This is a genomic window from Egicoccus sp. AB-alg2 (assembly GCF_041821065.1).
Taxonomy (GTDB): Bacteria; Actinomycetota; Nitriliruptoria; order Nitriliruptorales; family Nitriliruptoraceae; genus Egicoccus.
In genome coordinates this window covers 1-57,671 of the sequence record NZ_JBGUAX010000009.1, presented here as the reverse complement: position 1 = coordinate 57,671, position 57,671 = coordinate 1, and the positions used below count along the sequence as shown (strand labels likewise).

Annotated in this window: 48 protein-coding genes and 1 tRNA gene (1 of these 49 running past the window's edge); 29 read left to right on the top strand and 20 right to left on the bottom strand. The window is 73.0% G+C overall.

What is annotated here, in order from left to right:
* The 3 genes from ACERM0_RS17970 to ACERM0_RS17960 all read left to right on the top strand — a co-directional run.
* A protein-coding gene (locus ACERM0_RS17970) for a DUF501 domain-containing protein (protein WP_373680004.1) crosses the window boundary here: on the top strand, positions 1 to 37 show its end. Its footprint begins 560 nt before the window's first position; only the last 37 of its 597 coding nucleotides appear in the window; its start codon lies off the left edge, out of view; it ends in the stop codon at positions 35 to 37.
* Complete coding sequence (locus ACERM0_RS17965; RefSeq protein WP_373680003.1) at positions 34 to 960, top strand: exopolyphosphatase; 927 nt, start codon at positions 34 to 36, stop codon at positions 958 to 960. The genes ACERM0_RS17970 and ACERM0_RS17965 overlap by 4 nt, the downstream gene beginning before the upstream one ends.
* 144 nt (positions 961 to 1,104) lie before the next feature.
* Complete coding sequence (locus tag ACERM0_RS17960) at positions 1,105 to 1,389, top strand: hypothetical protein (protein ID WP_373680002.1); 285 nt, start codon at positions 1,105 to 1,107, stop codon at positions 1,387 to 1,389.
* A 34-nt stretch (positions 1,390 to 1,423) separates the two neighbouring features.
* On the opposite strand, the gene ACERM0_RS17955 is transcribed toward ACERM0_RS17960, so the two are convergent.
* From ACERM0_RS17955 to ACERM0_RS17945, 3 genes are all read right to left on the bottom strand, one after another.
* On the bottom strand, positions 1,424 to 2,032 hold the full coding sequence (locus tag ACERM0_RS17955) for a pentapeptide repeat-containing protein (RefSeq protein ID WP_373680001.1): 609 nt from the start codon (positions 2,030 to 2,032) through the stop codon (positions 1,424 to 1,426).
* A 96-nt stretch (positions 2,033 to 2,128) separates the two neighbouring features.
* Positions 2,129 to 3,436: a cytosine permease gene (gene codB / locus ACERM0_RS17950; protein WP_373680000.1), complete on the bottom strand. Its 1,308-nt coding sequence runs from the start codon at positions 3,434 to 3,436 to the stop codon at positions 2,129 to 2,131.
* Positions 3,429 to 3,869, bottom strand: a complete 441-nt coding sequence (locus ACERM0_RS17945) for a nucleoside deaminase (RefSeq protein ID WP_373680154.1) — start codon at positions 3,867 to 3,869, stop codon at positions 3,429 to 3,431. Before ACERM0_RS17945 ends, codB begins: the two co-directional genes overlap by 8 nt.
* A gap of 201 nt (positions 3,870 to 4,070) precedes the next feature.
* On the opposite strand from ACERM0_RS17945, the gene ACERM0_RS17940 reads away from it, so the two are divergent.
* Positions 4,071 to 5,525 (top strand): NAD(P)H-hydrate epimerase, encoded by a 1,455-nt coding sequence (locus ACERM0_RS17940; RefSeq protein WP_373679999.1) that lies wholly within the window; start codon positions 4,071 to 4,073, stop codon positions 5,523 to 5,525.
* 114 nt (positions 5,526 to 5,639) lie between these two features.
* Here ACERM0_RS17940 and ACERM0_RS17935 read toward each other — a convergent pair.
* The 3 genes from ACERM0_RS17935 to ACERM0_RS17925 form a co-directional block, all read right to left on the bottom strand.
* Positions 5,640 to 5,724 (bottom strand) — tRNA-Leu (locus tag ACERM0_RS17935).
* Between the two features lie 26 nt (positions 5,725 to 5,750).
* Complete coding sequence (locus tag ACERM0_RS17930; protein WP_373679998.1) at positions 5,751 to 6,428, bottom strand: HNH endonuclease; 678 nt, start codon at positions 6,426 to 6,428, stop codon at positions 5,751 to 5,753.
* Between the two features lie 51 nt (positions 6,429 to 6,479).
* Positions 6,480 to 9,449: an FAD-binding and (Fe-S)-binding domain-containing protein gene (locus ACERM0_RS17925; protein WP_373679997.1), complete on the bottom strand. Its 2,970-nt coding sequence runs from the start codon at positions 9,447 to 9,449 to the stop codon at positions 6,480 to 6,482.
* Between the two features lie 105 nt (positions 9,450 to 9,554).
* Between ACERM0_RS17925 and ACERM0_RS17920 the strand changes: the two genes are divergently transcribed.
* Positions 9,555 to 11,138, top strand: coding sequence for a gamma-glutamyltransferase family protein (locus ACERM0_RS17920; protein WP_373679996.1), 1,584 nt, complete (start codon positions 9,555 to 9,557; stop codon positions 11,136 to 11,138).
* Between the two features lie 504 nt (positions 11,139 to 11,642).
* Here ACERM0_RS17920 and ACERM0_RS17915 read toward each other — a convergent pair.
* Positions 11,643 to 12,671 (bottom strand): LacI family DNA-binding transcriptional regulator, encoded by a 1,029-nt coding sequence (locus ACERM0_RS17915; RefSeq protein ID WP_373679995.1) that lies wholly within the window; start codon positions 12,669 to 12,671, stop codon positions 11,643 to 11,645.
* Positions 12,672 to 12,825: 154 nt separating this feature from the next.
* On the opposite strand from ACERM0_RS17915, the gene ACERM0_RS17910 reads away from it, so the two are divergent.
* From ACERM0_RS17910 to ACERM0_RS17890, 5 genes are read left to right on the top strand one after another with little or no spacing between them, the layout of a single operon-like run.
* Entirely contained in the window at positions 12,826 to 14,157 is a 1,332-nt protein-coding gene (locus ACERM0_RS17910) for an extracellular solute-binding protein (protein ID WP_373679994.1), read from the top strand.
* 19 nt (positions 14,158 to 14,176) lie between these two features.
* The gene (locus ACERM0_RS17905; protein WP_373679993.1) at positions 14,177 to 15,865 is read left to right on the top strand and encodes an ABC transporter permease subunit; all 1,689 of its coding nucleotides are present in this window, start codon (positions 14,177 to 14,179) and stop codon (positions 15,863 to 15,865) included.
* Positions 15,865 to 16,809, top strand: a complete 945-nt coding sequence (locus ACERM0_RS17900) for a sugar ABC transporter permease (RefSeq protein WP_373679992.1) — start codon at positions 15,865 to 15,867, stop codon at positions 16,807 to 16,809. Before ACERM0_RS17905 ends, ACERM0_RS17900 begins: the two co-directional genes overlap by 1 nt.
* A 2-nt stretch (positions 16,810 to 16,811) precedes the next feature.
* A complete protein-coding gene (locus tag ACERM0_RS17895; protein WP_373679991.1) occupies positions 16,812 to 18,701 on the top strand; it encodes a glycoside hydrolase family 13 protein in 1,890 nt (629 codons plus the stop codon).
* On the top strand, positions 18,698 to 20,620 hold the full coding sequence (locus ACERM0_RS17890) for a glycoside hydrolase family 15 protein (RefSeq protein ID WP_373679990.1): 1,923 nt from the start codon (positions 18,698 to 18,700) through the stop codon (positions 20,618 to 20,620). The genes ACERM0_RS17895 and ACERM0_RS17890 overlap by 4 nt, the downstream gene beginning before the upstream one ends.
* Before the next feature lie 155 nt (positions 20,621 to 20,775).
* Here ACERM0_RS17890 and ACERM0_RS17885 read toward each other — a convergent pair whose 3' ends face one another.
* Genes ACERM0_RS17885 through ACERM0_RS17875 form a run of 3 tightly spaced genes read right to left on the bottom strand, consistent with a single transcriptional unit; the run spans position 20,776 to position 23,963 of the window.
* On the bottom strand, positions 20,776 to 21,009 hold the full coding sequence (locus ACERM0_RS17885) for a hypothetical protein (RefSeq protein WP_373679989.1): 234 nt from the start codon (positions 21,007 to 21,009) through the stop codon (positions 20,776 to 20,778).
* 42 nt (positions 21,010 to 21,051) lie between these two features.
* Entirely contained in the window at positions 21,052 to 22,536 is a 1,485-nt protein-coding gene (locus tag ACERM0_RS17880) for an aspartate aminotransferase family protein (protein ID WP_373679988.1), read from the bottom strand.
* Positions 22,533 to 23,963 (bottom strand): MFS transporter, encoded by a 1,431-nt coding sequence (locus tag ACERM0_RS17875; protein WP_373679987.1) that lies wholly within the window; start codon positions 23,961 to 23,963, stop codon positions 22,533 to 22,535. The genes ACERM0_RS17880 and ACERM0_RS17875 overlap by 4 nt, the downstream gene beginning before the upstream one ends.
* Before the next feature lie 133 nt (positions 23,964 to 24,096).
* Between ACERM0_RS17875 and ACERM0_RS17870 the strand changes: the two genes are divergently transcribed.
* Positions 24,097 to 24,321 (top strand): hypothetical protein, encoded by a 225-nt coding sequence (locus ACERM0_RS17870; RefSeq protein WP_373679986.1) that lies wholly within the window; start codon positions 24,097 to 24,099, stop codon positions 24,319 to 24,321.
* A 141-nt stretch (positions 24,322 to 24,462) separates the two neighbouring features.
* Positions 24,463 to 26,286 carry a family 10 glycosylhydrolase gene (locus tag ACERM0_RS17865; protein WP_373679985.1) on the top strand — a complete coding sequence of 608 codons (1,824 nt, stop codon included), beginning with the start codon at positions 24,463 to 24,465 and terminating at the stop codon, positions 26,284 to 26,286.
* A gap of 36 nt (positions 26,287 to 26,322) precedes the next feature.
* Here ACERM0_RS17865 and ACERM0_RS17860 read toward each other — a convergent pair whose 3' ends face one another.
* From ACERM0_RS17860 to ACERM0_RS17845, 4 genes are all read right to left on the bottom strand, one after another.
* Entirely contained in the window at positions 26,323 to 27,897 is a 1,575-nt protein-coding gene (locus tag ACERM0_RS17860; RefSeq protein ID WP_373679984.1) for a hydantoinase B/oxoprolinase family protein, read from the bottom strand.
* 29 nt (positions 27,898 to 27,926) lie between these two features.
* Positions 27,927 to 29,933 carry a hydantoinase/oxoprolinase family protein gene (locus ACERM0_RS17855; protein WP_373679983.1) on the bottom strand — a complete coding sequence of 669 codons (2,007 nt, stop codon included), beginning with the start codon at positions 29,931 to 29,933 and terminating at the stop codon, positions 27,927 to 27,929.
* Between the two features lie 22 nt (positions 29,934 to 29,955).
* Entirely contained in the window at positions 29,956 to 31,212 is a 1,257-nt protein-coding gene (locus ACERM0_RS17850) for an NlpC/P60 family protein (RefSeq protein ID WP_373679982.1), read from the bottom strand.
* 97 nt (positions 31,213 to 31,309) lie between these two features.
* Positions 31,310 to 31,834 carry a hypothetical protein gene (locus tag ACERM0_RS17845; protein WP_373679981.1) on the bottom strand — a complete coding sequence of 175 codons (525 nt, stop codon included), beginning with the start codon at positions 31,832 to 31,834 and terminating at the stop codon, positions 31,310 to 31,312.
* Between the two features lie 176 nt (positions 31,835 to 32,010).
* On the opposite strand from ACERM0_RS17845, the gene purN reads away from it, so the two are divergent.
* The 4 genes from purN to ACERM0_RS17825 all read left to right on the top strand — a co-directional run bounded on the left by purN (position 32,011) and on the right by ACERM0_RS17825 (position 35,701).
* On the top strand, positions 32,011 to 32,649 hold the full coding sequence (gene purN, locus ACERM0_RS17840; RefSeq protein WP_373679980.1) for a phosphoribosylglycinamide formyltransferase: 639 nt from the start codon (positions 32,011 to 32,013) through the stop codon (positions 32,647 to 32,649).
* A gap of 23 nt (positions 32,650 to 32,672) precedes the next feature.
* A complete protein-coding gene (gene purH, locus ACERM0_RS17835; RefSeq protein WP_373680153.1) occupies positions 32,673 to 34,199 on the top strand; it encodes a bifunctional phosphoribosylaminoimidazolecarboxamide formyltransferase/IMP cyclohydrolase in 1,527 nt (508 codons plus the stop codon).
* Positions 34,200 to 34,297: 98 nt separating this feature from the next.
* Positions 34,298 to 35,170, top strand: coding sequence for a bifunctional methylenetetrahydrofolate dehydrogenase/methenyltetrahydrofolate cyclohydrolase FolD (gene folD, locus ACERM0_RS17830; protein WP_373679979.1), 873 nt, complete (start codon positions 34,298 to 34,300; stop codon positions 35,168 to 35,170).
* Positions 35,171 to 35,260: 90 nt separating this feature from the next.
* Positions 35,261 to 35,701 (top strand): META domain-containing protein, encoded by a 441-nt coding sequence (locus ACERM0_RS17825; protein WP_373679978.1) that lies wholly within the window; start codon positions 35,261 to 35,263, stop codon positions 35,699 to 35,701.
* A gap of 23 nt (positions 35,702 to 35,724) precedes the next feature.
* On the opposite strand, the gene ACERM0_RS17820 is transcribed toward ACERM0_RS17825, so the two are convergent.
* Positions 35,725 to 36,333, bottom strand: coding sequence for a class I SAM-dependent methyltransferase (locus tag ACERM0_RS17820; protein ID WP_373680152.1), 609 nt, complete (start codon positions 36,331 to 36,333; stop codon positions 35,725 to 35,727).
* A 133-nt stretch (positions 36,334 to 36,466) separates the two neighbouring features.
* On the opposite strand from ACERM0_RS17820, the gene ACERM0_RS17815 reads away from it, so the two are divergent.
* The 4 genes from ACERM0_RS17815 to ACERM0_RS17800 all read left to right on the top strand — a co-directional run bounded on the left by ACERM0_RS17815 (position 36,467) and on the right by ACERM0_RS17800 (position 41,125).
* Positions 36,467 to 37,456 carry a malate dehydrogenase gene (locus tag ACERM0_RS17815; protein ID WP_373679977.1) on the top strand — a complete coding sequence of 330 codons (990 nt, stop codon included), beginning with the start codon at positions 36,467 to 36,469 and terminating at the stop codon, positions 37,454 to 37,456.
* Positions 37,457 to 37,876: 420 nt separating this feature from the next.
* Positions 37,877 to 38,557 carry a response regulator transcription factor gene (locus tag ACERM0_RS17810; protein ID WP_373679976.1) on the top strand — a complete coding sequence of 227 codons (681 nt, stop codon included), beginning with the start codon at positions 37,877 to 37,879 and terminating at the stop codon, positions 38,555 to 38,557.
* A complete protein-coding gene (locus tag ACERM0_RS17805) occupies positions 38,554 to 39,588 on the top strand; it encodes an ATP-binding protein (protein WP_373679975.1) in 1,035 nt (344 codons plus the stop codon). The genes ACERM0_RS17810 and ACERM0_RS17805 overlap by 4 nt, the downstream gene beginning before the upstream one ends.
* On the top strand, positions 39,578 to 41,125 hold the full coding sequence (locus tag ACERM0_RS17800; RefSeq protein WP_373679974.1) for a DUF4153 domain-containing protein: 1,548 nt from the start codon (positions 39,578 to 39,580) through the stop codon (positions 41,123 to 41,125). The genes ACERM0_RS17805 and ACERM0_RS17800 overlap by 11 nt, the downstream gene beginning before the upstream one ends.
* Before the next feature lie 10 nt (positions 41,126 to 41,135).
* Here the strand turns inward: ACERM0_RS17800 and ACERM0_RS17795 are convergent, their stop codons facing one another.
* The gene (locus tag ACERM0_RS17795) at positions 41,136 to 41,702 is read right to left on the bottom strand and encodes a GNAT family N-acetyltransferase (RefSeq protein ID WP_373679973.1); all 567 of its coding nucleotides are present in this window, start codon (positions 41,700 to 41,702) and stop codon (positions 41,136 to 41,138) included.
* 95 nt (positions 41,703 to 41,797) lie between these two features.
* Here ACERM0_RS17795 and trpS point away from each other — a divergent pair, with 95 nt between their 5' ends.
* The 3 genes from trpS to ACERM0_RS17780 are packed head-to-tail and all read left to right on the top strand — an operon-like array spanning position 41,798 to position 43,967.
* Complete coding sequence (gene trpS / locus ACERM0_RS17790; protein WP_373679972.1) at positions 41,798 to 42,802, top strand: tryptophan--tRNA ligase; 1,005 nt, start codon at positions 41,798 to 41,800, stop codon at positions 42,800 to 42,802.
* Between the two features lie 2 nt (positions 42,803 to 42,804).
* Positions 42,805 to 43,560, top strand: coding sequence for an alpha/beta fold hydrolase (locus ACERM0_RS17785; RefSeq protein WP_373679971.1), 756 nt, complete (start codon positions 42,805 to 42,807; stop codon positions 43,558 to 43,560).
* Positions 43,557 to 43,967: a mycoredoxin gene (locus tag ACERM0_RS17780; protein WP_373679970.1), complete on the top strand. Its 411-nt coding sequence runs from the start codon at positions 43,557 to 43,559 to the stop codon at positions 43,965 to 43,967. Before ACERM0_RS17785 ends, ACERM0_RS17780 begins: the two co-directional genes overlap by 4 nt.
* 14 nt (positions 43,968 to 43,981) lie before the next feature.
* On the opposite strand, the gene ACERM0_RS17775 is transcribed toward ACERM0_RS17780, so the two are convergent.
* Positions 43,982 to 44,326 (bottom strand): hypothetical protein, encoded by a 345-nt coding sequence (locus ACERM0_RS17775; protein WP_373679969.1) that lies wholly within the window; start codon positions 44,324 to 44,326, stop codon positions 43,982 to 43,984.
* 308 nt (positions 44,327 to 44,634) lie between these two features.
* Here ACERM0_RS17775 and ACERM0_RS17770 point away from each other — a divergent pair, with 308 nt between their 5' ends.
* From ACERM0_RS17770 to ACERM0_RS17745, 6 genes are all read left to right on the top strand, one after another.
* Positions 44,635 to 45,384, top strand: coding sequence for a succinate dehydrogenase cytochrome b subunit (locus ACERM0_RS17770; protein ID WP_373679968.1), 750 nt, complete (start codon positions 44,635 to 44,637; stop codon positions 45,382 to 45,384).
* Between the two features lie 43 nt (positions 45,385 to 45,427).
* Positions 45,428 to 47,344, top strand: coding sequence for a fumarate reductase/succinate dehydrogenase flavoprotein subunit (locus ACERM0_RS17765; protein ID WP_373679967.1), 1,917 nt, complete (start codon positions 45,428 to 45,430; stop codon positions 47,342 to 47,344).
* Positions 47,345 to 47,438: 94 nt separating this feature from the next.
* Positions 47,439 to 48,191: a succinate dehydrogenase/fumarate reductase iron-sulfur subunit gene (locus tag ACERM0_RS17760; protein ID WP_373679966.1), complete on the top strand. Its 753-nt coding sequence runs from the start codon at positions 47,439 to 47,441 to the stop codon at positions 48,189 to 48,191.
* Positions 48,192 to 48,520: 329 nt separating this feature from the next.
* On the top strand, positions 48,521 to 50,113 hold the full coding sequence (locus ACERM0_RS17755) for a methylmalonyl-CoA mutase (protein ID WP_373679965.1): 1,593 nt from the start codon (positions 48,521 to 48,523) through the stop codon (positions 50,111 to 50,113).
* Between the two features lie 141 nt (positions 50,114 to 50,254).
* Entirely contained in the window at positions 50,255 to 51,535 is a 1,281-nt protein-coding gene (locus ACERM0_RS17750; RefSeq protein ID WP_373679964.1) for an endonuclease/exonuclease/phosphatase family protein, read from the top strand.
* A gap of 247 nt (positions 51,536 to 51,782) precedes the next feature.
* Positions 51,783 to 53,189 carry an NAD(P)H-quinone dehydrogenase gene (locus ACERM0_RS17745; protein WP_373679963.1) on the top strand — a complete coding sequence of 469 codons (1,407 nt, stop codon included), beginning with the start codon at positions 51,783 to 51,785 and terminating at the stop codon, positions 53,187 to 53,189.
* A 63-nt stretch (positions 53,190 to 53,252) separates the two neighbouring features.
* Here the strand turns inward: ACERM0_RS17745 and ACERM0_RS17740 are convergent, their stop codons facing one another.
* The 3 genes from ACERM0_RS17740 to ACERM0_RS17730 all read right to left on the bottom strand — a co-directional run.
* A complete protein-coding gene (locus ACERM0_RS17740; RefSeq protein ID WP_373679962.1) occupies positions 53,253 to 55,805 on the bottom strand; it encodes an ExeM/NucH family extracellular endonuclease in 2,553 nt (850 codons plus the stop codon).
* A 178-nt stretch (positions 55,806 to 55,983) separates the two neighbouring features.
* Positions 55,984 to 56,481, bottom strand: a complete 498-nt coding sequence (locus ACERM0_RS17735) for a DinB family protein (protein ID WP_373679961.1) — start codon at positions 56,479 to 56,481, stop codon at positions 55,984 to 55,986.
* 1 nt (position 56,482) lies between these two features.
* The coding region (locus ACERM0_RS17730; RefSeq protein ID WP_373679960.1) for a biotin/lipoyl-containing protein at positions 56,483 to 57,671 on the bottom strand (1,189 nt) is incomplete at its 5' end.

Here is a 57,671-nt window from a genome sequence, read left to right as displayed (position 1 = left end):
CGAGGAGGTCGCCCGGCGCATGGAGCGGGACGGATGACGGCGTCCCGTGCGGCCGTGGACGTCGGGACCAACTCGGTCCGTCTGCTGGTCACCGACGGTGACGGTCACCGCGTCACCCGCGAGCTGACCATCACCCGCCTCGGTGCCGGCGTGGACCGCAACGGCCGGCTCGACGACGCTGCGCTGCAGCGGACGCTGGACACCATCCGCCGCTACCGGGACCAGTGGGTCGCCGCCGGGGTCACCGACCGGGTGCGGATCGCCGCCACCTCCGCGGTGCGCGACGCGGCCGACCGGGACCGCTTCTTCGACGGCGTGCACGACATCGCCGGCGTGGACGCCGAGGTGCTCACCGGCGACCAGGAGGCGGCGTTGACCTTCGCCGGTGCCGCGGCCGCGGTCGACGTCGTGGCACCCACCGCCGTCGTGGACGTCGGCGGGGGCTCGACGGAGCTGGTGGTCGGCGACGACGCCGGACGGGTCGTCGGCGCCGTGTCGCTGCAACTCGGCTGCGTGCGGCTGACCGAACGCCACCTGGCTGGTGACCCGCCGACCGCCGCCGAGCTCGTCGCCGCACGCGCGTTCGTCGACGAGCGGCTCGACGAGGCCGACGCCGGCCTGGCGCTGCGGGGCACCGATCTGCGCACGGCACGGTCGCTGGTGGCGGTCGCCGGTACCGCCACGACGCTGGCCGCGCTCCACCTCGACCTGCCCGCCTACGAGGAGGAGCGCATCCACGCCACGCGGGTGCCCACCTCGGCGCTGCGCGAGCTCACCGAACGCCTGGTGGCCATGCCGGTCGCCGAACGCGCGCGGCTCGGGCCGGTCCAGCCGGGCCGCGAGGACGTCATCCACGGCGGCGCCCTGGTGCTCTCGCGCGTGGCGGAGCGCTACGGCTTCGACGAGGTCGTGGTCAGCGAGGCCGACATCCTCGACGGGCTCGCCGCGTCCATGGCGTGACGTCGCCGGCCGTGTCGCCGAAGTTCCCGGGGTGCGGACTCGGCGGGAACCGCTGCCGGCAGCGCACGTGACTGCTGCCGCGTGGGGACCGGCGGGCGCGCTGCCCTAGCGTCCCGCCCCGCAGACCGCCTCGAAGGAACCGTCGTGCAGGAGTCGCCGGACATGCTCGCCGAGGAGACGACGCACCTCGTCTCCGTGCCGTTGACCGTGCATCTCACCCTGACCGGGCCGCCGGCCACGTTGGACGGGGTGATGCTGCGCGACAGCGGCACCGTCGACGTTGCCGGCCTGCTGGCCGAGACGGTGCGCTTCACCGTCGAACAGCACCTCGGCGAGATGGACGTCGTCATCGAGGGCAACGACCTCACGTCCGGCGCGCCGTTCCGCGCCACCGGCACCATGTTGCGGGTCGAGGACACCAGCGAGTGACGACACCGGCCGGACACCGGCCGAGCGCCGGCGCTCACCGCACCACCGCACCCAGGGACTCGGCCAGCCGCACCGCGCCCGCGAGGTCGAGGACGGCGCCGGCCACGTCGGCGTCCACCAGCGCGACGCCCTCGAGGCGCGCCTCGGTGAGGTCGGCCCCGTGCAGGCGGGTGCCGTGGACGCTCGCGGCCGTCAGGTCGGCACCGGTCAGGTCCGCGTCGCGCAGGTCGGCGCCGCCCAGATCGGCATGGGGCAGCCGCAGGCCGGACAGCCGCCTGCCGCGCAGGTCCGCGCCACGAAGGTTCACGTAGGACCAGTCGCCTCCGTCGATCTCCAGACCCAGGAGCGTGGCGGCGACGAACTCGCTGCCGGTGAGCTTGCAGTCGCGGAAGCGGGCGGTCGACAGCCGGGCGCCCTCGAAGCGGCAGTTCACGAACGCGCTGGCGTCGTGCCGCGAGGCGCTGAGGTCCGCGTTGGCGAAGTCGCAGGCCCGGAAGACCGCTCCCACGGTGCTCACGCTCGACAGGTCCGCGTGGCGCAGCAGGCAGCGTTCGAAGACGGCGCCGTCGAGGTCCTGGTCGGTCAGGTCCTCGCCGCACAGGTCCAGGTCCTCGTGCTGGAGCGGTGGCGTGGGGGCGGGCATGGCGCAGCGGCTCCTCGCCGTCGGGGGGTCGCCGGCCACGGTAGGCCGCGACCGTGACGGCGAGGAGCCTGGCGCGCCGCGCCGCGGGTTCCGGTGTCAGGCCGAGGTCTCGGGGACCACCAGGTCACGCGACGTCCGCCGGCCGACGAGGTACGAGCCGACGACCGCCAGCACGATCGCGTTGATCGGCGGGATCAGCCAGCCCTGCCGGCTGGAGAGCCAGGCGACGAAGGTGGCCACCGCATACACGGCGATGTTCTCCCAGCGGACGGCGGGGAAACGGTGGAGGAGCGGCTCGGGCATCCCGCGCCGCCAGTTGGCCAGGAAGTCGCCGATGATCACCCCGCCGATGGCCGGGATGGTGATCCCGAGCCATGCGAGGTAGCCGATCAGGTTGTCGTAGATGGGCAGCGCGAGCAGCGTGCCGATGGCGACCCCGCCGATCACGAACGGCTTCTTGGTGTTGGCGTTGAACAGCTCGGCGCCGGCGACACCGAAGTTGTAGGCGGTGTTGTCGTTGGTGGTCCACAGGTTGGCGACGAGGAAGACCAGGCCCCAGCCGACGAGGTTCAGCGCGAACAGCACCTCGACGAAGTCGCCGATGCCGAAGGCCAGCGCGCCGATGCCGCCGAAGAAGATCATCAGCAGCTCGCCGAGGAAGAACGCGATGGCGGCCGAGCCGAAGCCCTGTCCCGGCGTGCGAGCGAATCGGGTCCAGTTCGGCGCCTGCGTGCCTCCGGAGGCGAACGTGCCCACGATTGCGGTGACCGCGACGGCGATCGACATCTCGCCGCTGCCGGTGATGGCCCCCAGACCGCCCTGGTCGCCGATCTCCAGCATCGATCGCCACGTCACCCAGCCGGCGAGGATCAGCAGCAGCGGGACGGACACGATCGACAGCAGTTCCATGCCGCGATAGCCGTAGTAGGCGGTGACGCCCATGACGGCTCCGCCGACGATCACGAGCACCCAGCGCCACACGGGGCCGTCCAGGCCGGTGACCTGCTGGGTCAGCAGCGCGAGCGTGGCGACGGTCACGCCGTACCAGCCGATCTGGGTCCCGCCGAGCAGCAGTGAGACCAGCTTGGCGCCGCTGGAGCCGAACGCGTAGCGCGACATGACCACGGTGGTCAGCCCCGTGCGGGCGCCGATGGCCCCCAGGACCGACACGTAGACCCCGAGCACGGCCGCGCCGAGCAGGGCCACGCCGAGGAAGGCGGTGAACGAGAAGTTGGGCGCGATGCCGGCCCCGGCCAGCATCGTCGGCGTGAAGAAGGTGAAGCCGAGCAGGACGATCCCGAGCGACCACACGCTCTTGCGTGCGCGTGCCGGGACGATCTGCAGGGGATAGTCGGGATCGAGCTTCGCGGGCTTGGGCGCCCGCGTCTCCGCCATGTCACTCATCACCGATGTCCTCGTTCCAGACCGCCGGATGGGCGGCGATGAACCGCTGCAGGAGGTCGAAGCAGCGCTGGTCGTCGAGCACGTGGACCTCGACCCCGTGCTCGGCGAGCCAGTCGTGGCCCCCGTGGAAGGTGCGCGCCTCCCCGATGACGACGCGTGAGATGCCGAACTGGCGGACCAGCCCGGAGCAGTACCAGCACGGCGAGAGGGTCGTGACCATCGTCGTGCCGCGATAGGTGCGTTGACGCCCGGCCCGACGGAACGCGTCGGTCTCGCCGTGGATGGACGGGTCGTCCTCCTGGACCCGCCGGTTGTGGCCGCGCCCTAGGACCTGCCCGTCGGCGCCGATCAGCGCGGCCCCGATCGGGATGCCGCCCTCCTCGGCCCCTTGGACCGCCTCCTCGAGCGCCACGTCGAGCCAGGAGCGCAGCATGGATCCGTCGATGTCGCTCACCGCACGCCTCCGCCACATAGCGTCGCAGGCCGCGTTCTCCCAGGGCGGCCTGCGGGGAAGCCTGCCACGCACGCGCCGTCCAGGCGAGGCATTGGCCCAGATGCCGACCGGTACCTCGCGAACGCCTGCCGCCTCGTCGCGCGCCGCCTACGGTGCGCGCCGGCGACGGCAGGGCTGGACATGGACGAGCGCTTGGGACCGGAGGCGTTCTGGGGCCGGCTGCGCACGGCGCTGGCGCAGGTGCCGGTCGAGGCGCGGACCCCGCCACCCGAGGCCCGGGTGGGGGCGGTGCTCGTGCTGCTGGAGGACACGCCCGCCGGGCCGCGCGTGGTCCTGACGCGGCGGCGGCGCGACCTGCGCTCCCATCCCGGGCAGATCTCGTTCCCGGGCGGCCGCCTCGATCCCGGCGAGAGCGTCGAGGAGGCGGCGCTGCGCGAGGCACGCGAGGAGATCGGCCTGAAGGGGCACACCGTCGAGGTGGTCGGCGTCGGACCGACCTTCTACATCCCGCCGTCGCGGTTCTGGGTCGCGCCGGTGTTGGGGCGCTGGCGCCAACCGCACCCGCTCACGGAGAACCCGTGGGAGGTCGACGAGGTCCTCGAGGTGCCGCTCACCCAACTGCTGGACCGGGAGCGCTGGCGGCACACCCCGCTCAGCGTCGGCGGGTCGGCGTGGGCGTGGCAGCTCGACGAGGACGTGCTGTGGGGCGCGACCGCCGTCGTGATGGCGCTGCTGCTGGACACGGCCGTGGACGGCTGGAACGACGGCCTGGCGCCGATGGATCTGGGCGACGCGCGGGCCGTGCGCCCGTGGGAGCACGTCCCGGCGTGGGAGCGGCGCGCGCGCCTGGAAGGTGGCCTGCCGGCGATGGCACAGGGCGAGCTGGCCCACGTGACCTCGGCCCAGGTCCGGACGATGCGGGCCTGGCTGACCGAGCACGGGCTGGGGCCGCTCACGCGTGCCGAACAGGCCGGCCGCGCCCTGGCGCACGCCGTGCGCCGCCTGCGTGGCGGGGAGCTGGACGACCTGACCGTGACCGTGCTGGCCGGCCCCAGCGAGAACGGCGCCGGGGGGTTGGCTGCGGCGCGGCTGCTGCTGGCCGCCGGGGCGCGGGTGGACGTGCTGGTGGTCGGCGAGCCGCGCTTCCCGGAACAGCAGACCCTGCTGGCTGCCGCCGGGGTGCGTGTCGACACGGTCGCGCCCGAGCAGCTGGACGACGCCCGCTCGCCGGGCGAGGTGGTCGTCGACGCGATGCTCGGCGTGGGGGCGGTGCCGCCGCTGCGGGACCTGCCCGAGGTCGCGGCCGGCTGGCTGCGCCGGCACGACGTGCCGGTCGTGGCCCTCGACCTGCCGTCGGGGCTGTCGGCCGACGTCGGCCTGCAGGGCCCGTGCGTGACCGCGGACGTCACCGTCGCGCTGGGCGCGCCGACGGCGGGGCTGCTGCCGCGGATCTCGCACGCCTACGTCGGCGACCTGTACCTCGCCGACCTCGGCATCCCGCCGGCGGCCTGGCGGGCCGCCGGCGTCGACCGGCCGGCGACCTTCCCCAGCGGTCCGCTGGTGCGCCTGACCGCCGACGCGACCGGCTCCGACGCCGCCACCCCCGACCAGGGCACGGTGAGGTCGGTGGAGTGAGTGGCGTCACGGCGGGCGGACGCAGCGCGCCCGGCGGCGGATGGTCGGGGCCGTCCCCGAGCACCGGCCAGTGCCCGGGCCAGCGGGCGAGCGTGAAGATTCTCCATTCAGCGGTGCGGGCGGTGGGATTCGAACCCACACGGGTCTTGCGACCCCGGGGGGTTTAAGCCCCCTGCGGCTGCCCTTACGCCACGCCCGCGGAGCCGGATTTCGGCCGACAGGAGTCTAGGAGTCGGCCGGTGCCTCGGCTGGCGCTTCCCTCCGACGACCTCCACGGTTGCGGCCCCGGTAGGTCGGTGTCTGCGCGTGACAGTTCGGGCAGAGCAGACGCAGATTCTCCAGCCGGTTGTCCCATGGGTCGCCGTTGATGTGGTCTACCTCGAGCGGGATCTCCTGCCCCTGCCACGTCGTTCGGCGGCACACCGCGCACCGATGTTCCCAGATCGATTCCGCGACCAAGCGGCGTCGGATCTCGGTTCCGGGTAGACGTCGTCCTTGCACGAGCAGCTCCTGGAGGGGTCGGGGGGTCCGAGCCCGACGCTGTCCTCTCGCCCAGCCCTGCCCGCGCCAATGTGCCGTCGAGAGCTCGAGTTGGGCAATCCGTGTCGCCAGCCACCGTCGTGAGCTGCCGGATTCCTTCCAGCCGAGGAGCCGCAGCGCCTCGGCGCCCGAGACCGCCCGCGTGACGGCAGCGGCGAGCTCGTCGGCCGGAACCGCCGCTCGCCAGTCCTCGACCAGGTGACTCAGATCGATGTCGAGCGACCGTCCGAAGCGGCGCACGCCTTCGTAGTTGGCACCGCGGGGGACGAGGCCCAGGGCGCGGCAGAGGTCGGCGATGGTCCTGGTGGCCGGGTCGGCGACCGCGGCACGGAACTGCTCTTCGGTGTAGCGGCGTCGGGTCACGACGTCGCGTCCTTCCCCGCCCCCACGGGTTCTTCGTTGACGGGTTCCACCCTACGTGGGGGGTGTGACACCCCGGCCGAGCAACCCGCGGCGATCCCGTCCAAGCCGCGTGGCCAGGATCTCGGCGAGGTGGTACGGGCGCGGGACGTCGCCGCCGGCGAGGTGGTCGACCTGGGTCCGGCAGGAGAACCCGTCGGCGAGCACCAGCGCGTCCGGCGCCGCCGCCCGCAGCGACGGCAGCAGCTTGCGTTCGGCCGCGGCGACCGAGACGTCGTACGGCTCGCCGTCGCGGTAGCCGAACGAGCCGGCCAGCCCGCAGCAGCCGGCGTCGAGGTCGCGCCAGCGGGCACCGAGGCGTTCGAGCAGCCGTGCCTCCGCGCCCGTGCCCATCACGGCGCGGCCCTGGCAATGGGGGTGCAGCAGCACCTCGGCGTCCCCACGCAGATCGACGGGCGGCTGCCAGTCGAGATCCACGAGGTGCTCCGCCAGCGTCCGGGTCGCCCCAGCGATCGCCGCTGCCGCCGGGTCGTCGGCCATCAGCGACGGCAGCTCGTCGCGCAGGGCGGCCACACAGGACGGCTCCAGCCCCACGATGGGGACCTCACCCGCGGCTGCGGGCCCCAGCACCCGGACGAGGTGGCGCAGCGTCGCCACGGCCTCGTCGAGCATCCCGTGGTCGTACAGCGGCCGCCCGCAGCACACCGGCCGGTCGGCGACGACGACCCGGTGACCGGCGGCCTCCAGCACCTCGACGGCCGCCGCGCCGATCCGCGGCGTCAGCGTCTCCGTGAACGTGTCCACGAACAACAGCACCGGCCGGCCGTCGACGCGTGCGCCGCCGCGACGCCGCCACCACGCGGAGAACGGCTGCGGCGCCAGGCGCGGCACCGGCCGCTGCGCGGTGACGCCGACGCGGGGCCGCAGCCAGCGGGTCACCGGAGAGCCCGCCACGGCGTTGGCCACCCGAGGCAGCCGCGAGCCCGCGCGCAACCACCAGCGCACGCGCCCGAGGGCGAGGTGCTCGGGCGGGCGCCGCCGCCCCGCGTAGTGGCGGGCCAGCACCTCGGCCTTCAAGGTGGCGAGGTCGACGCCGGTCGGGCACTCCGCCTTGCAGGCCTTGCACGACAGGCACAGGTCCAGCGCCTGATGCAGGTGGGCGTCGTCCAGCCCGGCCAGGTCGGTGTCGGGACGCAGCACCTCGAACAGCAGGTGTGCCCGCCCGCGGGTCGAGTGCTGCTCGTCGTGCGTGACCATCCACGACGGGCACATCGTGCCGGTGCCCTGGTCGCGGACGCACACGCCCATGCCGACGCAGCGGGCGGCGCCACCGGCGAGGTCGCCGTCGTCCTCGGCCAGCGCGAACCAGCCCGTCGGCGTCGTCATCCGCTGCCGCGGCCGCAGACGCAGGTCGGCGTCCAGCGGCAGGGGGTCGACCAGCCGGCCCGGGTTCAGCAGGCCGGTCGGGTCCCACAGCGACTTGAACCGGCGGAACGCGTCCACGAGCTCGGGACCGAACACCCGCTCGTACAGTTCCGCGCGGGCCTGGCCGTCGCCGTGCTCGCCCGACGGGGACCCGCCGTGGGCGACGACGAGGTCGGCGGCCTCCTCGACGAAGCGACGGAACGTGGCGACGCCGTCGGGGGTGGTGTGGTCGAAGTCGATCTTGGTGTGCACGCAGCCGTCGCCAAAGTGGCCGTACACGCCGGCCTCCAGGCCGTGCCGACGCACCAGGCCGTCGAGGTCCGCGAGGTACGCGGCCAGCCGCGCCGGGGCGATGCCGGCGTCCTCCCAGCCCGACAGCTTCATCGCATGGCCGGGCGCCACCGAGATGGCCCCCAGCCCCTCGGCCCGCACGCGCCACACGGCCCGCTGGTCGGCGGGGTCGCGGACCAGGCGATGGGTCGGCGAACCGACCTCGGCGAGACCGCGCACGAGCCCTTGTGCGGCGTCCAGGGCCTCCGCCTCCGTGCCGCCGCCGAACTCCGCGACCAGCCAGCCGCCGCCCTCGGGCAGCACGTCCAGGCCGCGCGGGCGTAGCCGGCCCGGGCGGGCGGCTCCCGCGGCGAGCATGGCGTCGATCCCCTCCAGCGCCGCCGGCCGATGGGGAAGCAGTGCCGGGACGTGCCGGGCCGCCTCGATCAGGTCCCGGTAGCCCAACACGACCTGCACGCGTGCGGCCGGTCGCTGGACGAGCCGCACCGTCGCGCCCAGCACGACCACGCAGGTGCCCTCCGTGCCGACCAGCGCCCGCGCGACGTCGAGACGGTCGGCATGCAGCAACTGGTCGAGGTGGTAGCCCGACACGCGGCGTGGGACACGCGGGAAGCGGTCGCGGACCAGCCCGGCGACCTCGTCGCGAAGCGACAGCAGCCCGTGCCAGCGGGCGGCCATGGGCCCGTCCTCGGCCGCCAGCCGCCGCGCGTCGTCCGGTGCGCACGACGCCACCTCGACGCGCGTGCCGTCGGCGAGCAGCACGTCCAGCGCCTCCACCTGGTGCACGGTCCGGCCGGCCGTCAGCGAGTGGGGTCCACAGGCGTCGTTGCCGATCATCCCGCCCAGCGTGCAGCGGTCCGCCGTCGACGGATCGGGCCCGAAGGCCAGCCCGTGCGGCGCGGCGGCCGCCTGCAGCGCGGCCAGCACGACGCCCGGCTCGACGCGGGCGAGCCGCGCGTCCGGGTCGACCCATTCGATCCGGTCCAGGTGGCGCGACACGTCCAGCACCACGCCGGTGTTGGTGGCCTGGCCGGCCAGCGACGTCCCGGCACCGCGCATCGTGACCGGCACCCCGGCGTCACGGCAGACGGCGAGGGTCGCCGCCACGTCGTCGGCGTGGCGCGGCGTCACGACCCCCAACGGCACGTGGCGGTAGTTGGACGCGTCGGTCGCGAACAGGTGGCGGCTGCCGGGGTCGAAGCGCACCTCGCCCGCGACCTCGCGGCGCAGCGCGAACGCCAGCGCCTGCCGCGTGGCCTCGTCGGCCGGCTCGGCCAGCCGCTGCGCCGTGCTCCTGCCCGCGCCCACCGTCGCTCCCGGTCGTGCCCGCCGCAGCCTAGGGTGACGCGCCCCGGTGGCCGCCGCGCGGCCGCCGGGAGCCCGACCCCGATCCGGCGATGACGAGGTGACGACGTGACCGCACGGTGGTTCCCGCACGGTGTCGTGGCGAGCCCGCACCACCTCGCCTCCAGTGCCGGCGCGCGTGTCCTCGCGGATGGCGGCAACGCGGTCGACGCGGCTGTGGCCGCGAACCTGGTGCTCGCCGTCGTGACGCCCTACCACTGCGGTGTCGGCGGCGACCTGCTCGCGATCGTCTGGGACGGGCAGGCCAACGGGGTCGTCAGCGTGGGCGCCGCACCGCGCGGTGCGACCCCGGAGACGATCCGCGACGCCATCGAGGCCGGACACGGCGACCCGACGGTCTCCATGCCGGGCACCGACGGGATGCCGACGTTCGGCGCCCTGCCCGTCACCGTGCCCGGTGCCGTGGCGGGCTGGTTCGACCTGTTGCAGCGGTTCGGCAGCCGCTCCTTCGGCGAGGTGGCGCGCGAGGCGGTCCGGCTCGCCGAGGAAGGGTTCCTGCTCAGCCCGCACGGGGCCGAGTACCCGCAGCGGGCCCGGGCGCGCCTGGGCGACCAGCCCGGCTGGGCGGACCACTACGGGCAGATGGAGGCGGGGCGCCGCTTCGTGCAGCACGACCTCGCGGCGACGCTGCGCACCATCGCCGACGACGGTCCGGCCGGTTTCTACGGCGGCCGTATCGCCGACGCGATCGTCGAGGTGCTCCAGCGGCACGGCTCCACGATGAGCGCCCAGGACCTCGCGGCGCACCGGGTGCGGCAGGTCGAACCGATCGCCGCCGACTACCGCGGCCTGGAGATCCTCGAACTGCCACCGCCGACCCAGGGGGTCACGGCGCTGACGGCGCTGAGCCTGCTGGAGCGCCTCGGCCACGCGTTGCCGGAGGACCCCGCCGTCGCCGCCCATCTGCAGGTCGAGGCCATCCGCGCCGCGCTGGCCGACCGTGAACAATACGTGGGCGACCCGCACCACATGCGCGTGGGGGTCGACGACCTGCTCGCCCCGGCCCGCCTCGACGCGATGGCCAAGGCGATCGACTTCGAGCGGGCCGGGGACTGGCCGCCGGCACGCCCGGCCGCCGGCGGCACCGCCTACCTGTGCACGGCCGACCGTGACGGCCTGCTCGTGAGCCTGATCCAGTCGAACTTCGTAGGGTTCGGGTCGGGCGTGGTCGTGCCCGGCACCGGCATCGGGCTGCACGACCGGGGTGCTCACTTCAGCCTCGACCCGACCGACCCGAACGCGATCGGGCCCGGCAAGCAGCCACTGCACACGCTCATCCCCGCCCTGGCGCTGCGGGACGGCGCGCCGGCCTACGTGTTCGGCACGATGGGCGGCGACGCGCAGGCCCAGATCCACGTGCAGGTGCTCGGCGAGCTGCTCGACCGGCACGCCGACCCGCAGACGGCGGTGTCGGCGCCGCGCTTCGTCGTCGAGGTGGCCGACGGCTCCGTCGCCGTCGAGGCCGACCTGGATCCGATGATCGCGGCCGGACTGCGCCGGCGCGGCCACACCGTGACGCAACTGCCCGCCCGTGCCCACCACGCCGGTCACGCCCACGCGATCCGCGTCGTGCACGGCGGCTACGAGGCCGGCAGCGACCCGCGCTGCGAGGGCGGCGCCATCGGCCACTGACGGCCGTCACGCCCGTGTGATGCGTTGGGAAAAGGTCGCTGAGCGGCCGCCCGGCAACGGGCGTGTTGACCTGCGACGTCAACGCGTCGGTGTGACGCCAGATCAGCACTGATGCGTGTCTGGCGTTACAGAGCGGTGCGCGCGTCACACAGCCCGGGGGAAGGTCGCGGCAACCTCGATGTCGAGCCGGTGACGCATGGTCGAGCCACCGACGCACCGGTGCCCCGCTGGGCCGACCGTGCGTCGCTCGTCCGACCTCGTGCCCGACGGTTTGGCGCGCGGTCCGGCCCGGACGTCGCCACGCCGGGAACCTGGCCATGCTCAGGGAGTGGGCGGACGCGCGGTTCGCCCCCGCAGTCGGCATGCTCGAAACCTGGCCATCGTCAGGGAGTGGGTGGGCGCGCTGGCACATGGACGCGTGACCAACAGGGCGGCAACCGCCATTACGCCACGGACGCAGCGCGACTTCTTCCGAACGCAACACACAGGGGCGTCACGACTCGCTCAGGCGCCGGCGGGTTGCTGGGCGACGACCCGGGCCGGACCGGTCGAGGCACGCACGACCAGCTCCGGGCGGAAACGCAGCTCCGGCATCGGGCCGTCCTCGACCGGCTGCTCGTTCAACAGCTGGACGGCCGCCTGCGCCATCGCCTCGAACGGCTGCTGCACCGATGTCAGCGGCGGGTGCACGTAGGGGTTGGGGCCCGCGTCGTCGAAACCGATGACCGACACGTCGGCCGGGACCTGCAGCCCCGCCTCGCGCACGGCGCGGATCGCGCCCAGCGCCATCAGGTCGCTGCCGCACACGATGCCGGTCGCCCCCCGGGCGAGCAGCTGCGTCGCGGCGGCGTGGCCACCCTCGATGCCGTAGAGGGTCTCGCTGACCAGCTCGGTCGGAAGGCCGGCCTCGGCCAGCCCCCGCCGGTAGCCCTCGGCGAGCTCGATGCTGGGCAGGTAGCGCCGAGGCCCGACCGCCAGGCCGATCCGGCGGTGGCCGAGCGCGGCGAGGTGGGCGACACCCTGCTGGGCGGCGGCCCGGTGGTCCACGGTGACGCTGGGCACCTCCAGCCCCTGCGGCCGGCCGTTGACGAGCACCGTGGCGACACCGCGGGCGAGCAGGTCGAGGTAGCGGCCGTGGTCGTCGTGGGCGGTGGTGTCCGCGCCCAGCCCCGACACGATCACGACACCCGCCACCGCATGGTCGAGCAGGACGTCGAGGTAGTCGGACTCCACCATGCCGGCGGGGGTGGACGTGCACAGCACGGTGGTCAGCCCCTCGCCCGCGAGCCGCGACTCCAGGGCCTGCGCGAACCGCGGGAACACCGGGTTGTCCAGCTCCGGCACGATCAGGCCGACCAGGCCGCGACGACGCGCGCGGGCCACGCCTACGGGCTCGTAGCCGAGTTGGTTGAGCGCGCGCAGCACTTCACGCCGGGTCGTCTCGGAGACGCCCGGCTTGCCGTTGAGGACGCGGCTGACGGTTGCCTGGCTGACCCCGGCGAGGTCCGCCACATGGCGAAGACGTGGTTTCACGGCGGCGACTCTAGACCATCGGCCACCGCCCGTGGAAGACTTTTCGAAAAATTGGGCAACTGGTTGCAACTTCTTGCTATTGTCGCGCCACGCAGGGAGAGGGCGGTGCACGGTGCCCCGGCCATCCCGGCCCGTCTCAGGGGAGATACCAAGCATGACCAGCTGGAGGAAGTGGCTGGCGGTCGTCCCGACCGCAGCGCTCGTCCTGACCGCCTGCGGCGGGACGGAACAGGCCGCCGAGGAGCCCACCGACGAGCCCACGGCCGAAGAGCCCGCGGAGCCCGTCGAGGAGGAACCCGCCGAGGAAGAGCCGGCCGAAGAAGAGCCGGCCGAGGGTGACGAGGGCGAGGAGATCGCCCGCGCCGACGCCGACCTCGTGATCTGGGCCGACGACACCCGCGCCCCGATCCTGGAGCCGCTCGCCGAGGAGTTCGGCCAGGCCGAGGGCATCAGCGTCGCGGTGCAGGAGGTCCCCTTCGACCAGATCCGTGACCTCGTCTCGGTCCAGGGCCCCGCGGGCCAGGGCCCGGACGTCTTCATCGGCGCGCACGACTGGCTCGGTGAGCTGGCGGAGAACGGCGTCGTCGAGCCGCTCGACCTCGGTGGCGCGGAGGGCGAGTACCTCGACGTCGCCGTCCAGGCGTTCAACTACGACGGCACCAACTACGGCCTGCCGTACTCGATCGAGAACATCGCGCTGGTGCGCAACACCGAGCTGGCCCCGGAGCCGGCCGAGACGCTCGAGGACATGGTCGAGGTCGGCCTGGCCGCGGTCGAGGCCGGCGACGCCGACCTGCCGGTCGCGTGGCAGCAGGACCCGGGTGACCCGTTCCACAACTACTGGGTCGTGACCGGCGCGGGCGGCTACGTGTTCGGTCAGGACGACGCCGGCTCGTACGACGCCGACGACGTCGGCATCGACTCCGAGGGTGGCCTGCGCGCCGCCGAGATCTTCGGTGAGCTCGCCGACCAGGGCGTCGTCAACTCCGACGTCACCTACGACGTCATGATCGACACCTTCGGCTCCGGTCGCGCCCCGTTCGCCATCACCGGCCCGTGGGCCCTGGGCGACTTCGGTGACGTCGACTTCGAGGTGGAGCCGCTGCCGCAGGTCGACGGCAACGACCCCGGCCCGTTCGTCGGCGTGCAGGGCGTCATGGTGTCCGCCTTCGCGGAGAACAGCCTCGCCGCCACCACCTTCGTCCTCGACTACCTCGGCCAGGAGGAGGTCCAGCTCGAGCTGTACGAGGCCGGTGGCCGCCCGCCGGCGCTGGTGAGCGCCTTCGAGTCCGTCCAGGACGACCCGGTCATCGCGGGCTTCGGCGCCGCCGGTGAGACCGGGCGCCCGATGCCGGCCATCCCGGAGATGGGCGCGGTGTGGGAGGCCTGGACGGCGGCCTACCAGAACATCTTCTCGGGCAACGACCCCGAGGCGGCGTTCCAGGAGGCGGCGGACCAGATCCGCACCGCCATCGACGCCGGCTGACCCGCGTCATGCCGCGTCGATGAGCACGCAACAGACCGCAGGCCGGGGGGCGGGCACCGCCCCCCGGCCCGCCGGGGGGCCGAACGGTCGACGGCCCGCCCGCGAGTCCTTCGCCGACCGTCTCGCCGCCCGCCTCGGCTCCAACAGCCTGATCGGACTGTTCGGCAAGCTCGTCTTCCTCGGCGTCGTCAACGGCATGGGCCTGTACGCCGTGTCGACGCTGCTCCCGGCCCGCGCCTGGACGCCGCTGGCCGTGGTGCTGATCGCCACCATCGCGATCGACGTGGTCTACCTGTCCAAGCGCACGCTGCCGCTGAAGTTCCTGATCCCGGGCACGATCGCGTTGCTGGTGTTCCAGGTCTACCCGGTCCTGTACACCGCCTACATCGGCTTCACGAACTACGGCACGGGCAACGTGCTGACCCAGGAGCAGGCGGTCGGCCGCATCCTGGCCACCTCGACGCGGGTCCCGGAGGACGCCACCCGGTTCCGTTCGACCCCGCTGGTGGACGACGCCGACGGCACCCTGGCGTTGCTGCTGACCGATCCCGACGGGGACGTCTTCCTCGGCACGGAGGCCGGCCTGGAGCCGCTGACCGACGCCGACGTGGCCGGCGAAGGCCGCGACATCACCGTCCGTGAGCGGTTCCGGCCGCTCACGCTCGGCGAGGCGCAGCAGCGCGAGGACGAGGTCCTCGCCTTCTCCGTACCCATCACCGACGCCGACGCCGCCGACCTCGAGGAGGGCGCGGCCGCCGACGCCATCACCGTCCAGACCTTCACCACGGCCGCGGTCTCGGTGACGGCGCTGGAGTACGACGAGGGCACCGGCACCATCCTCGACACCACCACCGGCCTGGTCTACGAGCCGGTGATGGGGACGTACACGGCCGAGGACGGCTCCACGCTGCGGCCAGGGTTCCGCGACGTGGTCGGCTTCACGAACTACCAGCAGGTGCTGACCTCGCCGGCGATCCGGGGACCGTTCCTGCGCGTGTTCGTGTGGACGTTCGCCTTCGCGTTCCTGTCGATGCTCACGACCTTCGTGATGGGCCTGGCGCTGGCCATGGCACTCAACGACCCGCGCATCAAGGGGCGCCGGTTCACGCGCTCGCTGCTGATCATCCCCTACGCGCTGCCGTCGTTCATGACGGCGCTGATCTGGCGCGGCCTGCTGAACCAGTCGTTCGGGCCGATCAACCGGATGTTCGACTGGTCCGTGCCGTGGCTGTCGAGCCAGGCGTTCGCCGGGGCGCTGCCGAAGTTCTCCATCCTGCTGGTGAACCTGTGGCTGGGCTTCGGTTACATGTTCCTGATCAACACCGGCGCGTTGCAGGCGATCCCGTCCGACCTCACCGAGGCGGCCCGGGTCGACGGCGCGTCCGGCTGGCAGGCGTTCCGCAACGTCACGCTGCCGCTGCTGCTGGTCGCGGTCGGGCCGCTGCTGATCGCCTCGTTCGCCTTCAACTTCAACAACTTCAACGTCGTCTACCTGCTGACCGGCGGCGGGCCGCCGATCGGTGGTACGCCGACGCCGGCCGGTCACACCGACATCCTCATCAGCTACAGCTACCGGCTGGCGTTCGAGAGCGGCAGGGGCCAGGACTTCGGTCTGGCGGCGGCGGTGTCCTCGATCATCTTCGTCCTGGTGGCGGTGTTCAGCTACATCGGCTTCAAGCGCACCGCGGTGCTCGAGGAGATCAACTGATGGCCGCCGACCCCGTGCCGCTGCCGGTCCCGGCCACCGACCACGCCGCCGTCAGGGACGCTCCGGGCCGCACCGCGTACGCGCCCGCACCCAAGGGCGTGCGGTGGTTCAAGCAGCTCGGCTGGCGCTACCTCGTGGCCCTGGTGGCGGTGGCGTTCGCGCTGATGCCGGTCTACTTCGTGCTGCTCGCCTCCGTGTCGCCGACGGCGACCCTGCAGGGCAGCCAGCTGATCCCGCGCGAGGTGACGACCGCAAACTACACCCGGCTCTTCGAGGTCACGCCGTACTGGACGTGGCTGGGCAACTCGCTGAAGATCGCCGGCGGCGCGGCGCTGGCCAACATGATGCTGTCGGCGATGGCCGCCTACGCGTTCTCGCGGCTGCGGTTCAAGGGCCGGCGGGTCGGGCTGCTGACGATCCTGCTCGTGCAGATGTTCCCGCAGCTGCTGGCCAACGTCGCGATCTTCCTGTTCCTCGTCAACGTCCGGACCTACTTCCCGGCCATCGGTTTCGGCACGCAGCTCGGGCTGTTCCTCGTCTATCTCGGCGGGGCGCTGGGCACGAACACCTGGCTGATGAAGGGCTTCTTCGACACGGTCCCGACCGACCTCGACGAGTCCGCGCGCGTCGACGGGGCCACCCACGGGCAGATCTTCGTGAAGATCATCCTGCCGCTGTCCGCCCCGATCCTGGTCGTGGCCGGGCTGTTGTCGTTCATCTTCCTGTTCAACGAGTTCATCCTCGCCAGCATCCTGCTGGGACAGGACGACGGCAACCAGACCCTGGCGACCGGCCTCTACCGCTTCATCGACCAGAACTACGGCCAGCAGTGGGGGCCCTTCACGGCGGGCGCGCTGATCGGCTCGCTGCCGACGCTGCTGCTGTTCCTGTTCGGGCAGCGCTGGATCGTGTCGGGCCTGACCAGCGGCTCGGTCAAGGGCTGACCTTGTCCGGTCTGCTCCACCAGCCGCACCACGGCGGCTCCGCCCACCACGTCGGCACGGACCCGGCCCACGCCGCGCCCGTGCCGACGCTGGGTGAGCGCGTCCGTGTCCGTGTCGAGGTGCCGCACGGCGCCGGCGTCGACGAGGTCCACGTCCGGACCACGCCGGACACCGAGCCGGCCTTCGCGCCCGCCCGGCGGGTCCTGCGGGGCGCAGCGGTCGACCTGTGGGAGGCCGACGTCGAGGTGGTCAACCCCACCTCGCGGTACCGGTTCCTGCTGCACGGGTCCGGCGGCCAGCGCTGGTTGACGCAGGTGGGCGTGGTCGACCACGAGGTGGCCGACGCCTGGGACTTCGCGCTGGTCGCCACCCCACCCCCGCCCGCGTGGGCCGCCGACCAGGTGCTCTACCAGATCTTCCCCGACCGCTTCGCCCGCGGCGCCGAGCGCGTCGACTGGCCCGCGTGGGCGGAACCGGCCGCGTGGGACGAGCCCGTCGCGACCACCTTCCCGTCGTCGATGCGCCAGCTGTACGGCGGCGACCTGCTGGGCGTCACCAAACGGCTGGACCACCTGCTGCGCCTGGGCGTCACCGGCGTCTACCTCAACCCGGTGTTCCCGGCGCCGGAGAACCACCGCTACTGCGCATCGGACTTCACGACCGTCGACCCACTGCTGGGTGGCGACGAGGCGCTGGCCGAACTGTCTGCCGCGCTGCACGCCAACGGGCTGCGGCTGATCGGCGACCTGACCCTCAACCACTCCGGTGACCAGCATCCGTGGTTCCGCGCCGCGCGCGCCCACCCGGACGGCGAGGAGGCCGGCTACTACCTGTGGCACGACCGCCCCGGCGGCCGGGCGCAGGCGTGGGCGGGCGTGCCGAGCCTGCCGAAGTTCGACCACCGCAGTTCCGCGCTGCGCCGCCACCTCTACGAAGGGCCCGACTCGGTCGCCGCCCGTTGGCTGCGCGAGCCGTTCCTGCTCGACGGCTGGCGGGTCGACGCCGCCAACGTCGCCGGCCGCTCCGGCGCGCTGGACCTGGCCGCCGAGCTGCAACGCACCCTGCTGGCCACGATGCACGAGGCCCGGGGCACCGACGTCTACCTACTCGCCGAGCACTGCCATGACGCCACGGGCGACCTCCAGGGCGCCGGCTGGCACGGCACCATGGACTACCTCGGCTTCACCCGCGCCGCGTGGAGCTGGCTCCAGGACCCGCAGCGCTCCGTCGACGCGCTCGGCATGCCGGTCCCGCTCGCCCGGCGGGGCGGGGCGGCGGTCGCCCGCGGCCTCGACCTGGTACGTGGGCAGCTGCCGTGGCGCAGCGTCGTGCACTCGTTGTCGCTGCTCGGCTCGCACGACACCGCCCGGTGGGCAGCGGTGGCCGGGGACCGTGCCCGGCGCCACGTCGGGCTGGCCTGGATGCTGACGTTCCCCGGCGTGCCGTCGGTCTACTACGGCGACGAGCTCGGCCTCGGTGGCGACAGCAACGAGGCCGGCCGTGCCCCGATGCCGTGGGACCGTCCGGAGCGTTGGGACCAGGACACGCTCGCGTTCGTGACCCGGCTCGTGCACCTGCGCCGCGCGTCGGTGGCGCTGCGCCGCGGTGGGCTGCGCTGGGTCGTCACCGACGAGGACCAGCTCGTCTACCTGCGCGAGCACCCCGACGAGCGGGTCCTGGTCCAGCTCACGCGCGCCGCCGTCGACCCGGTCGACCTCGACGCCCCGCTGCTCCACCTCGCCGACGGTGATGCCGCGCCGGCCTTGCTCGACCACCCCCCGCTGGCCGCCTCCGCCGGCCGTCTGCGCCTCCCGGGCGGAGACGGGTCGGTCGCACGCGTCTGGCGGCTTCCCCCGACTTCCTACCCGCCCCTCGAGGTTCCCCGCCGATGACGCGCTACACCCGACGTGACCTGTTCCCCAACGCCGTGCTCGGCGACGGCGCCCTGCTGGTCACCCTGTCCGCCCGCGGTGAACTCGAGCAGCTGTGGTGGCCGCACGTCGACCACGACCCGCACCTCGGCCTGCTGCGGCTGGCCGGCGTCGAGGAGGACGGGCTGCGCTGGTTGGACGACGACCAGGCCCGGCACCGGCAGCGCTACCTCGACGACACCAGCGTGCTGGAGACCACGGTCGTCGGCGACGGCGAGGTGGTCGTCACCGACCACGTCACCGTCGACGGGCCGGTGCTGGTGCGGCAGGTCCGTGGGCTTCGCGGCCGGCTGGCGGTCGTGGTGCGGCCGGAGCTGGCCGGCCAGGCGCAGGGCGGTGGCGGCTACCTCGACCCGGTGGCCGGGGCGCTGGTGCTGCACCGGCGCGACCGCGTGCTGGCGGTGGCGATGAACGTGCCGGCGACCGGCACGCTCGGCGAGCTGCAGAACGGTGACGACCTGCTCGCCGACCTGCAGGCCGGCCGCTTGCGTGGCAGCGGCGTCGTCCACGGCGAGGTGGAGGGCGCGCTGGTCGCCGACGCCGAACATGCCGAGGTGAGCGTCGCCATCGCCGTCGCCGACACGCACGCGCAGGCCATCGAGCTGGCGGTGGCCGCCGCCAACGGTGAGCACACGGCGCAGCTGGCGGCACGCCGGGCGGCCGACGCCGAGGCCCTGGCGACGATCCCCGTGCTGGTGGACGGCGCCCTGGCAGGGCTGGAGCGCCGCTCGCAGCTGGTGTTCGGCATGGTCGCCGACCGGGCGACGGGTGGGGTCATCGCCGCCCCCGAGCAGGACCCGTGGTTCGCCCGCTCCGGCGGGTACGGCTACGTCTGGGCGCGTGACCTCGCCTTCATCCTGCTGGCGCAGCTGTCGGCCGGGCGGGACGATCTCGCAGTGCCGGCGCTGCAATGGCTGGTCCGGGCCCAGGGCGCCGACGGGCTGTGGTTGCAGCGCAACTGGACCGACGGCAGCCTCGCCCCGTCGTGGGGGACGCAGCTCGACGAGACCGGGGCCGTGCTGTTCGCCTACGGGGAGGCGCTGGCGACGTTGGACGCCGACGGCCTGGACGCGCTGCTGTGGCCGTCGGTCGAGCGCGGCGCGGACGCGCTCGTCCGGGTCCTCGACCCGGTCACCGGCCTGCCGGCACCCTCCATGGACCTGTGGGAGGAGCGGGTCGGCCTGCACGCCTACACCGCCGCGGCCACCTGGGCGGGTTTGCAGGCGGCCGCCTCGATCGCCCGCCAGGCCGGCCACGCCGATCGTGGGCAGGGTTGGGAGGCCGCGGCTGCGCGCGTCAGGGACGGGATCCAGACGCACCTGTGGTCGGAGGAACATGGCCACTACCTGCGCTCGATCCGCCTCGCGCGCAAGGACAAGGCCGGTGATCCGGTTCCGGACTGCTACGGGCTGCTGCCGACGCACGCCCAGCACCCGGTCGGCTCGGTCGACCCGTTCGACGCCACCGTCGACGTGTCGCTGCTGGGGCTGGCCTACCCGTTCGGGGTGTTCGACGCGACCGAGCCGCGCATGGCCGCGACGATCGCCGCCGTCGACGAGCAGCTGCGGGCCCCGGACGGCGGGATCGTCCGCTACACCGACGACCGCTACCGCGACGGCAACCCGTGGGTCCTAACGACGCTGTGGCTCGGGCTGGTCCAGCGGGCACCGGGCGCGGCCGAACCCGCCGACGGTCTGGCGTACGCGCTGCGGAGTGCCACCTCGACCCAGCTGCTGCCCGAGCAGGTGGACGCCGCGACCGGCCGGCCGGCGTGGATCGTGCCGCTGACGTGGAGCCACGCGATGTACGTGCTCGCGTGCCGGCCGGACGCGCCCGCGCTGGCCGAGCACCGCCGCAGCGCCTCGGCCGTGCACGGCTGACCCCTGGCCGCGAGCCCACCGTCGCAGCGCGTCACGCTCAGCGGCCCGTCCGTGTCGAGGTAGCGCTGCACGGTCGAGCCAATGACGCACGGGTGCGACGCTGGGCCGACCGTGCGTCGGAAGCTCGACTCTAGGGCGGGTCCCCGCTCAGGCGATCAGGCCGCACCGTCCGGGTCGGGTCCCCGGCCGCGTCGGCCGTCGGGGTCGTCCAGCACCCGGCGCTGGTAGTCGCGCGAGCGTGTGAACGAGCGCCACACCAGCAGGCCGAGCACGGCGACGACGATCAGCGGTACCGCGCCGGCCAGCGCACCGCCGACCACGTCCCACCACGTCTCCACCGGGTCCGCGACCAGCCGCACGTCGTCGGTCGCGAGCAGCCGTACCAGCATGGGAGCGCCTGGGTCGAGGAGTGGCCGCGACGGTAGCTCCCGTCAGCCTGCCGGCGCCGGCGCCGGTGCGGCCGGACGGAACAGCTCATTCAGGAACGCCACCAGCAGCTTCTCGCGCAGCGCCGGCGGCAGCGCGTTCAGCATCGCGTTGATCGACGCCATGTCCTCGGGCAGACCAACACCACCGCCGGAGCCGTCCCGACCGCCCAGGCCGGCGGCCTGCAGCATCCCGGCGTACATCTCGGGCGTGAACGCGTCCGGGTCCAGCCCGCTCAACGCCGCGAGGAACTGGCGCGTGTCGTCGCCCACCTCGATGCGGCGTGCCGCCTCGCACGACGCGGCCAGGTCGTCGAGCATGGCGTCGACCACGTCCGCCGAGCTGGCCGTGACGGAGAAGTGCACGTTGGCCGGCGACCCGCGGTGTGCGAGCTGCGGTTGCACGTACCAGCCGCGCCGCTTCATCTCGTCGACGACCTCGAAGACGCTGAAGTCGGGCGCCTGCGCGGCGACGAGGCTCATCGGCGGGTCGCCCAGCACCTCCAGCCCGTCGATCACGGCGATGCCGTCGACCAGCCGTCGCGTGGCCTGCTGCGTACGGCGGGCGATGTCGAGGTAGCCGTCGTCACCGACGAAGTGGAGCGTCGCCCACGCCGCTGCCAGCGGCCCGGCGGACTTCGTCGACTGCATCGTGGTGTTGATGACCGTGTAGCCCGACCAGTCCGCGCACGCGTACAGCTGGTGGCGGCGCAGCTCCGCGTCGCGGTACAGCACCACCGACGCGCCCTTGGGGCAGTAGGCGTACTTGTGCAGATCCATCGACATCGAGGTCACGCCGGGCACCGTGAAGTCGAACGCCGGCACCTCGACCCCCAGGCGGCGCGCGTAGGGCAGCAGCCAGCCGCCGATGCACGCGTCGACGTGGAACCAGACGTCCCGCTGTGCCGTCACCGACGCCAGTTCCTCGATCGGGTCGACGACCCCGTGGGCGTACTGCGGTGCGGACCCCACCACGATGGCGGTGCGCGCGTCGATCGCTCCGGCGACCGCGTCGACGTCGGCCCGGAACGTCACGGGGTCGACCGGCACCCGCACCTCCTCGAGGTCGAAGTAGTGGGCGGCCTTGGAGAACGCCGCGTGGGCGGTGTCGGGCAGCACGATCCGTGTCCGCCCGGCCCCATGACGCTCGCGGAACCGGTCGCGGGCGGCCTTGACGGCGAGCATGCAGCTCTCCGTTCCGCCGCTGGTGAAGCTGCCGACGGTGTGTTCGTCGCCGCCGAGGTGCGCCGCCGCGATCGCGACCACGTCGTTCTCCAGGTGCAGGACGCTGGGGAACACGGTCGGGTCCAGCCCGTTCTCGTGGAGGAACGCGAGGTAGGCCTGTCCGGCGACCTCGTCGACCTCGGCGCGGCCGCTGTCGTAGACGTAGGCCCAGGTGCGCCCACCGCGGGTGTCGAGGTCGTGCGCTCGGATGTCGGCCAGCCGCGCGAAGACGTCCTCGCGGGGTAGGCCGGAGGTGGGCAGCGTCATGGCGCATCCTGTTCGAGTGGCGGCGTGTCGTCGGCAGGTGGGGCCGGCAGCGGCGCGATCGCCGGGGCCACGGGCGGCGCCGTCGCGTCGGCGAAGCCCGCGACCGTGGCCGCGTCGAGGTCGTAGCGGCGCAGGAAGACCAGCCCGCCGAGCACCAGCAGCGCGGGCACGACCGTGAAGCCGACCAGCACGCCGGTCAGCGCCGACGCCGGCTGCTGGACGATCGTGCCGCCCTCCGTCTCCAGGAAGCCGGTCGCCGCCAGGATCAGCGCGTAGAGGGCGGGCCCGATCGCCATGCCGCCCTTCTCGCCGGCCGTCCAGATGCCGGTGAAGGCACCGGCGCGGTGCAGGCCGGTGCGGGCGGTGTCGAGGCTGATGGCGTCCGGGAGCATCGCGAAGGGGAACAGTTGCGTGCCGGCGTACGCGGTCCCCATCACGAACACCTGCATGTACACCAGCCACAGCCGGTCGGGCGACGCCGTCACGAGCGACAGGCCGCCCAGGGCGAACACCGTCGAGCACGCCACGTAGCCGGTGCGCTTGCCGAAGCGGCGGCCGACCCACGTCCACAGCGGCATGGTCACCAGTGCCGGCCCCACGAGGCACGCGAACAGGATCGAGGTCTGGCCCGCATCCCCGAGCACGTACGCCGCGAAGAAGTCGACGCCGGCCAGCATCGCACCGATCCCCAGCGCCTGGACGACGAAGCAGCCGAGCAGCACGAAGAACGCGCGGTTTCCGGCGGCCGCCCGCAGTTGCGCGCGGAAGGGCGCCGTTGCCTCGACCGGCTCGATGACCGGGGCCCGGCGGGTGCCGAGGAAGCACGCCGACAGCGCCACGAACAACACGGCGCCGACGGCCAGGCCCATGAGTGCGTACCCGTCGCGCCCACCGCCCCCGGCGGCCACGATCTCCGGTGCCAGCCCACCGGCGACCAGGATCCCGACGGTCAGCAGCGCGATCCGCCAGGAGATGATGGTGGTGCGCTCGTGGTAGTCCTGCGTCATCTCCGCCGGCATCGCCACGTAGGGGACCTGGAAGACGGTGAAGGCGGTCGTGCCGAGTACGTAGACGCCCAGCACGTACCAGGCAGCGGACCGCCCCGACAGCTCCGGGACACGGAACAGCAGCGCGAAGGCCACCGGCAGCGTCAGCGCTCCGGCCAGCAGCCACGGCCGGCGCGGCCCCCACCGGCCGCGGGTGCGGTCCGACAGCGAACCGACGAACGGATCGGTCACGACGTCCCACAGTCGCGGCACCAGGATCACCAGCCCCGCCAGGGCCGCCGGCACCTGCAACTGTCGGACCAGGAAGGTCAGCAGCAACAGGCCCGGCACGGTGGAGAAGATGCCGGTCCCGACGGAACCGACGCCGTAGCCGAGGTAGGTCCCGCGCGACAGCGATCGCACGCCGGCCCCGTCCGTCATGTCCCGCTCCCCACGGTCGCGCCGGCCCGAGGGTGCGCCGCGCGAGCGCGAACCCTTGCCGAGGCACCCGGGTCCGTCAAGGACGTCCCCCCGCTACCGTCACCGTCGTCGCCCGCGACCAGGGAGCCAGCAGGTGGCCGACGTCCGCACCGTGCAACTCGGGCAGTTCACCGACGAGAACGCCGAACGCGTCGCCGGTGCCCTGGAGCGGGCCGGCATCTTGTGGTGGCACAAGACCTCGGGGCGGTTCACCCGGGTCCTGTCGGCGGGGGACTGGGGGACGCGCATCTACGTGGACGCGCAGCGGCTCGAGGAGGCCCAGCGGGTGGCCCAGGAGGCCCTCGAGGAGAGCCCCTAGGAGGGCCACGCGGCCGGCTCGTGCGGCCGCTGCTCGTGACCGGCCGGCACGTGGCCGACTCGGGCGAGAACGTGCGAAACCGACACCTCGAGGCGCGTCCGGAGATACAACGGTCGTGGTCCTTCGGGGGAGGTCGGGCCAATGCTGCGTCTCCGTCTCCTGGCCCTGTTCGCGGCGCTCGCGGTGCTCGGCGCCGGATTGCCCGCCGCTCCTGCCGCCGTCGCGGCGACCGGCAGCGGCGCCTGTGCCAGCCACCTCGTGCCGGCCACACGCTTCGCCGACACCATCCAGTCCGGTCTGCGCGACGCGGTCGACTGCGCCGCCTGGTGGGGGCTGGTCAACGGCCGGACCGCGACCCGCTTCGACCCCGCGGCGAACGTCTCGCGTGGGCAGACCTCGGCCATGCTGGCCCGGCTGCTGCGCAACACCGGCAACGCCCCGGACCAGGTGCCGTCCGCCGACTTCCCCGACACGCGCGGCCACGTGTTCGAAGAGGACATCGACCTGCTGGCGAGCCTCCGGATCGTCGAGGGCGGCACGGACGGCCGCTTCCGCCCCGAGGACGCCGTGACGCGGGCGCAGATGGCCTCGTTCATCGCCCGGACCTTCCAGTTCGGTTTCGACTCGCCCCTTGCCCCGGGCCCGGTGCCGTTCACGGACGTCAGCCCACGCGACGTCCACCGTGACAACATCGGACGCCTCGTCGCCGCCGACATCGCGCAGGGCACCAGCCCGACCACCTACGAGCCGAAGAACCCGGTGCGGCGCGAGCAGATGGCGGCCTTCGTCACCCGCTCGGCCGACGTGCTGCTGACCCGCGACCTGGTGACCCGGCCGACGCGCCGACCGACCGCGAACGACGCCTACCACAGCCGGTGGCGCGGCGCCTGGGTGCACCTGTTCGACCCGACGCTCAAGAGTGCCGCCGGCATCCGGCGGATGGTCGACGAGCTGGCCGCGGCCGACGCGAACGTGGTCATCGCCCAGATGGTGCGCCGGCACGACGCCTACTACACCTCCTCGGTCCTCCCACGCACGCCCGATCCGGGCATCGCCCCCGACTTCGACGCGCTGGCCGAACTGATCCGCGTCGCGCACGCCCGCGGCATCGAGGTGCACGCCTGGTTCCCGATCGCGCCGACCTGGCACCCCGCGTACGCGAACCTCCCGGCCCCGCCCGGGTGGGTCTACACGCAGCACGGGCGCAACGCCCCCGTGGCCGACCGCTGGGTGACGCGTTCTCACGACGGCACGTGGACCGACTACCTCGATCCCGGGGTGCCGGCGGTCCGCAACCATGTCGGTGACGTCGTCGGAGAGTTCGCCCGGAACTACGACGTCGACGGCATCCACCTCGACTACGTCCGCTACGACGGCCGCGAGTTCGGCTACAACCCCCGCGCCCTGACCGCCTACCGCAACGACACCGGTGCCACCGGCACGCCGGTCCCGAACGACCCCGAATGGACGCGGTGGCGGCGCGACCAGACCCGCCGCCTGGTGAACGCCGCCCGCAACGCGATCCGCGCCACCGGCAAGGACATCACCTTGTCCGCGGCCGTCATCTCCTGGGGCGAGGGCCCGGCGACACCCGATCGGCAGGGCTTCGCCCGCACGGCGCCGTACACCACCACGCTGCAGGACTGGGACGGGTGGGCCCGCGACGGGGCGCTCGACGCGGTGATCCCCATGAACTACTTCCGGCAGCACCGTTCACCGGACGGCACGTGGTTCGATCAGTGGATCGCCTACGAGCGGGGCCTGGCGGCGGCAACTGACGTCCGGGTCTCGCCGGGCCCGGCCGGCTACCTCAACCGTCCGGCGAACGTGCACCGGCAGGTCACCCGGGCGATGCGGGTCGACGGGGCGGTGCTGTACTCCTACCAGCAGCCGACCGAGGACGGCTCGCGCGGGATCTGGACCGAACTCGCCCGTAGCCGATGGCACTACGCACCCACCCGCTGACCACCGGCGACGGCGGGCCAGTCCCCGTCGCCGGGCTCAGGTGCCGTACCCACCCCCACCCGGCGTCTCCACGACCAGCCGGTCGCCACGCGCCAGCCGCAGGGTGACCTTGGCGGGCAGCGCCTGCTCGCGACCGTCGTGCACGTGAACGTTGCGGCCCGGCGCCCCGTCACCGCCGCCGGCCAGCCCCCAGGCGCCGCGGGCCCGCCGTTCGGTCAGTAGTGACGCGGTCACGTCGTCGGTCAGCATCTCCAGCACCCGCCGGATCCCGGCGCCACCGCGGTGCCGGCCGCTCCCGGCGGACCCCTCGCGCAGGGCGTACTCGAGCACCCGCACCGGGTAGGCCAGTTCGAACGCCTCCACCGGCGTGTTCTTCGTGTTGGTCATGTGCGAGTGGGTGCCGTCCGCCCCCGAGCCCCACGGGCCGGCACCGGTGCCGCCGGCGAGGGTCTCGTAGTAGGTGAAGCGGGTGCCCGTCCGGGGATCGACGCCGCCGAGCAGCGTGTTGTTCATCGTTCCCTGGCTGGCGGCCGGCACCCGCTCGGGTGCGGCCTGGGCGAGCGCGCCGAGCAGCACGTCCACGATCCGTTGCGAGGTCTCCACGTTGCCGGCCGCGACGGACGCCGGCGGCAACGGGTCGACGACCGTGCCGGGGCGGGTGCGCACCTCCAGCGGCCGGGTGATGCCGTCGTTGGCCGGGATGTCGGGCGCGGCGACCGCCCGCAGCGCGTAGATGGCCGCGGACACCGTCACGGCACGCGGCGCGTTGACGCTGCCGAGCACCTGCGCGGCGCTGTCGCCGAAGTCGCAGACGAGCCGGTCACCGTCGATCGTGACGGTGACCCGGATCGGGACGTCCGTGGCGCCGGTGCCGTCGTCGTCGAGGACGTCCTCGAAGCGGTAGCGGCCGTCGGGCAGGTCGGCCAGCGAGGCCCGCACGGCCCGCTCGGCGTGGTCCAGCGTGGCCGCCGCGGCCGCGTCCAGCCCGTCGGCGCCGAGGTCGGCGGCCAACTCGCGCAGCCGGTTGGCGGTCAGCCGGTTCGCGCCGACCTGGGCGCGCAGGTCGCCGAGGCGCTCGTGGGGCGTGCGGGTGTTGGCCAGCAGCAGCGCCACCAGGTCGCGGTCCTCGTGGCCGGCCCGGTACAGCTTCACGGGCGGGATGCGCAGGCCCTCGGCGAAGATCTCCGTCGCGCCGGCGGGCATGGACCCGGGCGCGGCGCCGCCGACGTCGGAGTGGTGGGCCCGGTTGGCGGCGTAGCCCAGCAGCCGGCCGTCGTCGTCGTGGACCGGCCCCACCAGGGTCCAGTCGGGCAGGTGCGTACCGCCGGCGTAGGGGTCGGAGACGAGCACCTGGTCGCCGGGCGCCAGGTCCCCGAACGTCTCCAGCGCCGCGTGCACGGAGGCCGGCATGGAGCCGAGGTGGACCGGGATGTGCTCGGCCTGGGCCACCATCCGCGCCTGCGCGTCGAACACGGCCGTGGAGCAGTCCACGCGCTCCTTGATGTTGGGGGAGTAGGCGGTGCGGCGGAGCGCGGCGCCGGCCTCCTCGGCGATGCCGGCCAGGGCGTTGCGCACCACCTCGAGGGTGATGGGGTCGACCTCGTTGGGCATGGCCGTGGCTCCTGCCTCGACGTGGGCGGTCAGTTGCTGGGTCGTTCCTCAAGCACGAGCAGCCCGTGCTCCTCCACGAGGCCGCTCTGCCACGGCGCGACCCACACGGTGGCGTCGAGGCCGACGACCACGGCCGGCCCCTGCAGGACCGCCCCGGCCCCGAGCCGCTCGCGGACCACGATGGCCGCGTCGACGCGTTCGCCGTCGTCGACGACCGGCCGGCGGGCGACCGTGGCGTGCTGCTGGTCCCCACCGCCGTGGAGCGCCGTGACCGGCAGCGGCGGCGCCGGCCCCTCCACCCGGACGCGCAGCGCGACCAGTTCGACGGGTGCCTCGGGCTGCGCGAAGCCGTAGCGCTCTTCGTGGACCCGGTGGAAGGCGGCCGCGAGCGTGGCCAGGTCGGGCTGCTCCGCGGCGACCTCCAGCTCGAACGCCTGCCCCTGGTAGCGCAGGTCGGCGGTGCGGCGTTCGGCGGCGGCGGGCACGTCCTGTTCGGCCACCTCGCGGCGCGCGTCGGCGGAGAGTTCGTCCCAGACGGCGGCGACGTCGTCGCGGTGGAGATCCGCCAGCGCCCGCACCACGCCGCGCACGCGATCCACCGTCACCGGCGCGGCCAGCAGACCCTGGGCCGACAACACGCCCGGGCTGGGCGGCACGAGCACCCGACGGCAGCCGAGCTCGCGGGCCAGGGCCGCCTGGTGCAGCGGCCCGGCGCCGCCGAACGGGACGAGGTCGAACCGGCGTGGGTCGCGCCCCCGCTCGACCGAGACGACCCGCAGCGCCTTGACCATCTGCGCGTCGGTGACCTGCACGATGCCCTGGGCGCACCGCTCGGCGGGGACGCCCAGCTGTCTGGCGAGGTCGGCAACGACTTCCGTCGCGAGCCGTGGCTGCAGCGGCATCGCACCGCCGAGCCGGACCTCGGGATCGAGGCGGCCGAGCACCACGTTGGCGTCCGTGACCGTGGGCTGGTCACCGCCGCGTCCGTAACACGCGGGGCCCGGGACGGCCCCGGCCGAGCGCGGTCCCACCCGCAACGCCCCACCGTCGTCGCGCCAGGCCAACGAGCCGCCGCCGGCCCCGATCGTGTGGATGTCGGTGGCGTTCACCGCGAACGGCAGCCCGTCGATGCTGCCCTCGGCCGTGGTCGTCGGCCGGCCGTCCTCCACCAGCGTCACGTCGGTCGAGGTGCCGCCCACGTCCAGTGCCAGCAGTCGGTCGGCGCCGACCAGCGCGCCGATGGCCGCGGCGCCCCACGCGCCGGCGGCCGGCCCCGACAGCAGGGTGTGCACCGGCTCGCGCGACGCCACCCGGGCGGTGAAGGTGCCACCGCCCGAGCGCATCACCTCGACCGGCACGGTCAGCCCCTCGTCGCCGAGGCGGCGCTCGAGCGAGCCGAGGTAGCGCGTCATGACCGGCGCGACGTAGGCGTTCAGGGCGACGGTGGAGGTCCGCTCGACCTCGCGGAAGACCGGCAGCAGCGCCGACGCGCGGGTGACGGGCACGCCGAGGTCGTCCAGCGCCTCGGCGAGGCGCCGTTCGTGGCTGTCGTCGAGGAAGCCGAACAGCAGGCTGATCGCGACCGACTCGGGCCGCAGGTCCGCGACGGCCTGGACGACCCGTCTGACCTCGTCGTCCACCAACGGCGTGACCACCGTGGCGTCGCTGCCGACCCGTTCGACCACCTCGACGACCCGGTCGCGCTCGACGACGGGTGCGGGGCGGCGGGCCGCCAGGTCGTACAGTCGGGGGCGGTCCTGCCGGCCGATCGCCAACAGGTCGCCGAACCCGGCCGTGGTCACCAGCACGACGCGCGCGCCGGCCCGCTCGAGAACGGCGTTGGTCGCCACGGTGGTGCCGTGCGCGAAGCGGGCGAGGTCACCGGGGGACACGTCCAGGCGCGCGAGCCCGTCACCGATGCCGGTGGCCTGGTCCTGCGGGGTGGAGGGCACCTTCGCGACGCGCCAGCCCGTCTCGCCGGCCAGCACGAGGTCGGTGAACGTGCCACCGACGTCGACGCCCAGGCGCCAGGTCACCGCGTGCCCTTCCGGGCGGTCCTCAGGGACGCCCGTAGCCGACGATGTCCTTGCGGGCCAACCCGTCGCCCCGGACGCGGACGTTCGCGCCGGTGTAGGGCGCCTCCACGACGCTGCCGCCACCGATGTACATCGCCACGTGGCCGATCGAGCTGACGGAACGACCGTAGAAGATCAGATCGCCCGGCTGCAGGTCACCGCGCGAGATGCGCTTGGTCGCCGCGTACTGCGACCGTGACGTGCGGGTGATCTCCACCCCGGCGGCGCGCCACGCGAACGAGGTCAGACCCGAGCAGTCGAAGCTGTTCGGGCCGCTGCCACCCCACTGGTAGGGCTTGCCGACCTGCGCCATGGCCGTGTCGACCGCGACCTGGGCCGAACGACGCGCCGACGGGGCCGGTGCCGGCTCGGACGTCGGCGACGGCGACGGTGACGGGGAGGGCGACGGGGAGGGTGACGGCGAGGGGGAGGGCGACGGCGAGGCCGCCGGCTCCTGCGCCGCCTCCTGGCGTTCGGCGGCCGCCTGCTGCTCCTCCGCCTGCGCGGCCTCGCGTTCCTGGGCCTCGCGACGGGCCTGCTCCTCGGCCTCCTGGCGGGCGCGCTCCTCGGCCTCGCGGCGGGCGCGCTCCTCGGCCTCGCGGCGGCGGCGCTCCTCCTCGCGGCGGCGGCGCTCCTCCTCCTCGCGGGCCTCGGCCTCCGCGATCTCGGCCTCGAGGGCCATGATCTCGTCCTGCTGCGAGGCGACGAGCGTCTCCAGCTCGTCGCGCCGTTCGGCGACCCGCTCGGCCTGAGCCTCGGCCGTGGCACGCTGGTCCTCGAGCCGGTCCTCGGTGGCCGCGATCGCAGCGCGGGCGGCACCCAGGCCCTCGAGGTCGGCCCGCTGCCCGGCCAGCACCCGGCGCAGCGTGGCGGCCTTCGCGCCCGCGTCGGTCGGGTTGCCCGCCACGAAGATGGACGACAACTCGAGGCTGGGGCCGAGCTTGTGGATGCGCCGGACGTGGTCCTCGGCCAGCCCGCTGAGCTCGCCGACCTCGGCGACGAGGGTGGCGTGCTCGGTCTCCGTGGCGAACAATTCGGCCTCGGCCGCCTCCAGGGCGACGCTGGCCTCGTTGTAGTCCTCGACCACCTCGGCGACACGCATCATCAGCTCGTCGAGGCGGTCCTGCGCGCGTTGCTGCTGGCCGCGCAGCTCCTGCGAACTGGGCTGGGCGGCGGCGGGCAGCACACCCGCGGCACCCAGCGCGAGCGCCGTCACGACGGTGAGGACGGCACGAGACATGCGTCGACCAGAACCCTGCGGCACGCGGACCTCGTCGTCTCGGGGGCGTTCGTGCAGGCCGGGAAGCGGGGACTCCCGGAGACGGCCGCGGACCCTACTACAGGTCCCTGGCCGAGAACGTGCCGATTGCGACGATCGCGCTCGCCAGGGCGGCCAGGGCCGGCCCGAGCGCGGCACCGACGCGCAGTTCGAGCTCGACACCGTCGGGCAGCCGGCCAGCGAGCGTCGCCAGCTGGTCGGCCTCCGCACCGGCGACACGGGCGAGCGCGGGCACTGGCCCGAACCAGGCCAGCAGCGCCACGAGCAGCAGCGCCGCGGCGCATCCGACCAGGATCTTCCTGGCCGGCGCCGGCGGCCGGTCGAGCGCCACGCTGCTGCCGACCACCACTGCCACCACGCCGAGCAGCAGCGCCACCCAGCCGGCCAGCGTGTCCGGGACGCCCGTCAACGTGGCGACCGCCCGGTCCTGCGCCACGCCGAGCATCGCCACCTCGGCGGTGGCCTGGAACCAGGGCCGGGTCGCGGCCACGACCGCCAGGACGCCGCCGGCGACCACGGTCAGGCCGGCCAGGCCCGTGCCGCGCAACAGCAGCCGGGCGGTCAACGCGATGTCGCCCCGCACCGGTCCCTTTCCGCTCGCACGGCACGAGCGCGGAATCCTAGTCACGGCGCCTGACGCGCCCGTCGGCGGACTCGGTAGGCTCCGCCGACGTCGCCCCCGCCACGGGGGCGTACCGGTCGGCGCCCGCCGCGGCGCCTTCGTGCCGACCGCTCGCCGCGCGAGTCCCGGGAGCCAACGTGTCGTGTTCGTCGCGCCCGCCGGCCCGTCTCGGTGTGCTCGTGTCCGGGGGCGGGACCAACCTGCAGGCCCTGCTCGACGCGGCCGACGCCGACCCGCGGTTCGGTGGCGAAGTGGTCGTCGTCGGGGCCGACCGCGCGGACGCCGGTGGGCTGGGTCGCGCGAAGGAGCGCGGCATCGCGACGGTCGTGCGGCAACTGTCGGACCATCCCGATCGGGCGACGTGGGAAGCGAGGCTGCGCGCCGACCTGGAGGCACACCAGGTCGAGGTCGTGGTCCTCGCCGGCTTCATGCGCATCCTGTCCGGGGCGTTCCTCGCCGGCTGGCCGGACCGCGTGGTCAACACCCACCCGTCGCTGCTGCCGGCGTTCCGTGGTGCCCACGCGGTGCGCGACGCGCTGGCGTACGGCGTCCGCGTCACCGGTTGCACCGTCCACCTCGTCGACGAGCAGGTCGACCACGGCCCGATCATCGCCCAGCAGGCGGTGGAGATCCGGCCCGACGACGACGAGGACGCGCTGCACGAGCGCATCAAGCGTGTCGAGCACACCCTGTTGCCCGCCTGCGTGAAGCTGCTGTGCCACGACCGGCTTGAGGTCGTCGGCCGTGCCGTGCGCATCCGAGAGGAATCGTCGTGAACACGCCGCTGTCCCTGCCGGCCATGACCCCGGTCCGCCGCGCGCTGGTCAGTTGCTACGACAAGACCGGGGTCGCGGAGCTCGCCCGCCAGCTGCACGAACTGGACGTCGAGCTGATCTCGACCGGCTCCACGGCCCAGACCCTGCGCGATGCGGGCGTGCCGGTCACCTCGGTGGCCGACGTCACCGGCTTCCCCGAGTGCCTCGACGGCCGGGTGAAGACCCTGCACCCCAACGTGCACGCCGGGATCCTCGCCGACCGCACCGACCCGGCGCACGTCGCGGAGCTCGCCGAGCTGGGCATCGACCCGATCGACCTCGTGGTCGTGAATCTGTACCCGTTCCACGAGACGGTCGCGTCCGGCGCCAGCGACCCCGACGTGGTGGAGATGATCGACATCGGCGGGCCCACGATGGTCCGGGCCGCCGCGAAGAACCACGGCTCCGTCGGCGTGCTGGTCGACCCGACCGACTACGAGCGCGTCCTGGAGGAGCTGCGCGAGACCCGCGCGCTGACCTACGCCCTCAAGCGCGAGCTGGCTGCCAAGGCATTCCGGCACACCGCCGACTACGACACCCAGATCGCCGCCTGGTTCCAGCGCGACGAGCCCTTCCCGGCCCAGCTCGGGATGGCCCTGCCCCGCCGCGCGACCCTGCGCTACGGCGAGAACCCGCACCAGGCGGCCGCGTTCTACGCCCACCCGGGCGGCGGCGGACTCGGCGACGCCGAGCAGCTGCACGGCAAGGAGCTGTCCTACAACAACCTGCTCGACACCGACGCCGCCTGGGGGCTGGCCGTCGACGTCGACGAGCCCGCCGTCGCCATCATCAAGCACACCAACCCGGCCGGCTTCGCCACCGCCGACGACCTGGAGCGGGCCTATGTCCGCGCGCTGGAGGGCGACCCCGTCAGCGCGTTCGGGGGCATCGTCGCCGCCAACCGGCCCGTCGACGCCGCGACCGCCCGCCGGATCGTCGAGGTCTTCACCGAGGTGGTGGTCGCCCCGGGCTTCGACGACGAGGCCCTCGAAGTGCTGCGCACCAAGGCCAACCTCCGGATCCTGCGGATGCCGTCGGCCGCCCGACCGCGGTTCGGCTGGAACCTGCGCAGCGTCGGCGGGGGACTGCTCGTCCAGCACAGCGACGTCGGCGACGAGCCGTGGGAGGAATGGCGCGTCGTCACCGAGGCCAAGCCCGACGAGGCCACGTACGCCGACCTGCGCTTCGCCTGGATCGCCTGCAAGCACGCGAAGTCGAACGCGATCGTGCTGGCCAAGGACCAGCAGGTGGTCGGCGTCGGTGCCGGGCAGATGAGCCGTGTGGACAGCGTCCGCCTCGCCGTCGAACGGGCCGGCGACCGCCACGTCGGCAGCGTGCTCGCCAGCGACGCGTTCTTCCCCTTCCGTGACGGACCCGACGCCGCCGCCGCGGCCGGCATCCGCGCCCTCGTCCAGCCCGGCGGCTCCGTCCGCGACGACGAGGTGATCGCCGCCGCCGACGAGCACGGCATCCCGATGCTGTTCACCGGCCGGCGCCACTTCCGCCACTGATTCGGATCCGATCCCGCCCACCATCCCCGATCGTCTCGCTCGCTGACGCTCGCTCGTTGCCCACCCTTCGATCCCGCCCACCGCCGCGAGGTTCGCTGTTGACCGCACGCATCATCGACGGGAAGGCGCTCGCGCAGAGGGTGCGGGCGCGCATCGCCGACGAGGTCGCCCGGCTGACGGCCGAGCACGGCGTCCGGCCGGGCCTGGCGGCCGTGCTCGTGGGCGCCGACCCGGCTTCGCAGGTGTACGTCGGCATGAAGCACCGGGCCACCGAGGCGGCCGGGATGCACAGCCGCCAGGTCGAACTGCCGGCGGAGACGTCCCAGGCGGACCTCGAGGCCCTGATCGCCGAGTTGAACGCCGACGACGCCATCGACGGCATCCTCGTCCAGCTCCCGCTGCCGGACCACCTCGACCCGCGCCCGGTGCAGGAACTGATCGACCCGGCGAAGGACGTCGACGCGCTGAACCCCTACACGGCCGGCCGGCTCGCGGTCGGTGACCCGACCTTCCTGTCCTGCACCCCCTACGGCGTGCTCGAACTCCTGGCCGACGCGGGCGTGGACACGGTGGGAGCCGACATCGTCATCGTGGGCCGCTCGAACCTCGTCGGCCGGCCGCTGTCGAACATGCTGACCCTGAAGGGGCGCGACGCGACGGTGACCCTCGCCCACTCGCGCACCCGCGACCTCGCGTCCGTGTGCCGCAGCGCGGACGTGGTCGTCGCCGCCGTCGGCCGGGTCGGGCTCGTCACCGCCGACATGGTCCGTCCGGGTGCCGTCGTGATCGACGTCGGGACCAACCGCACCGACGACGGCAAGCTCGTCGGCGACGTGGACTACGACGCGGTGTCGCAGGTCGCTGGTGCCATCACCCCCGTGCCGGGCGGGGTCGGCCCGATGACCGTGACCATGCTGCTGCAGAACACCCTCGAGGCCGCCCGCGCCCGCCGGGGTCTGCCGCGCCGCTGACCGCGCCCGACGCGGTACACCTGCGACGCACTCGAACGAGGCCGGGCGCGCGACGTTCGACGCGGTGCCCGGATGCAGGGAGGAACCGAGATGCTGGAGGGCAGACGGCTCCTGGCGGGGCTCGCCTTCGCCGGGCTCGGAGCCGCCTGCCAGCCGGGCGACGGGGCCGCGGACCGGCTCGACGGCACCTGGCAGTTGCGCTCGGGCGCCGGGCCTCGCGGCGAGGTCGTCATGAACGACACCGTCGACGTGCTGCTGACCATCGACGGCACCGACTGGACCGGCAGCGTCTGCAACCGATACGTCGCCCGGGACGTCGAGGTGGACGGCACCGCCCTGGCCATCGGCGACGTGGCGCGCACGGAGATGGCCTGCCTCGACCGTGACGTCATGGACGCCGAGGACGCCTACCTCGCGGCCTTCGCGGAGGTCACGGGCTTCCGTGTCGACGAGGAGACGCTCACGCTCCGCAACGACGAGGTCGAGCTCGTCTACCGACGTGCCGAGGCTCGCGAGGCCGCCGACGGCTGACGTCGGGGCGACGGACCCGGCGATCAGCGGGCAACCGCGTCACCGACGAGACCGGGGGCGACCAGCGCCGGCATCGGCAGCCGCGTCGCGCTCACGCCGGTGAGGTCGAAGCCGGCGGCGAGCAGCTGCGGCCGTGGGTCGCGTGTGAGGTGGCAGCCGCCGACCAGCGGCGTCCACACCGGCTCCAGCGCTCGCTGCACGCGCAGCAGCCGACCGGTGCCGGCAACGTGCTCGAGCAGCACGAACCGGCCGCCGGGGCGCAGCACCCGGCGTGCCTCGGCCACCGCCACGGCAACGTCGCGCACGGAGCACAGCACCAGTGTGGACACGACTGCGTCGGCGCTGTCGTCGGCTACCGGCAATCGTTCCGCCGGCGCCTCGACCGTCGCCACCTCGAACGCGACCGTGCCGGCCCGCCGGCGAAGGCGGTCCGCCATCGGTCCGGACGGCTCGACGGCCGTGACGCGGGTGACGCCGGGGCCGTAGTGCTGGAGGTTGGCGCCCGTACCGGCCCCGATCTCCACGACGTCACCGGTGAGCCCACCCAGCAGCCGCCGGCGCAGCGCGGCCAGGCCACGCCGCTCGACGCGTTCGAGCGCCGGGTCGTAGACCGCCGCGAAGACGCGCTGCATCACCGAACCCATGGCCACCCGCCCGTCCGCCCGGCGTCCCCGCCCGACGGCCCGTGTCTGGTCGCCGGTCAGGGTACGGCGAGGTGCCCACTAGGCTCGCGAGGCGTCCATCCGCGTCTCTCCAGGAGCCCCCATGAGCTCGCCCGTCCGTGTCGCCGTCACCGGCGCTGCCGGCCAGATCGGTTACGCCCTGCTGTTCCGCATCGCCTCGGGGCAGATGTTCGGACCCGACACGCCCGTCGAACTGCGCCTGCTCGAGGTCACGCCCGCGCTGGGCGCGCTCGAGGGCGTCGCCATGGAACTCGACGACGCGGCGTTCCCGCTGCTGTCGGGCATCGAGATGAGCGACCAGGCCGAGACCGCCTTCGACGGCGTGAACGTGGCCTGCCTCGTCGGCGCCAAGCCCCGCGGCCCCGGCATGGAGCGCGCCGACCTGCTCAAGGACAACGGCAGGATCTTCACCGGCCAGGGCCGGGCACTGGCCTCGGCCGGCGCGTCCGACCTCAAGGTCGCCGTGGTAGGCAACCCGGCCAACACCAACGCGCTCATCGCGGCCGCCAATGCTGACGGCGTCCCGGCCGAGCGGTTCACCGCCATGGTCCGCCTGGACGAGAACCGGGCCAAGTCGCAGCTGGCGAAGAAGGCCGGCGTGCCGGTCGCCGACGTCACCAACCTCGCGGTGTGGGGCAACCATTCGCCGACCATGGTGCCGGACTTCGACAACGCCCGGATCGGCGGCCGTCCGGCGACCGAGGTGATCACCGACCGTGACTGGCTCGAGGGCGAGTTCCTCACCACCGTGCAGCAGCGCGGCAAGGCCATCATCGACGCGCGCGGCGCCTCGTCGGCGGCCTCGGCGGCCAGCGCGCTGATCGACCACGTGGCCAACTGGTGCGGCGGCAAGCCCACCGCCGACGGCGACTGGGTGTCCATGGCGGTGCCCTCGGACGGTTCCTACGGCGTGCCCGAGGGGCTGATCTCCGGCTTCCCGGTCACCACGGACGGGAAGGGCACCTACGAGGTCGTGCAGGGCCTGGAGCTGTCCGACTTCGCGCAGGGCAAGCTGCAGGCGTCGGTCGACGAGCTCCAGCAGGAGCGCGACGCCGTCCAGGACATGCTCTGACCCACCGGCCGCGTCGGGCGGCCCAACGCAACAGCGCCGCGCCCGGGGGGCGCGGCGCTTCGCGTTCGGTGTCGTGCGGTGCCGTCAGCCGAGGTCGGCGAGGCACTGGGCCACGACGTGCGGTGGGTAGGTGACCGGGCGACTCTGTTGCGCGTCCTGCGGCATCACCTCTCCTTTCTGCCCCGTTGGTCGTCCCGCCGGGCGGGACATGATGGGGATCCTTGCGTACGTCGGCAACGGGCACCTGTCCTGAAGGTGACCGAACGGGAACGTCTGTCGGCCCTGCCCCGGCGCGACCCGACCGGGACGTCGTCCCATCGGCCGCGGCGGGCCACCGGTGAGACGCGTCGCCGGTCATCTGCACGGAACCCGCACAACTTCACGACGGCATCGCCACACCGCGACCGTAGAGTCCCGAGCATGACGACAACGACCATCGCCGTGATCGAGGACGAGGTGACCATCGCCACCTCGGTGGCGAAGCGCCTGCGCGCCGACGGCCACCGGGTCGAGATCGCCCACGACGGCCACGCCGGCGTCGCACTGTGCGCGCGCGTACGACCCGACCTGGTCGTCCTGGACGTGATGCTTCCCGGCCTCGATGGTCACGAGGTCTGCCGCCGGATCCAGCGAGAGCGTCCGGTGCCGGTGCTGATGCTGACCGCACGTGACGACGAGACCGACGTCCTCGTCGGACTCGGGGTGGGCGCCGACGACTACCTGACCAAGCCGTTCAGCATGCGCGAGCTGGTCGCGCGCGTAGCCGCCCTCCTGCGCCGGGTCGAGCGGGCGGCGTCGCTGGTCGATACCGGCCCGATCGCGCTGGGTGAGCTGCGCATCGATCCCGCCCGCCGGCTGGTGGAGGACGGCGGGCGACGGGTCGAATTGACGGCGACGGAGTTCGACCTGCTCGTCCACCTGGCGCAGCGTCCCGGCGTCGTCTGGTCCCGGGACCAGCTGCTGCGCGAGGTGTGGGGCTACCGGGGCGGGTCGTCGACGCGGACCGTCGACTCGCACGTGGCGGCCTTGCGCCGAAAGCTCGGCCGCGACCGGATCCGGACGGCGCACGGGGTCGGCTACGCCATGGACGCGCCGAGGTGAGGCCCCTCGACCGGGTCGCCTCCCTGAAGTACAAGCTGGGAATCGTGATCGTGGCGGCGGTCCTGGTCACGATCGCGGTCGTCGAGGTGGGGCGCTGGCTCGCGTGGCCGGCCCTGCCGGTGGCTGCCGGCGCGGTGCTTCTCGCGCTGGCGATGGTGCAGGTCCTGGCGCACGGCATGACGTTCCCGCTCCGCGAGATGGCCCGGGCGTCGGCGAAGCTGGCGGCGGGCGAGCGGCACGTCCCGGTGACCGCCACCTCCCGCGACGAGGTGGGCGAGCTGGCCCGTGCCTTCAACCGGATGGCGGACGAGGTGGCGGAGACGGATCGCCTGCGCCGTGAGCTCGTGGCCAACGTGTCGCACGAACTGCGCACGCCGATCGCGGCGATGCGGGCGGTCCTGGAGAACCTCGCCGACGGCATCGAGGACCCGGACGCGGCGACGCTGAACCGGCTCGTCCGACAGGCCGACCGGCTGCAGGCGCTCGTCGAGGCCCTGCTGGACCTGTCGCGACTGGAGGCGGGCGTGGTGCAGCTCGACCTGCGCCGGCTCGGCGCGGGCGAGCTCCTGCGCGAGGCGGCCGAGCTCGTCGAGGCTTCGCCCGGTGCGCCGGTGCACGTGCGGGCCGATCCCCCCGACCTGCGCCTGCACGGCGACGAGCGTCGGCTGGTGCAGGTCCTGGTCAACCTGCTCGCGAACGCCCGCAGCCATGCCCCGGCGGGCACCGCCGTCGAGGTCGTCGCGGTTGCGCGCGGTGACGAGGTGGAGTTGGCCGTGATCGACGCCGGTGCTGGCGTCGCGCCGGCGGACGCCGAGCGCATCTTCGAACGCTTCCACCGTTCCACCGGCGGGGGTGGAACGGCGGAAGCGCGTCTCTCGGCTTCGCCGACCGATGGAGGCTCCGGTCTCGGCCTGGCCATCTCGCGCTGGATCGTCGACCTGCACGGTGGCCGAATCCGCGTCGACACCACCTACCTGTCCGGCTGCCGCATGGTCGTGACCCTGCCCGCGGAGGATGCCCATGTCCGATGACGTCACGCGTGTCGCCCCGGTGTCCGACGCCGGCCGACCGGAGGGTCCGGGAGCGACCACTCGCCGGCCCGTCCCGACGCCGCCGCTCGACGCGCGCACCACGATCGCGGTGCTGGCGGTCGGCACCTACGCCGCGGCCGTGATGCCGGACCCCGTGCCGGGCGTGGGCCTCGCGACGACCGGTCTCATCGGCGCCGGGGTCGTCCTCGCCCGTCGCCGTCACGACGGGCGGCGCGGCGCCTGGCGGACGGCCGGCCTCGTCGTCGCCGCCGTGGCGACGCTGCTCCCGGCGGTGTCCGACGCCGACTGGGTCGTCTCGCCGGTACTCCTCGTCGCCTTCGGCACGGCGGCGCTGGCGCTCGCGGGCGGGCGGACCTGGCTGGGCCTGGTCCGCGCATTGGCGCGTTGCCTGCCGGAGGGTGGGCGTGCACCGGTGGCGGTGGTGCGTGGGCTGCGTTCGGTCCTGCCGACGGGCGTGCGCTCGCGTCCGGTGATCCGGGCGAGCCTGCTCACGGTGGTGCTGCTGGCCGTGTTCGGCGGGCTGTTCGCGTCGGCCGATCGGCTGTTCGGTCGCCTGGTGGAGCGCTTCCTACTGCCCGAGTGGCAGTTCTCCGCGCTCCCGGCCCGGGCGTTCGTGCTGACCGCGGTGACGATCGGCATCACGATCCTGGTGCGCCTGTCCCGGCGGTCCGAGGACGACCAGCCGCTGCGGGCGCCCGGCCGGCGGCTGGAAGGCATCGAGTGGCGCCTGCCGCTCGTCGCCCTGCTGGTCCTGTTCGCGACGTTCCTCGCCGTGCAGTTCGGGGCGCTCTTCGGCGGGCACGACTGGGTGTCGGCGACGGCCGGGCTCACGTACGCCGAGCACGCCCGCGGTGGGTTCGCGCAGCTGGTCGTGGTCGCGCTCCTCACGCTGCTGGTGGTCGCCGCCACGTCGCGCTATGCGGCCGTGGCCACCCCGGAGCAACAGCGGCTCCAGCGCGGGCTGCTGGCCGGCCTGTGCGGACTGACCCTCGTCGTCCTCGCGTCGGCGCTGCACCGCCTGCTCCTCTACCAGGACGCGTTCGGGCTCACCCGTGCCCGCTTCGGGGCGCAGGCGATCATCTGGTGGCTCGCAGGCATGTTCGCCCTGGTGCTCCTCGCCGGGTGGCGTCGGCGCACGACGTGGCTGCCGCGTGCCGTGGCGCTGGCGACGGCGATCGCGGTCGTCGGCGTCGGCTTCGTGCAACCCGACGCGCACATCGCGCGGTGGAACGTCGAGCGGTTCGCCGCCGAGGGCGCCATCGACGTCTTCTACCTGTCGGGACTCAGCGCCGACGCGGTCCCGGCGCTCGCCTCGTTGCCAGACGAGGTTCGCGCCTGCGTGTTGGAGGCGGCGGCGGAGCGGCTGCTCGAGGCCGGGGAGACCGACGGGTGGTCCTGGAACGCATCACGGGCTCGCGCCGCGGACGTGCTGGTCGGCGTCCGCGCGCACGGCGTCGCCTGCGCGTGGGACGGCGTCGACCGGCACGGCGGCCTCGAGTCGACGGCGGGGTGGTGACACCTGCCGGTCAGGCGGGCGAGTACTCGTGCGGGCGCAGGCCCCAGACGTTCGCGTCGCATCGCGGGGCGGACCGGTCCCCGGACGGGCCGTCGATCATGGCTTCCCGCAGGGTCCCCTCCAGCGTGAACCCCAGGGCACGGGCCAGGCCGTTCGACGCCTGATTGGAGGCGGCCGCGTGCAGTCCGACGAAGCCGAGTTGCAGCGGCCCGAATGCGAGCTCGAGCAGCAGCCGGCAGCCACGCCGCGCGACGCCGCGCCGGCGGGCGTGCGGCGCCACCCAGTAGCCGAGCTCGCCGCTGAAGTCGGCGAGGTCGATCCCCAGGCCAACCGCACCGAGCACCTCGTCGTCGGTGTCGACGGCCAGCAGGTGGACACCCGTGCCGCGCTGCAGCGTGTCGCGACAGAAGTGCACGAACTCGCGGGCGTTGGCCGCGGTGTAGGGCGACGGCACGCGCGTGAACCGCTGGATGTCGGGGTCTTGGCAGGCCGCGGCGATCGCGGCGACGTCGGCCTCGGTCGGCGGGCGCAGCCGGACGGGTCCGCTGGTCAGCGGTGGCAGCTCGATGCGTGGCACGGCTCGCTCCGGGGGCCGGCAGGGTGGCGGCGGACGCTACCTTCTGGGCCCCGCACGTTTCGTGTGCGCCGACCCCGCGAACCAGGAAGCCTCCCGTGACCCGCGTCTTCTCCGGCATGCAGCCCAGCGGTGACCCGCACCTCGGCAACCTGCTCGGGGCCTGGGTCAACTGGGTCGCCATGCAGGAGGCCGCGGACTGCATCTACTGCGTCGTCGACCTGCACGCCATGACCTCGCCGGCCGAGCACGAGCCGGAGACGCTGCGCCAGCGCACCGTCGAGCTGGCGACGGGCATGCTGGCCGTCGGCGTGGACCCGGAGCGCTCGATCCTGTTCGTGCAGTCGCACGTGCACGAGCACGCGGAGTGCACCTGGCTCTTCAACTGCGTCGCCGGCTTCGGCGAGTTGCGCAAGCAGCCGCAGTTCAAGGAGAAGTCGGAGGGCCGGGGCGAATCCGTCAGCGTGGGCCTGTTCGACTATCCCGTGCTGCAGACCGCCGACATCCTGCTCTACCACGCCGACGAGGTGCCGGTGGGCGAGGACCAGCGCCACCACATCGAGCTCGCGCGGGACATCGGCCAGCGGTTCAACCACCGGTTCGGTGACGTCTTCACCCTGCCCAGGGCGGTGCACCCGCAGGCGGCCTCGCGCGTGATGGACCTGCAGGACCCCACGAGCAAGATGTCGAAGTCGCAGTCGTCGGAGAAGGGCATCATCCGGCTGCTCGACGACCCGAAGCAGATCGTGAAGAAGGTCAAGAGCGCCGTCACCGACTCGGCCACCGACATCCGCCACGACCGCACGGAGAAGCCGGGGGTGTCCAACCTCCTGGAGATCTTCTCCGGCGTGACGGGCGAGCCGATCGAGAAGCTTGCGGCGGAGTACGACGGCGGCGGCTACGGCCCGTTCAAGCAGGCGGTCGCCGAGGCGGTCGTCGCCCGGCTCGAGCCGTTCCAGGACCGCTACCGCGAGCTGGAGAAGGACCCGGCCGAGGTCGCCCGACTGCTGTCCGAGGGGGCCGCGCGCGCACGCGAGATCGCCGCGCCGACCCTGGCCCACGCCAAGCAGGCCATGGGCCTGCTGCCGCCGGGCGAGGCCTGACGGTGACGCCGGCCCCGGTCCGGCTCAACACCCACCTGTGGAACCCCGCCGGCCGGCGGCGGGCGCTGCTGCTGCACGGCCTCGGCTCCGACGGCACGTGCTGGTGGCGCCTCGCCTCGGCGCTCGCGGATGCTGGATGGCTCGTCCTCGCGCCCGACCTGCGCAGCCACGGCGCCAGCCCGACGGCCGCGGACCATTCGGTGGCGGCGTTCGCCGCGGACGTGGCCATCCTCGGTGACCGCTGGGACCTCGTGGTCGGCCACTCGCTGGGCGGGGCGGTCGCGGCCCGGCTGCTGGCCGACCGGGACCTGTCACCCGCCGCGGTCCTGATCGATCCGGTGCTGCGCCTGGGTGCCGACCAGCACCGTCGCGTCCGCGAGGAGCAGCGCCGCGACGTCGGCGACCTCGACCCGGCGGCCGTGGCGGCCGCCAACCCGGGCTGGGACGCACGCGACGTGCACCGCAAGGTGCTGGCCGCCCGTGCTGTCACCCCCGACGTCGTCGACGGCGTGCTCGACGACAACGATCCGTGGGACCTCACGGACCTGGCGCCGGCCTGGCGGGGCCGCGTCCGTCTGCTGGTGGCCGATCCGGCACGTGGCGGCCTGCTGGCTCCCGACCTCGCCGACACCCTGGATCTCGGCGAACGCGTGACGGCCACCACGGTGTCAGGTGCGGGCCACAGCATCCACCGGGACCGGCCAGACCTCGTCCTCGCCGCCGTCACCGACCTCGTCGGAGAAGGCCCCGTCACGTGACCGACGCCGTTCCACCCCCGGAGGACCCGCGCGAGCCGCGCCTGCGCTTCGAGGACGACACCCCGCCGCCCGCGGACGCCGCCGTGACCGTCTACTGGCGGCCCGGCTGTGGGTTCTGCTCGTCGCTGTTCCGGGGCCTGGAGCGCGCCGGTCTGCCGTTCGAGCGGGTCGACATCTGGCAGGACGACGAGGCGGCCGCGTTCGTGCGCAGCGTCGCCGACGGCAACGAGACCGTGCCGACGGTCCGAGTGGGCGACCTCGCACTGGTCAACCCCTCGACCCGGGACGTGCTGCGCGCCGTCGCCGACCGCGACCCGGACGCGCTGCCCGAGGCCGCCCGCGAGCTGCTCGCCCAGGGGCCCGGCCGGCTCGGCCAGGTGCTCGGGCGCCTGCTGGGCGGCACCTGAGCCCGGCGACCTCGTCAGGCGGGCACGGCCGCGGCCAGCGGGGCGTTGGCACCGACCCGCGCGACGTGTCGCAACACGTGCTCGATCATCTCCAGGTCCCGGACCAGTGTCGCGACGTCCTCCGCGGGTACCGGGTGCGGGCGGCCACGCTCCGCCGAGTACAGCGCCGCGCGGAGCTGCCGGCGGCGGGTACGGCCCACGTGCCGGGCCCGCCGGGCCAGCAGCCGACGCACCTGCGCCAGGTGGTCGTCCGGCTCCGGTCCGCCCTGGCGGGCGATCGTCCGCAGCAGCACCGCGCAGCGTGCCGAGAGCACGGCCGCCCGTGTCTCGACCGTCGCCTCCGCCGTCGCCGTGCCCATGCCGGTGCCTCTCTCGTCGTGCGCCACCCCGTCCGACGTCCGAGCAGGCGTCCGGGTTGCACGAACTTCGACCCGCCCGGCGCGGCCGCACACGCACCGCGCACGGGGGACCACCAACGGTGGAAAGGGCCGTCCGGCCGCGGTGGTAGGCTCGAAACCGTGGCGGCGCCGTACCGGTGGGTGGGCCCGCCACCACGTCGAATCCTTCGCGGGTGCCTCCCCCGATCCTGACCGGACACCCGTGTCGGTGCGACCGTGCGCTGGACGTCCCACCGGCCCGGATCGCTTGCAGGAGAGGCCGAGCAACGATGGCGACGAAGGTCACCGGGGTCACCGAGGGGTCCCCGCCGAATCCGGCGGGCGGGAAGACCCGCCGCCCGTTCCTCGTGGACCTCTACCGGTCCGCGGTGGGCAAGAAGTACGTCATGGCCATCACGGGCATCGTGTGGCTGGGCTACATCTTCGCGCACATGGTGGGAAACCTGAAGGTCTACCTCGGTGCGGAGGACTTCAACCACTACGCGGAGTTCCTGCGCAGCGGCCTGCTGGTGCCGATCGTGCCCGAGGAGTTCGCGCTGTGGGGGATGCGCGCCCTGCTGATCGTGACGCTGTTCTTCCACATCCTGGCCGCGTACCAGCTGACGGTGATGAACCGCAACGCCCGCCCGGAGCGCTACCAGGCCCGCCGTGAGTACGTGGCGGCCGACTTCGCCGCCCGCACGATGCGCTGGACCGGCGTCATCGTGCTGCTGTTCATCCTCTACCACCTCGCCGACTTCACGTGGGGCTGGGTGAACCCGGCCGAGGCGGGCGCGACCCCGTACGAGAAGCTGGTCGCAAGCTTCCAGGTGCCCGCGGTGGCGGCCTTCTACATCATCGCGAACCTGGCCCTGGGCGTGCACATCTACCACGGTGGCTGGAGCCTGTTCCAGTCGATGGGCTGGAACAACCGCAAGTTCAACCATTGGCGGCGCGCGTTCGCCATCGGCTTCGCCGTGGTCGTGATCGGCGGGAACGTGTCGTTCCCGCTGGCCGTGCAGTTCGGACTCGTCAGCTGACGACGGCCACCACCCGTCGCACTCGCGGGAGAAAGCAGGAGCGATGACGCTCGACTCGAAGATCCCCGACGCACCGCTGGAGACGATGTGGCGTGACCACAAGTTCTCCATGAAGCTGGTGAACCCGAACAACAAGCGCAAGTTCGAGGTGATCGTCGTCGGCACCGGCCTGGCCGGCGCCTCGGCCGCGGCGACCATGGGCGAGTTGGGCTACCGGGTGAAGGTGTTCACCTTCCACGACTCGCCGCGTCGGGCGCACTCCATCGCCGCGCAGGGTGGCATCAACGCCGCCAAGGACTACCACGGCGAGGGCGATTCGGTCTACCGGTTGTTCTACGACACGGTGAAGGGCGGCGACTACCGCTCGCGCGAGGCCAACGTCTACCGGTTGGCCGAGGTGTCCAACAACATCATCGACCAGTGCGTCGCCCAGGGCGTGCCCTTCGCCCGCGAGTACGGCGGGTTCCTCGACAACCGCTCGTTCGGTGGCGCCCAGGTCCGCCGCACGTTCTACGCCCGCGGACAGACCGGCCAGCAGCTGCTGCTGGGGGCCTACCAGGCGCTGGCGCGCCAGGTCGCGGCCGGGACCGTGGAACTGGTCACCAAGTCGGAGATGCTCGACCTCGTCGTGGTCGACGGCAAGGCCGCCGGCGTCGTGGTGCGCGACCTGGTCACCGGCGAGATCAGCTCGCACTCCGCCCACGCGGTCGTGCTGGCCACCGGTGGCTACGCCAACGCGTTCTTCCTGTCCACGAACGCGATGGCGTCCAACGTGACCGCCGCCTGGCGGGCGCACCGCAAGGGCGCGATGTTCGCCAACCCGTGCTTCACCCAGATCCACCCCACGGCCATCCCCTCCTCGGACGAGTTCCAGTCCAAGCTCACCCTGATGTCCGAGTCGTTGCGCAACGACGGCCGGATCTGGGTGCCCAAGGACCCGGACGAGACCCGCACCGCGGCCGACGTGCCCGAGGAGGACCGCGACTACTTCCTCGAGCGCAAGTACCCCGCGTTCGGGAACCTGGTGCCCCGCGACGTCGCCTCGCGCAACGCCAAGGAGCAGGTCGACGCCGGCAAGGGCGTCGGACCGCTCAAGAACGGCGTGTACCTCGACTTCGCGGCGGCCATCCAGCGGCTGGGCCGGGACGCAGTCGACGACAAGTACGGCAACCTGTTCGAGATGTACGAGCGCATCACCGGCGAGGACCCGTTCGTCACGCCGATGCGCATCTACCCGGCGCCGCACTACACGATGGGCGGGCTGTGGGTGGACTACCACCTGCAGACCACGATCCCGGGCCTGTTCGCGATCGGTGAGGCCAACTTCTCCGACCACGGCGCCAACCGCCTCGGCGCGTCGGCGCTGATGCAGGGCCTGGCCGACGGGTACTTCATCCTGCCCTACACGATCGGCGACTACCTCGCGCCGATGCTGGGCCAGCCCAAGGTCGACACCTCGGCGTCGGAGTTCGTGCAGGCCGAGGCCACGGTCCGCGACCAGACCGAGCAGTTCCTCAAGACCGGCGGGACGCGGTCGGTGGACTGGTACCACCGCGAGCTCGGCAAGATCATGTGGGACTACTGCGGCATGGCCCGCAACCGGGCTGGGCTGGAGAAGGCCCTGTCCGAGATCCCGACGCTGCGCGAGGAGTTCTGGAAGAACGTCCGGGTCCCGGGCTCGGGCAACACCCTGAACTCCTCGCTGGAGAAGGCCGGTCGTGTCGCCGACTTCTTCGAACTGTCCGAGCTGATGTGCCGCGACGCGCTCATGCGCGAGGAGTCCTGCGGCGGGCACTTCCGCGAGGAGTCGCAGACCGACGAGGGCGAGGCCAAGCGCGACGACGAGAACTTCAGCTTCGTCGCGGCCTGGGAGTGGCAGGGGCTCGACAAGGAGCCGACGCTGCACAAGGAAGCCCTCGAGTTCAAGAACGTCGCGCTCACCCAGAGGAGCTACAAGTGACGGATGCGGGGCGCTCCGCCCCCCGTAGGCCCGACGCGGGGTTCCCCGCTCAGCAGCCGCCCCCCGTCACCGCATCGACCGCGAAGAGGCCGCAATGAATCTCACGCTACGAGTCTGGCGCCAGACCGGGCCGGATGCGCCGGGTCGGTTCGAGACCTACGAGGCGACCGACGTCAGCGAGGACGCGTCGTTCCTGGAGATGCTCGACCAGGTCAACGAGCAGCTGACCAACGCCGGCGAGGAGCCGATCGAGTTCGCCCACGACTGCCGCGAGGGCATCTGCGGCACGTGCGGGCTCATGATCAACGGGCAGGCGCACGGTCCCGAGCGGGCCACCGCCACCTGCCAGCTGCACATGCGCAAGTTCGCCGACGGCGACGAGATCGTCATCGAGCCGTGGCGCGCGGCCGGCTTCCCGGTGGTGAAGGACCTCGTCGTCGACCGCTCGGCGTTCGACCACATCGTGGAGGCCGGTGGCTACATCTCGGTCGACACCGGGTCCGCTCCCGACGGCAACCTCATCCCGGTGCCGAAGGAGACGGCCGACCTCGCGATGGACGCGGCCGCGTGCATCGCCTGCGGCGCCTGTGTCGCCGCGTGCCCGAACGGGGCGGCGCAGCTGTTCACCGCCGCCAAGGTCGCCCACCTCAACGCGCTGCCGCAGGGGCAGCCCGAGCGCTACGAGCGGGCGGTGGGCATGGTCGACACGATGGAGCAGTACTTCGGCTCGTGCACCAACATGGGCGAGTGCGAGGCGGCCTGTCCCAAGGGCATCTCCATCGACTTCATCGCCTGGATGAACAAGGACTACCGCAAGGGCAAGATGCGCACGCGCCGCAGCGCCTGACCCACGGGCCGCAGCGGCACCGTTCCCCGACGCCCCGGCGACCCGCCGGGGCGTCGTTGCGTCGGGGCCAGACGCCGGCATCCGAACCTGGCGCCGGTGCGGTTTCCGTCGCCGGCGCGGGAAACCCGGTCGGCGGCGCGGATGGCGGGGCGGCGAGCGGTGCGGTTTCCGTCGCCGGCGCGGGAAACCCGGTCGGCGGCGCGGATGGCGGGGCGGCGAGCGGTGCGGTTTCCGTCGCCGGCGCGGGATACCCCGACCGTGTCGAGCTACCGCCGAGCGGGGTCCGGGCCATAGCCTGTCGGGACCGGTGCGATCTGGAGCGAAATCCGATGGGTGAACGACAAGAGCCGACGACGGTCAGCGGGTTCCCCTTCGAGACGGCCTACGGCCCGGAGCACCTCGACGGTTTCGACGCCGGCGAACGGCTCGGCGCGGCAGGGGAGTACCCGTTCACCCGCGGCGTCTACCCGACGATGTACCGCGGCCGGCTGTGGACGATGCGCCAGTACGCCGGGATGTCGACCGCCGAGGAGTCCAACCGGCGCTACAAGTACCTGCTCGAGCAGGGCACGACCGGCCTGTCGGTCGCCTTCGACCTGCCCACGCAGATGGGCTACGACAGCTCGGCCGACATCGCCGACGGCGAGGTGGGCAAGGTCGGCGTGGCGATCGACACCGTCGAGGACATGAAGGCGCTCTTCGACGGCATCCCGCTGGACCAGGTGTCCACGTCGATGACGATCAACGCGCCCGCGTCGCTGCTGCTGCTGATGTACCAGATCGCCGGTGAGGAACAGGGGGTCGCCCCCGAGCAGCTGCGCGGCACGATCCAGAACGACGTGCTCAAGGAGTACATCGCCCGCGGCACCTACATCTACCCGCCCGCGCCGTCGCTGCGGATCATCGCCGACACCTTCGGCTACTGCGCCCAGCACCTGCCGCGCTTCAACACGATCTCGATCTCCGGCTACCACATGGGCGAAGCGGGGGCGACCCCGGTCCAGGAGATCGCCTTCACGCTCGCGGACGGGATCGCCTACGTCCAGGCTGCCGTGGACGCCGGCCTGGACGTGGACGCGTTCGCGCCGCGCCTGTCGTTCTTCTTCGTCGCCCGCTCGACGCTGCTGGAAGAGATCGCCAAGTTCCGCGCCGCCCGCCGGCTGTGGGCGTCGATCATGCGCGACCGCTTCGGTGCGAAGGACCCCAAGTCGCAGATGCTGCGCTTCCACACGCAGACGGCCGGCGTGCAGCTGACCGCCCAACAGCCGGAGGTGAACCTGGTGCGGGTGGCGATCCAGGCGCTCGCCGCCACCCTGGGCGGCACCCAGTCGCTGCACACCAACAGCTACGACGAGGCCCTCGCCCTGCCGACGGAGAAGTCGGCCCGCCTCGCGCTTCGCACCCAGCAGGTGATCGCGCACGAGACCGACGTGCCGGCCTCGGTCGACCCGCTGGCCGGCTCGTACCTGATCGAGTCGCTGACCGACCGCATCGAGGAGGAGGCGCGCGGCTACCTGCAGCGCATCGACGAGATGGGCGGTGCCGTCGCGGCGATCGAGCAGGGCTACCAGAAGCAGGAGATCGAGCGGGCCGCGTACGACCTCGCTCGCGACATCGAGGCCGAGCGTCAGATCGTCGTCGGGGTCAACCGCTACCGGACCGACGAGGAGATCGCGCCCGAACTGCAGCGCATCGACGAGGCGATCCGTGACGGCCAGATCGACCGCATCGAGCAGGTGAAGTCGACGCGTGACCAGGCCGGCGTGAGCGCGGCACTCGACGACGTCCGCCGGGCGGCCAAGGGCGACGACAACCTGCTGCCGCCGATGCGTGAGGCCCTGCGGCGCCGCGCGACCCTGCAGGAGGTCTGCGACGTCCTGCGCGACGAGTTCGGCGCCTACGTCCCCAGCGAGAAGTTCTGATGGCCGGTCGCGCGTAGCGCATGCGGGGCGGCGGATCAATGCCCGTCGGCTGGGCGGCGAACCCGTCCGGTCGGACGTCCTGACGCCGTGGTGGCTGCTGGACTCGGGAGCATCCGAGATCCGGCTGCCAGGGAGAGCTGCGTGCCACCACCTCCACGTCCGACCAGGCTCGTCCGTCCCCGCCCACGAGCGGCGCTCGCCGCCGTCGTGGCCTCGCTCCTCGCACTCGCCACGACCCCGGCTGCCCTCGCGCAGCCGCCCGAGCGCGAGGTCGGCCCCGGGCCGCAGACGGTGCGGTTCGCCACCTACAACACCGCCTTCTCCGAGTTCCGCTCGGCGGAGGGAGAGTTCCTCGCCGACCTGCGTGCCGGCGACGACACCCAGATCGGCGCCATCGCCCAGGTCATCCAGTACCAGCGGCCCGACGTCGTCCAGATCGGCGAGTTCGACTACGCCGGCGCCGTGGACGGCGAGGACGAGTACGCGGCGCCGGACGCCTTCCGGACCAACTACCTCGAGGTGTCCCAAGCCGGCGAGGCGCCGATCCACTACCCCTACGCCTTCGTGGCGCCGGTGAACACCGGCGTGCCGTCCGGATTCGACCTCAACCGTGACGGCGAAACCACCGGTCCGGACGATGCGTGGGGCTTCGGCTGGTACGAAGGTCAGTACGGGATGCTCGTGCTCTCCAAGTACCCGATCGTGGAGGAACAGGTCCGCACCTTCCAGCACTTCCGTTGGTCCGACATGCCGGGGGCCCTGCTGCCGTCCGACCCGGCGACGACGGACACCGGGGACTGGTATGCCGAAGAGGTCCTCGAGGAGTTCCCGCTCTCCTCCAAGTCGCACTGGGACGTGCCGGTGCGCATCGGCGGCCATGTCGTCCACACCCTGAACGCGCATCCCACCCCGCCGGCCTTCGACGGCGAGGAGCAGCGCAACGTGCGGCGCAACCACGACGAGATCCGGCTGTGGGCGGACTACCTGCGGCCCTCGACGAGCCGATACCTCTACGACGACGACGGCCAGCACGGCGGACTGCGGCCGGGCGCGTCGTTCGTGATCCTCGGCGACTACAACGACGACCCCTGCGACGGTGACGGCGTCGGCATCCACCAGCTGCTCGAGCACCCGCGTGTCAACACGCGCGTGACACCGTCGAGCGAGGGCGGCGTGCAGCAGACGGAGCTGCAGGGCGGCATCAACCTCGAACACGACTGCCCGCCCGAGCACGACACCGCCGACTTCACCGGCCCCGGCAACCTGCGCGTCGACTACGCCCTTCCCAGCGCCGACCTACAGATCGAGGACGCCGGCGTCTTCTGGCCACTCGTCGACGATCCGTGGTACGAGGTGGTGGACCAGTCCGATCACCGCATGGTCTGGGTCGACGTGCGCGTCCCCACCCGCAACGGTCGGTGAGCATCCTGAGGCGGCGGCCCCCTTCCTGCCGCCCTGACGGACATCTCCACGTCCATCAGGATCACGTGGGGCACCGGCCGACGTGACGTCGACCAGGGCAGGAACGGGACGTGGCGGGAGCCTGGAAGGTCGAACCGGTGCGCTGAGCGTCGAGGTGCCGTACGGCCGGGCGGGCGAGGGCCCGCCCGGCGGCGGGTAGGGTCCCAGGGCAACGCTCAGACCCTTTCCGCCGTCGTCCGAGGCACCCGTGAGCACGCAGCGCATCGTCATCCTGGGTGGCGGGCCGGCCGGTTACGAGGCCGCGCTCGTCGCCGCCGAACTCGGTGCCGACGTCACCATCGTCACCGACGAGGGGCTCGGCGGGAACAGCGTGCTGTGGGACTGCGTGCCGTCCAAGGCCCTGATCGTGGCCGCCGAGGCGATGGGGTGGATGCACCTCGCCGAGGGCATGGGCGTCCACCTGCCCGAGGGCAAGCCGGTCGACCGCACCGTCGTCGACTTCCCGAAGGTCGCCGACAACGTGCTGCAGCTGGGCGCCAACCAGTCCCGGGACATCGAGAGCAAGATCGCCGCCACCGGCGTGACGCTGGTCCGCGGCCGCGGGCGCATCTCGGGCTATCACGAGGTCACGGCGACCGACGAGCACGGCGACGAGCACGTCCTGCCGGCCGACTACGTCCTGGTGGCCACGGGTTCGACAGCGCGCGTACTGCCGTTCTTCGAGCCCGATGGCGAGCGGGTGCTCGTCGGCCAGCAGGTCTACGGGCTGCCCGAGGTGCCGGAGCACCTCGTGGTCGTCGGCTCCGGTGCCACCGGCGCGGAGTTCGCCCACGCCTTCCGGCGCTTCGGCGCCGAGGTGACCCTGGTCAGCTCCCGCGACCTGATCCTGCCGACCGAGGACCCCGATGCCGCCCAGGTCATCGAGGACGTCTTCGAGCGGCGCGGCATGAAGATCCTCCGCAACGCCCGAGCCGTCTCCTGCGAGCGGCGCGACGACGAGGTCGTCGTCGGCCTCAAGGACGGCTCCGAGGTGGTCGGCAGCCACGTGCTGTTCACCGTCGGCCAGGTCCCCAGCTCCGCCGACATCGGGCTGGAGAAGGTCGGCGCGCTCGTCAACGACTGGGGCGGCGTCGAGGTGGACACCGTCGGCCGCACCGAGTGCCGCTGGGTCTACGCCGCTGGTGACGTGACCGGGCGGGTGATGCTGGCCTCGGTCGCGGCGATGCAGGGGCGCACGGCGATGTGGCACGCGCTCGGCCAGGCGGTCCAGCCCATCCGCTGGGGCGCGGTCGCGTCGACCATCTTCACCGATCCCGAGGTCGCCACCGTCGGCCTGTCGTCCGACGACGCGGCCGCGGCCGGCATCCCGGTGGAGACGGCCCGCCTCGACTTCCGCGGCAACCCGCGCGCGAAGATGACCAACGCGGTCGACGGGTTCGTCAAGGTCCACGCGCAGGTGGGGTCGGGCACCGTGCTGGGCGGGGTAGTCGTCTCCATGCGGGCCAGCGACCTGATCCAACCGCTGGCAACGGCGGTGCAGAACCGGCTCACCGTGGCGCAGCTCGCGCAGACCATCACCGTCTACCCGTCGATGGCCGGCTCCGTCGCCGAATGTGCCCGCATGCTGATGGCCCGCCTCGACGCGCCCCGCTGACGACCAGCCACACCGCGAGGGGCCCCGCCGGATGGCGGGGCCCCTCGCGTGTCGAGGTGCGGGTCAGCGCAGGTTGCGTCCCTCGGCCGCCACCCAGGCCACGCACTCGCCCTGGTTGCGGAACGACGGGTCGCTGAACCGCCGCCATCCGTCGTTCTTGCACTGGTCCTTGGCCTGCGGCGAGGTCGGAGCATCGACCGGGAACGCGAGGCCGAACAGCAGCGGGTCGTGGTCCGACGAGCGGAACTCGCTGGTGTCCTGCGTCGCGGGGTCGTTGTAGTTGTTGTAGTCGAGCGCCGCCGGCTCGTCGGTGTTGATGTGCCACGCCGCGGCATCGACCACGAACTCGCTCAGCGTCGACGACACGAAGGCGTGGTCGAGCCGGCCGAGCTCACCGTCGAAGACGTACGAATACGTACTGCCGGTCTGGTCGGCGAGCGTGTCGACGTAACCGGCGTCACGCAGTACCTGGATGGGGTCCTCCATGGCGTAGGCGTTGAGGTCGCCCATGATGGCGATCCGGTCCGAGCCGGTGCCGGTCGGGTCGTCCTCACTCAGCCAACGCACCAGCTCCTGTGCCGCCAGGGTCCGCGTCAGGTTGCAGTTGCCCTGCAGCGGGTCCGCCGGGTCGGCGGCACCGCACGCGGAGCCCTTGGACTTCAGGTGGTTGACCACGGCGATGAATTCCTCACCGGTCGTGGTCGCGAACGCCTGGGTGATGGCGGGTCGGTTGCGGTCGATCGCGGCCCCGAGCGGATTCACGAATGCCGGGTGGTCGGCCTGCGCGAACTCGCCGACCGGGGTCACCGACGCCGGCTGGTAGATCATGGCGTTGCTGATCGCGTCCGTCCCGGACGGCGCGTCGAGCGCCACCGCGGCGTACGTGTCATCGCCCGCCACCGCGTTCAGGCGGTCGACGAGGTCGAGGAGGGCGTCGTTGTCGGCACCGAAGTTGTTCTCGATCTCCATCAAGCCGACCACGTCCGCGTCCATCTTGGTGATGGCGGTCACGATCTTGGCGGCCTGCAGTTCGAACTCCTCCGGGGTGTCCGCGCCTCGGGCGCTGCTGCTCTCGCTCGTCAGCGTCGTGAAGTAGTTCAGGACGTTGAACGCGGCCACGGTGACGGTCTCCGCGTCTGTAGCGGCGGCAGCCAGAACGTCCGGCGGTCCGTCGGGGCGCGGGTTGTCGGTGTTGGTGAAGGTGATGTCGCCCGGCGCGGTGGGCTGGATGCGGTAGGCGCCGAACTGGTAGCTCGCGATGCCCTCGATGACGTCGCTGGTCTCCGCGCCGGCGCGGGTCGCGCCGTTGGCCAACCACGGCACGGGCCGGCGGTTGGTCGAGCTGTTGGCGTCGTCGAGCTTGATCAGGCTCCGCCGGTTCTCGGCACGCAGCCGGAAGGCGTCCTCGCTACGCGGATCGAGCACCTCGCTCGGGTTCCACAGCCGGCCGGTCGCGCTGAGGTCGAGCTCGCCGTACTGGCCCTGGAAGTAGTTCTGGGCGACGGTCATCGTGCCGTCTTCGCCCGTCAGCTCGACCCGCATGCCCGACAGCGCCGACAGTTCGACGAGGTCGTCGACGGGCATCTCCAGTGCGACCGCGGTGGGAAGGTCGACGTCGTACGCGACCGTCTCGACCTCGACGTTGGTCAGCTGGTACTGGCCCTGGAAGGATCCCACGAAACCGACGACGCAGACGAGCGTGCCCACCTCGGGGATGCTGCCGGCGGGGATGGCCGGCGCGAAGACGAAGATGCCCTCGGAGGTGGTCGCGTCGTCGTCGGCGTCGACGTCCTCCTCCTGGACGTAGAAGCCGTTCAGGCCGGCCTTGAAGTCGGCCGTGACGACGGCCTCGACGGCGACGCGCTGACCGACCCAGTTGGCCGACGGCAGCCCGTTGTCTCCGACCGTGTTGATGTCGCCGATGTACTCCGGGGCGTCGCAGTCGTCGGACGGGGTGGCTGGCGGCGGCGGGGGTGGCGGGACGTCACCGCAGTCGACGGTCGGGGACGCGCTGTTGCGCGGCGCGGGTGCGCCGGTGGCGAAGTCCGCGGCGTTGTCGTCGCTGTCGGTGCAGCCGCTGCCGGCCCGGATGGCGGCCGTCGTGTTGTTGAGGGTCGGGGTCGGGCCCGACCCTTCGAAGCAGTTGGCGCTGCCGAAGCCGACCAGGTCGACGACGTCGGTCGGGCAGCCGCCCTGCAGCGCGGCGGCCGAGGTCGCCAACGCGACCTTGCCCGCGGTGGCGGACATGTTGGCGCCGCCGGTCACGTCAGGGGTGGGCAGCGGCGTCGTGCCACCGGACCCGGGCGCCTGCTGCACCAGCAGGTAGCCACCGGGAGCGATCGTGCCGGACAGGCTGGTGGCGTTCCAGTTGGTGCCGGACGACGACGCGTAGCCGACCGCCCAGCCGGTGACGTCCACCGGTTCGCTGGTTCGGTTGAGCAGTTCGACGAAGTCGTGGGTGTAGGTGGCGCCGCTGTTGCCGCCACCGCCGTAGACCTGGCTGATGACGACCGCACCACCAGTCGGTTCGGCTTCCTGGGCCATGGCGCCGACGGACGCCATGGGGAGTGCGCTGGCGAGCATGGCGAGCAGCGCCAGCAGAGAGATTCGACGCATGGACGAATGACCTCGGCTCGGGGGAAGCGCAACCCAAGCACATCAGGCCATGCGTTAGGCCCACGACCTGGTCAAGATTCGCCAGCCGCTCGGTGAACGCCTGCTGACCTGCGGTCGCGTTCGTCGCCGGCCCGCGCAAACGGCCCCCGCGGGTCGCCGGGCGACCGTCGACGCGACCTCACTCGCCGGTGCGGCCGTCCAGCAGTTCACGGGCCGCGTCGGCGTGGCCGGCGTGGCGGGCCGTCTCCTCGACGAGGTGGATCAGCACCCAGCGCAGCGAGTGCGGCGAGCGGTCGAGCGCCGTCGGCGCGTCGAGGTCGGCGTCGGCGAACCTCGACGCGGTGCGCCGTCCTTCTTCGCGGTAGGCCGCCACCAGGTCCGCCACGGTCGTGTCGTCGGCCACGCGCCAGCCGGCCTGCGGGTCGTCGGCCACCTCGGGTGCGGCGTCCGGCAGGCCGTCCACCACGGTGTCGCGCCAGGACCGTTCAACGTCGGTCAGGTGCGCGAGCAGCCCCGCGAGGTGCCAGCCACTGGGCAGCATCGGACGTCGCGCGTCATGCTCGGACAGGTCGGCCACCTTGGCGATGACCGCCTCGCGAAGGAAGCCGAGGAAGCCCAGGAGCAGCTCGGTCTCCGACCCGGTGTCCGGCGGGTCGTACGCGTCGTCGGTCGCCATCTCAGCCGGCGTCCTCGATGCGGGCCAGGACGGCGCCGGTCTCCACGACGTCGCCGGCGGCGAAGCCGACGGTGCTGACCACGCCGTCGCGGTGGGCGGTGATGTTGTTCTCCATCTTCATCGCCTCGAGCACGGCGACGAGGTCACCGGCGGCGACGGTGTCGCCTTCGGCGACGGCGTACTTGACGACGGTGCCCTGCATGGGGGCGACGAGGTCCTCGGACGACGCGGTGGCCGTGCTGCCGCTGCCGCTTCCGGCCCGGGCCCGTCGCTTGGCCGGTGCTGCCCCGTTGCCGCCTCCGCCGCCGGCCGGCGCTGCGGCCAGCTCGCCGTAGACGCGCACGCCGATCCGCTTGCCGGCCACCTCGACGGTGACCTCCCGCGACGGGCCGTCCTGGCCGTCGCCCGGCGTGGCCGGGGCCTGCGGGACGAGCCCGCTGAGGTCCCATTCGGTCTCGACCGACACGGTGGCGTGCTCGCCGGCGGCGAACTGCTCGTTGGTCATGGCCAGGCGGTGGAAGGGCACCGTGGTCGGGATCCCGTCGATGACCAGCTCGTCCAGCGCGCGGGCCATGCGGGCGCGGGCGGCGTCGCGGTCGGCGCCCCACACGATCAGCTTCGCGATCATCGAGTCGTAGTCGCGCGGAACCTCGTAGCCGGACTCCGCACCGGTGTCGAAGCGCACCCAGGGGCCCAGCGGCGGCCGCAACTCGGTGATCAGACCGGGGGTGGGCATGAAGTTGGTGGCCGGGTCCTCGGCGTTGATCCGGGCCTCGATCGCGTGGCCGGTCAGGACCACGTCGTCCTGGCTGAGTCCCATTCCGTCGCCGGCCGCGATCCGCAGCTGCGCCTGCGCCAGGTCGACCCCGGTGACCAGCTCCGTGACGGGGTGCTCGACCTGTAGGCGGGTGTTCATCTCCAGGAAGTAGAAGGTCTCGTTGTCGCTGTCGAGCAGGAACTCGCAGGTGCCGGCGTTGAAGTAGCCCATCTCGCGGGCGACCTCGATGGCGGCCTGCCCGATCCGGTCGCGCAGCGCCTGCGAGATCCCGGCGGCCGGGGCCTCCTCGACCAGCTTCTGGTGGCGGCGCTGCAGCGAGCAGTCGCGCTCGCCGAGGTGGATGATCGTCCCGTCCAGGTCGCCCAGCACCTGGATCTCGATGTGGCGCGGCCGCTCGAGGTAGCGCTCCAGG

Coding starts and splice junctions, on each gene's coding strand:
- ACERM0_RS17770 (WP_373679968.1), top strand. CDS start 44,635: ATGGCGACGAAGGTCACCGGGGTCACCGAGGGGTCCCCGCCGAATCCG.
- ACERM0_RS17910 (WP_373679994.1), top strand. CDS start 12,826: ATGACCAGCTGGAGGAAGTGGCTGGCGGTCGTCCCGACCGCAGCGCTC.
- ACERM0_RS17850 (WP_373679982.1), bottom strand. CDS start 31,212: ATGTCTCGTGCCGTCCTCACCGTCGTGACGGCGCTCGCGCTGGGTGCC.
- ACERM0_RS17865 (WP_373679985.1), top strand. CDS start 24,463: ATGCTGCGTCTCCGTCTCCTGGCCCTGTTCGCGGCGCTCGCGGTGCTC.
- ACERM0_RS17810 (WP_373679976.1), top strand. CDS start 37,877: ATGACGACAACGACCATCGCCGTGATCGAGGACGAGGTGACCATCGCC.
- ACERM0_RS17905 (WP_373679993.1), top strand. CDS start 14,177: ATGAGCACGCAACAGACCGCAGGCCGGGGGGCGGGCACCGCCCCCCGG.
- ACERM0_RS17740 (WP_373679962.1), bottom strand. CDS start 55,805: ATGCGTCGAATCTCTCTGCTGGCGCTGCTCGCCATGCTCGCCAGCGCA.
- ACERM0_RS17860 (WP_373679984.1), bottom strand. CDS start 27,897: ATGCCCAACGAGGTCGACCCCATCACCCTCGAGGTGGTGCGCAACGCC.
- ACERM0_RS17825 (WP_373679978.1), top strand. CDS start 35,261: ATGCTGGAGGGCAGACGGCTCCTGGCGGGGCTCGCCTTCGCCGGGCTC.
- ACERM0_RS17775 (WP_373679969.1), bottom strand. CDS start 44,326: ATGGGCACGGCGACGGCGGAGGCGACGGTCGAGACACGGGCGGCCGTG.
- ACERM0_RS17875 (WP_373679987.1), bottom strand. CDS start 23,963: ATGACGGACGGGGCCGGCGTGCGATCGCTGTCGCGCGGGACCTACCTC.
- ACERM0_RS17755 (WP_373679965.1), top strand. CDS start 48,521: ATGGGTGAACGACAAGAGCCGACGACGGTCAGCGGGTTCCCCTTCGAG.
- ACERM0_RS17735 (WP_373679961.1), bottom strand. CDS start 56,481: ATGGCGACCGACGACGCGTACGACCCGCCGGACACCGGGTCGGAGACC.
- ACERM0_RS17945 (WP_373680154.1), bottom strand. CDS start 3,869: ATGCTGCGCTCCTGGCTCGACGTGGCGCTCGAGGAGGCGGTCCAAGGG.
- ACERM0_RS17880 (WP_373679988.1), bottom strand. CDS start 22,536: ATGACGCTGCCCACCTCCGGCCTACCCCGCGAGGACGTCTTCGCGCGG.
- ACERM0_RS17815 (WP_373679977.1), top strand. CDS start 36,467: ATGAGCTCGCCCGTCCGTGTCGCCGTCACCGGCGCTGCCGGCCAGATC.
- ACERM0_RS17820 (WP_373680152.1), bottom strand. CDS start 36,333: ATGCAGCGCGTCTTCGCGGCGGTCTACGACCCGGCGCTCGAACGCGTC.
- ACERM0_RS17800 (WP_373679974.1), top strand. CDS start 39,578: ATGTCCGATGACGTCACGCGTGTCGCCCCGGTGTCCGACGCCGGCCGA.
- ACERM0_RS17885 (WP_373679989.1), bottom strand. CDS start 21,009: ATGCTGGTACGGCTGCTCGCGACCGACGACGTGCGGCTGGTCGCGGAC.
- ACERM0_RS17965 (WP_373680003.1), top strand. CDS start 34: ATGACGGCGTCCCGTGCGGCCGTGGACGTCGGGACCAACTCGGTCCGT.
- purH (WP_373680153.1), top strand. CDS start 32,673: ATGACCCCGGTCCGCCGCGCGCTGGTCAGTTGCTACGACAAGACCGGG.
- ACERM0_RS17955 (WP_373680001.1), bottom strand. CDS start 2,032: ATGCCCGCCCCCACGCCACCGCTCCAGCACGAGGACCTGGACCTGTGC.
- ACERM0_RS17765 (WP_373679967.1), top strand. CDS start 45,428: ATGACGCTCGACTCGAAGATCCCCGACGCACCGCTGGAGACGATGTGG.
- ACERM0_RS17760 (WP_373679966.1), top strand. CDS start 47,439: ATGAATCTCACGCTACGAGTCTGGCGCCAGACCGGGCCGGATGCGCCG.
- ACERM0_RS17900 (WP_373679992.1), top strand. CDS start 15,865: ATGGCCGCCGACCCCGTGCCGCTGCCGGTCCCGGCCACCGACCACGCC.
- ACERM0_RS17890 (WP_373679990.1), top strand. CDS start 18,698: ATGACGCGCTACACCCGACGTGACCTGTTCCCCAACGCCGTGCTCGGC.
- ACERM0_RS17940 (WP_373679999.1), top strand. CDS start 4,071: ATGGACGAGCGCTTGGGACCGGAGGCGTTCTGGGGCCGGCTGCGCACG.
- codB (WP_373680000.1), bottom strand. CDS start 3,436: ATGAGTGACATGGCGGAGACGCGGGCGCCCAAGCCCGCGAAGCTCGAT.